Raw genomic sequence first — 56,306 nt, forward strand, 5'->3', positions numbered from 1 at the left:
TGGGGGCTGGTACTGCCATGGCTGAAGAATCTTCGCGACGTCGTCAAGGTACGCAAGACTGACCGTCGCAAGAAGCAGGCGATCCGTCATGCGAAGCTTGACCAGTAGGTAGCGGCAGACGCTACAGCCAAGGAGGCGGAACGCAAGACGGTTCCGTCGCGTACATGCCGAGCTCAAAAAGGCGCTGCCAATCGAGAATGAGGCCGCACGGACCCACACGAGTCGGAGCTTCCTCGAAACACAGGTATACGCAAGCCGGACATTTGCGCGCCGCGATGCCGAGGGCGACCCCAGCGGCGAGCGCGGACACCTTGCCGAGCAGATTGCGCACCGCGTCACGCACCAAGGCCGCCTCGTCGGACCACGGGCCGGACTGACCGCCCGCCCCTCACTCCTCCCAGGCACCCCGGGCGACTTCGGCCATGACCTCCGTAGCAATGCCGAGGAGGGGGCGGAAGTCCCCGTAGGCGGCTTTCCACCACGCCGAGGTGCGCGGGTCGAGGATCTGGCACGTGATGAGCGCGTCCCAATCGGCCGCCACCCGACAACGTTGAATGTGGTGGTCCTCGTGCGGGAAGCGCCCCGTGCGTCGCGCCTGCCCTACGCGCAACACGCTCTGCCGTAGGACAGCGTCGTTGCTCTCATCGAGCAGACGCAACGCCCGTTCCGTGTCCGTGAGGTTGGCCGTGCTGACCATGTCGATCAGGCCGGCCATGCCGTCGCCGCGCGTGAGCCCCGGCTTGTAGCCTTTCGCCTCCATCAGCTCGCGCAGGCGTCTCGCCCCAGGGTTGGCGGAGAGGAATGCCTCTTCTAGGGCCTTCTGGCTCAGCGGGCTGAGGGGCTGTCCCATCTCGACGCACATGGCCCCGAATGCGTCGCGCAGACCGGTTTTCCAGGCACGCTTCCCCCCGGGAGCTTGCTCCACGTCCTCCAGGAAGGCGTTGATCTGATCCTGGCTGAGCCCGCGAAGCTGGGCGAGGTGGACGAACATCGCCAGCACCGGCTTGGGTGAAAGAGGAAGCAACGCCTCGATGGCCTTCTGGGAGTAGATGTTGATTCTGGGAGGCGCCGGTCCGAACTCAGGTCGCTTCAGAAGGTTCTCGACTCCTTTCCGTAGTCTGGTGCGGAGTTCGCGGGTGGCGCCAGGATCCGGATTCATCGCCAGCAGCCTCCCTTTCACCCCCGGGCACAGCTGGCCGACAATGCGGGCCCGAGCACAGAGTTCGGCGGCCAGCACTGCGTTATCGATCTCCTCGGCGGTGGCGTCCACGGTCGGCTTCGGGATGAAGCCCTTGCGGTAGTCGAGAAGGAACGTCTTGTCCTTGTAGACATCCGGATCGTAGCCAGCAGCGTCCAGGGCTTGCCGTACGGGCTGGAACGCAAGGGGTGGCTTGTTGTCACGGCTCACGCCCTGAGGCTAGGCGTCCTCACGGGGCGGGGGTCCACTTTTCTGCCTACCCGCCATCCGGCGCTTGCGGTCCGATGGGCTCTCCACGAGGACGAGGACTTGCGGGGCTAACCCCCGCTCCCTCCATCGTGGTGATCCCAACTCACCGGAGGTCCCTCATGTTCAGCATCGACGGCGTCACATCGGCGGCCGCCTCCCAGGTCACGGCACCCTTGCCTGCTGTCACGTTCGACCTGTTCACCGTATTCGTCGTCGCCGTCGCGCTGATGCTTGCGTGGCTCGTCTACCGGTGGACGGCCCCGGCTCCGGGGTCCCCCGTCCAGGCGTCCAAAGGCGAACGGCTCGCGTACGCCATCGGCGCCGCGGCGTCGGTCATCGTGATCGGCGGCTACCTGGTCGGCGGGTTCAGGGGGTTCGGGTACCCGGAGACAGACGCCCGTCCGGTGTTCCGTGAGAGCCGTTCGGCAGCGCTCATGCAGGAGCTCGTGGCCGACGGTAATCCTGCCGGCCACGGGCCGTAGACCCGTCGCCGGACCAGGTCCCATGCGGTCAGGTCGAAAGAACGCCGCACAGACGCCTGCTGGCCGCGGATGGTCACCAGCCGCACCGTGCCGTCGTCGGTGATGCCACGCTGCCGGTCGGCACGGACCTTGACCGGCTTGTCGCTTCCCTCGACGGCGTCGACCACCGCCTCGCCCACCCGCTCCTGGGTGATCAGATCCCTGCACGCGACGACCGCGCGGGCGGCGAATTCGACGTTAGTGCCGATTTCCGTTCCGGTGCCGCCGCTGGGTAGCTGTTCGCTCACTGCGGAAGTCGGTCTCTACGAAAGCCGGGCGTGAAGTCCCCCGAACGCCTCAGAAGGGACCGCTGGAAGGTTCAGAGAGCGATCTCATGGCTCTTCGGATACCGCCGCCTGACCATCCGCCACGAGCACAAGGGCAACCACTTACTCGCCTTCCTCGGGCTCGCGGCAGTCATGAAACCTGCTACAAGAAGATCGCCACGTGAGACACCGTCTTGCCAACGAGCCAGGCCGATGCCGCCGGTGCTCATGCCCGGTGTGAGCGTCATCGAGGTTGAGGGCCGCCAGCGACCAGCCTGGGCGCGCTCCACGGCAACAGGAGTGCAGCGCCAGGCTCACGGCGGAGACCCCGAGCCATTCACGGACCGGGTTCTGAAAGGCGCCATGTGAACCAGGCATTTAACGATCACCAGTGCCTCCTTGGTCACGCTGCGTCTGCAGCCACGTACGGCCCACAAAGGCACACGGGAATCGGTACGAGCCTCGCTTTCACGGATCAGCGCCTCGTGTGCAAGGAGATCAGCACCAGCCCAGCACGGGACGGGTTCCCTGGGGTGATCACAGGTGTCCACAGGTCAGCACGAAGTCAGCACGGGTAAAACAAAAGCCCCGGATCACTCCGGGGCTGTAACGCTGTGACCTGCACTTTTGCCGTCAGGACCGATCCCTGTTACGTCAGCGTCTCAGATACCGTCCGCACATACGTGCCACACTGCCAGACCCCGCGCACGAACGAGGAGCCCTCACCGAACATGGACCACCTCGCGACGGCCTCACTCACCTCCCTGTGGGACGAGGTCTCCGGCACCCAGCCCGATCCCGACCTGTGGGTGGTGATCGCGACCCTGGGGGCCGCGCTCGCCGTCGTCGTGACACACGGGTCGTGGCGGATAGCGCGCAACGCGATCACCATCGCCCACGAGGGCGGCCACGGCCTGGTGGCCCTGCTGACCGGGCGCACCCTGACCGGGATCACCCTGCACTCGGACACCAGCGGCCTGACGGTGAGCCGGGGCAAGCCGCACGGCGTCGGCATGATCCTCACCGCGGTCGCCGGTTACACCGCTCCCCCGCTGCTCGGCCTCGGCGGCGCCGCGCTGCTGGCGACGGGACGCATCACCCTGCTGCTGTGGCTGGCGACGGCGCTGCTCGTCGCCCTGCTGGTGATGGTCCGCAACGCCTACGGGGTGCTGACTGTGGTGGTCACCGGCGGCACGTTCGTCCTGGTGTCCTGGCTGGCCGGGCCGCAGGTGCAGGCGGCGTTCGCGTACGCGGTGGTGTGGTTCCTGCTGCTCGGCGGGGTGCGCCCGGCCTTCGAGCTGCAGGCCAAGCGGTCGCGGGGCGGCGCCGGGGACTCGGACGCGGACCAGCTGGCGCGGCTGACGCACGCGCCGGCGGGGGTGTGGTTCTTCCTGTTCCACGCGGTGTCGCTGTGCTCGCTGATCGGTGGGGGGCGCTGGCTGCTGGAGCTGTGAGGCCCCGGACATCCTCCGCAGGCTCCGCATATATGCACGGCAAGTGCACTGTTGCTCTTTCGGTCAGGTTTCGCCGCTTTTGATCAAGATCTCTGATCGTCCTCAGCCATTAAAGTGGGGCCCATGACCGTGAACCCCGCGCACACCGCCCTCTGGCCCGCCCCGCACGCGAGCGGGGCCGTCGACGCGACCGTCCACGTGCCCGGGTCCAAGTCGGTCACCAATCGTGCCCTGGTGCTGGCCGCCCTCGCCTCCGAGCCCGGCTGGCTGCGCCGCCCGCTGCGCTCGCGGGACACCCTGCTGATGGCCGAGGCCCTGCGCACGATGGGCGTCGAGATCGAGGAGGGCGTCGGTACCGAGGGCACCGGCGAGTTCTGGCGGGTCATCCCGGCCGGCCTGCGCGGCCCGGCCACGGTCGACGTCGGCAACGCCGGCACGGTCATGCGCTTCCTCCCGCCGGTCGCCGCGCTGGCCGACGGCGCCGTCCGCTTCGACGGCGACCCGCGGTCCTACGAGCGTCCGCTGCACGGCGTGATCGACGCGCTGCGCGTCCTGGGCGCCCGCGTCGACGACGACGGGCGCGGCGCGCTGCCGCTGACCGTGCACGGCGGCGGGGCCCTGGAGGGCGGTCCGGTCGAGATCGACGCGTCGTCCTCCTCGCAGTTCGTCAGCGCCCTGCTGCTGTCCGGACCGCGCTTCAACCAGGGCGTCGAGGTGCGCCACACCGGTTCCGCGCTGCCGTCCATGCCGCACATCCGCATGACGGTCGACATGCTGCGCGCGGTCGGCGCCCAGGTCGACACCCCCGAGTCCGGCGGCGAGCCGAACGTCTGGCGGGTCACACCGGGCGCACTGCTCGGCCGGGACCTGACGATCGAGCCCGACCTGTCCAACGCCCAGCCCTTCCTCGCGGCGGCGCTGGTGACCGGCGGCAAGGTGGTGATCCCCGACTGGCCGTCCCGCACCACCCAGCCCGGCGACCGGCTGCGCGAGATCTTCACCGACATGGGCGGTTCCTGCGAACTGGCCGACTACGGACTGGTCTTCACCGGATCGGGTGCGATCCACGGCATCGACGTCGACCTCGGCGAGGTCGGTGAGCTGACCCCGGGCATCGCGGCCGTCGCCGCGCTCGCGGACTCCCCCTCGACCCTGCGCGGCGTGGCCCACCTGCGGCTGCACGAGACGGACCGGCTGGCCGCGCTCACCAAGGAGATCAACGAACTCGGCGGCGACGTCACCGAGACCGCCGACGGCCTGCACATCCGCCCGCGCCGGCTGCACGGCGGCGTCTTCCACACCTACGAGGACCACCGGATGGCCACCGCCGGCGCCGTCCTCGGCCTCGCTGTCGAGGGCGTGCAGATCGAGAACGTGGCGACGACCGCCAAGACCCTGCCCGACTTCCCCGATCTGTGGACCGGGATGCTCGGGGCGTAGGGACGGTTCGCCATGCGCCGCTACGGCAAGCACACCGACGAGGACGACATCCGCTCCCGCCCGAACCGCAAGGGCAACCGGCCGCGCACCCACATCCGGCCCAAGCACGAGGACGCCGCCCACGGACTGGTCCTCACCGTGGACCGCGGCCGGCTGACCTGCCTGGTCGAGGACCGGATCGTCATGGCGATGAAGGCACGTGAGCTGGGCCGCAAGGCGGCGGTCGTCGGCGACCGGGTGGCCCTGGTCGGCGACCTGTCCGGCAAGAAGGACACGCTCGCGCGGATCGTCCGCATCGAGGAGCGCGTCTCCGTGCTGCGCCGCACGGCCGACGACGACGACCCCTACGAGCGGGTGGTCGTCGCCAACGCCGACCAGCTCGCCATCGTCACCGCCCTCGCCGATCCGGAGCCGCGCCCCCGCCTCATCGACCGCTGCCTGGTCGCGGCGTTCGACGGCGGCCTCTCCCCGCTGCTGGTGATGACCAAGTCGGACCTGGCGCCGCCGGACGAATTCCTGGAGCTGTACGGCGCGTTGGACATCCCCTACGTCGTCACCAGCCGGGAGGAGCTGGAGAACGGCGCCGCCGCCGACCTCGTGCGCGAGCACCTGGACGGGAAGATCACCGCCTTCGTCGGCCACTCCGGCGTCGGCAAGACGACCCTGGTCAACACCCTGGTGCCCGAGGACCGCCGCCGGGTGACAGGGCATGTGAACGCGGTGACGGGCCGCGGCCGGCACACCACGACCTCCGCCCTCGCCCTGCCGCTGTCCTCCGCGGCGGGCGGCTGGGTCGTCGACACCCCGGGCGTGCGGTCGTTCGGGCTGGCGCACATCGACCCGTCCCGGGTGATCAACGCCTTCCCCGACCTGGTGCCCGGCACCGAGGGCTGTCCGCGGGCGTGCAGCCACGACGAGCCCGACTGCGCGCTGGACGCCTGGGTCGCCGAGGGACACGCCGATCCGGCCCGGCTGTACTCGCTGCGCCGGCTGCTGTCGACGCGGGAACGCAAGGAAGGGGACTGAGCCCCGCGTTGTTTGCCGTGCGGTGCAACCGGTGAGTGCATAATCGCACCAAGCCGGAACCAAGCCTGAGCAAAGCCGGACGAAGTCGCTGTCGGACGAAGCCACTGATCGACATCGACACAGCGGTCGCGGTAGGGGACCACGGGAGGACGAGACATGGCGTGGCTGCTGGTCATAGTGGCAGGAGTGCTCGAAACCGGCTTCGCCGTCTGTCTGAAGCTGTCGCACGGCTTCACCCGGCTCTGGCCCACCGTCGCCTTCTGCGCCTTCGCGCTGGGCAGTTTCGGCCTGCTGACGATGTCCCTCAAGAAGCTCGACGTCGGCCCCGCGTACGCGGTGTGGACCGGCATCGGCGCGGCGGGCACCGCCATCTACGGCATGATCTTCCTCGGCGACCTTGTCTCGACCCTGAAGATCGTCTCGATCAGCTTCGTCATCATCGGCGTGATCGGACTGCAGCTGTCCGGCTCGGCGCACTAGGACGCCTCCCGGGCAGCGTCGCCCGCCGCTAAGCCGTCGAGCGGCGCGGCAGGACGGTGCGTACGAGGTCCGCCACTCCGCCCTCGACGGGCGGCGCGGCGACGCAGGAGAGGGCGAGCCGCACGGCCAGTTCGCAGGAGCGTGCCAGTTCGGCGGCGTCCGGCGCCGGAAGCGGCCCTGCGCCGCCCAGGACGGCCACGGCACGGTCGCGGACGAGGCCCACGAAATCGCCGGGCGAGGGCAGCGGACCGTCGGCCCGCCGCTGGGCCGGCGCGGCGGAGCAGGAGGGCACCGCCGTCAGGGCCGGCGAGGGCAGCCGCTCGCTCCAGCAGCCGGTGAGCATGGCCCGGACCAGCGCGTTGTCGTGGGCCGCCGACATCATCCACTCGGCGGTTGCGGGGAGCCGTTCACTCGGGTCGCGGGGCCCGGAGAGCGCGCGCTCCACTCCGGCGAGATATCCGTCGGCCTCGCGCCGCACCAGCGCCCGGGCGAGGCCGTCCTTGCTGCCGAACTCGTTGTAGAGGGTCTGCCGGGACACCCCGGCGGAAGCCGCCACGTCCACCATCCGCACCGCGGACCACGGCCGGCGCGCCAGCGCCGTGTACGCGGCGTCGAGCAGGGACTCCCGGGCTGCAGGCACCCTCGCCTCCCTCGGGCCGAGCGAATGCTGCCAGATGTACCGAGCGGCTCGCTGCCCAGATTTGACGGGTACGGGGGCACTGTCAAGGGTCCTCGCACCGCCCGGCCGCCCACGCCACGCCCGCCAAAGCCCTGGTAGCCCCGCCCGGCCCGCGGCAGATAGCGTGACGGCATGCCCGATTACCTCGACGACCTCCGCCTCGCCCACGTACTCGCCGACGCCGCCGACGCCGCGACGATGGACCGCTTCAAGGCCCTCGACCTGAAGGTCGAGACGAAGCCGGACATGACCCCGGTGAGCGAGGCGGACAAGGCCGCCGAGGAACTCATCCGCGGTCACCTCGCCCGCGCCCGCCCCCGTGACTCGGTCCACGGCGAGGAGTTCGGCGTATCGGGCACCGGGCCCCGGCGCTGGGTCGTCGACCCGATCGACGGCACCAAGAACTACGTGCGCGGCGTCCCCGTGTGGGCCACCCTCATCGCCCTGATGGAGGCGAAGGAGGGCGGCTACCAGCCGGTCGTCGGCCTCGTCTCGGCGCCCGCCCTCGGCCGCCGCTGGTGGGCGGTGGAGGACCACGGCGCGTTCACCGGCCGCAGCCTGACCTCGGCCCATCGGCTCCACGTCTCCCAGGTCTCCACGCTCTCCGACGCCTCCTTCGCGTACTCCTCGCTGAGCGGCTGGGAGGAGCAGGGCCGCCTCGACGGCTTCCTGGACCTGACCCGCGAGGTGTGGCGCACGCGCGCGTACGGCGACTTCTGGCCGTACATGATGGTCGCCGAGGGTTCGGTGGACATCTGCGCCGAACCCGAGCTCTCCCTCTGGGACATGGCCGCCAACGCGATCATCGTCACGGAGGCCGGGGGCACCTTCACCGGCCTCGACGGCCGCCCCGGCCCGCACAGCGGGAACGCGGCCGCGTCGAACGGCCGGCTCCACGACGAGCTGCTCGGGTATCTCAACCAGCGCTACTGAGCGCCCGCCGACTCGCCCTCCGCGCCCCCTTGTTGACCCGTGCTTTACCTGCCACTCTATGAGTTCCCCCACTTGTGAACTTGTGAATCCATGAACTAACTCATGGATCACCGGCAGGAGGTGGCTCCACCCATGCTCGTCCGAGAAGTCATGAGCACGGTCGTCCTCACCATCGGTCCCGCCCACACACTCCGTCAGGCCGCCGCCCTGATGTCCGCGCGCCGCGTCGGCGCGGCCGTGGTGCACGACCCCGACGCCGGTGGCATCGGGATCCTCACCGAACGCGACGTCCTCGTCTCCGTGGGCCGGGGCCAGGACCCGGACACCGAGCGCGCGCACGGCCACACCACCACCGACGTCGTCTTCGCCGCCCCGACCTGGACCGTGGAGGAGGCGGCGGGCGCGATGGCGCACGGCGGCTTCCGCCACCTCATCGTCCTGGACGGCGGCGAGCCCGTCGGCATCGTCTCGGTGCGCGACATCATCCGCCGCTGGGCGCCGGAGCGCGCCGCGCACAACGCTCCGGTGGTGACCGCCTGACGGGACGAGCGGGTACCGGCCGGCCCGGAGCGCGTTGGGCCGGAACGACGAACGGGCCGGACCCCCGTCCCCGGGGATCCGGCCCGCCGCAACGGCAAGCGGTCCAGTGCTGGATGTCAGCCGCGCAGGGCCTGGACCGCGGCTTCCAGCCGCTTGCCGAAGTCACCGTCGGCCTGACGGAAGTTGTCGACCGCGCGCTCGACGATGTCGTCGCGCGAGACGCCGGACAGGGCGCCGGCCAGGTTGCCGATGAGCCGCTCCTTCTCCGCGTCCGTCATCAGCCGGTAGAGGTTGCCCGCCTGGACGAAGTCGTCGTCCTCGGCGTGCGAGGGCGTCGGGGTCTCACCGGTGACGCCGGAGACCGCGACCGGCTGCCACAGAGGCCGGTCCGTCTGGAACGGGCCGCCGAAGCTGTTCGGCTCGTAGTTCTTCGCGCCCTTGTGGCGGCCGTCGTAGAGCCGGCCGTCACGGGAGTGGGTGCGCGCCACGGTGGCGTGCGGTCGGTTCACCGGCAGCTGGTCGGCGTTGATGCCGACGCGGTAGCGGTGGGCGTCGCCGTAGGCGAAGAGGCGGCCCTGGAGCATCTTGTCCGGGGACGGCCCGATCCCGGGCACGAAGTGCGCCGGGGAGAAGATCGACTGCTCGACCTCGGCGAAGATGTTCTCCGGGTTGCGGTTGAGCTCCAGCTTGCCGAACCAGACGATCGGGTGGTCCGCGTGCGGCCACACCTTGGTCAGGTCGAACGGGTTGAAGCGGTACGTCGCCGCCTCCGCGACGGGCATGATCTGCACGCCGACGGTCCAGGACGGGAAGTCACCGCGCTCGATGGCCTCGCGCAGGTCGCGCTGGTGGGAGTCGGGGTCCTCACCGGCGAGCTTGTCGGCCTCGGCCTGGGTGAGGTTCTTGATGCCCTGGTCGGTCTTGAAGTGGTACTTGACCCAGAAGGCCTCGCCCGCCTCGTTGTTCCACTGGTAGGTGTGCGAGCCGAAGCCGTCCATGTGCCGGTACGACGCCGGGATGCCGCGGTCGCCGAACAGCCAGGTCACCTGGTGCGTCGACTCGGGCGACAGGCTCCAGAAGTCCCAGACGTTGTCCATCTCGGTCGAACCCGTGTAGGGATCGCGCTTCTGGGTGTGGATGAAGTCGGGGAACTTGATGGCGTCCCTGATGAAGAACACCGGGGTGTTGTTGCCGACGAGGTCGTAGTTGCCCTCCTCGGTGTAGAACTTCAGCGAGAAGCCGCGCGGGTCGCGGACGGCGTCCGCCGCACCCAGGTTGCCGGCCACGGTGGAGAAGCGGAGGAAGGTCTCCGTCTCCTTGCCCACCTCGGAGAGGAAGGCCGCCCGCGTGTACCGGGTGACGTCGGCGGTGACCGTGAAGGTGCCGTAGGCGCCGGCGCCGCGGGCGTGCACGACGCGCTCCGGGATGCGCTCACGGTTGAAGCGGGCCAGCTTCTCCAGCAGGAGCTGGTCCTGGACGAGCACGGGGCCGCCGACGCCCGCCGTCTCACTGTTCTGGTTGTCGGCTACGGGGGCACCTGTCTCCGTAGTGAGCGGTCCCTGGGTCACGAGCTCCTCCTGTGCCAATCCTGGCGATCCTGCTTGTTCTGTCCCTTGGCTAATGTCGTCCCCGATCCTACAATAGACAATGTCTAAATCAAGCAAGACTCCAAAATCACACCTGTTCGGGACCTGGTCCCCTTGCTGTTAGGCTGATGTGTATGAGTGACCTTCTGGAACGGCTGCGCGGGCGCGGTTGGCGCATGACCGCGCAGCGTCGGGTGGTGGCCGAGGTCCTCGACGGCGAGCACGTCCACCTGACGGCCGACGAGGTGCATTCCCGGGCCGTGGAAAAGCTCCCCGAGATCTCCCGGGCGACCGTCTACAACACCCTGGGCGAGCTGGTCTCGCTCGGCGAGGTGCTGGAGGTGGCGACGGACAAGCGCGCCAAGCGCTACGACCCGAACGCGCACCGGCCGCACCACCACCTGGTCTGCGCCCAGTGCGGAGCGATCCGCGACGTCCACCCGACCGGCAACCCGCTGGCCGACCTCCCCGACTCGGAGCGCTTCGGCTTCACGGTGTCGGACGTCGAGGTGACGTACCGCGGCACCTGCCCGAACTGCGCGGGGGCGTGAGCGGAGCGGGATTTGCTTCTCGTCTTCGTACTGACGTAGTGTTCCATTCATCGACGCGGGGTGGAGCAGCTCGGTAGCTCGCTGGGCTCATAACCCAGAGGTCGCAGGTTCAAATCCTGTCCCCGCTACTGAAGGCCGAGGGCCGGAATCCGAAAGGGTTCCGGCCCTCGGTGCATAGCTCATAGCTGCGGGCAGTCGTGCCGCCGGGCGGCACCCGCCCAGCCGAAACCCCGGGCACCTTTCAAAAGGCACCGAAGCTCAGCGCAGCGTCACGCCGACAGTTCCTGCCGCAACGCGTCCCGCAACCGCGCCGCCCGCTCCCCCACCTCCGCCGGCCCCAGCGACACCGCCAGGTCCGCCCACCGCTGCCCCTCCGCCAGCTCTCCCCGCCGCGCGAACACCAGCGCCAGCCGCAGCGCCGCCCGCCCGTGCCCGGCGTCGGCCGCCCGGCGCCACCACACCACGGCCTCCGGCTCGCTCCCCTCGCGCGCCAGCAGCAGCCCCAGGTTGAAGGCGCCGTTGCGCGACCCGGCCTCGGCCGCCTCGCGGTACCACCGGGCCGCCTCCACCACGTCCCCGCGCGCCGCGGCGAGCATCCCGACCCGCACCTGGGCCCGCCGGTGCCCCTGGGAGGCCGCCCGCTCGTACCACTCCTCGCACTCGGACTTCTCCTGCGCCGGCTCGCCCAGTTCGTGCGCGGGTGCGGGCGGCCGGCGCGCGTCCAGTACCGTCGCCAGCCGGTACGCGGCCTCCGCGCTGCCACCCCCCGCCGCACAGCGCAGGAAGCGCTCCGCCTCGCGCTCGTCGCCGTCGCGCAGCCGTGCCATCCCGACCTGGAGCGCCGCCTCGGTGTGCCCGGCCGCGGCGGCCCGCTCGTACCAGCGCAGCGCCGCCCGTTCCTCGCTCCGCCCCGCGTGCAGGATCCCGAGGTTGAAGGCGGCGTCGACGCTGCCCGCCTCGGCGGCCTTGGAGAACCACGGCTCGGCGCCGCTCTCGTCCCCGGCGCGCAGCAGCAGGATGGCCAGCGCGTTGGAGGCCTCCCGGTGTCCGGCGTACGCCGCCCGCCGGTACCACTGCTCGGCCTGCGTGGTGCGCCCCTGCTCGGCGCAGAGCAGCCCGAGGTTGTACGCCCCGTTGTCGTCACCGGCGTCCATCGCGGCCCGGTACCAGCGCTCGGCGGTCTGGGTCTCGCCGCGCTCGGCGTGCAGCGCGCCCAGGGCGTTGGCGGCGTTGCCGTCGCCGTCCTGGGCGGCGCGCAGCCACCACACGGCGGCGCTCTCGGTGTCCCCGGCGTCCCGCAGCAGGAAGCCGAGGGCGCAGGCGGCGCGGGCCTCGCCGTCCTTGGCGGACGTGAGGTACCAGCGGCCGGCCTCCTTGAGCTCGCCGCGCTTCTCCAGGATCGTCCCGAGGTGCAGCGCGGCCCGCCGGTGACCGCGCGCGGCGGCCTGCCGGTACCACTGCTCGGCCTCGTCGGCCGCGAGTGCGGCGGCCTTGTCGTCGCCGTCCTGCCCGGCCCGCCGGTCCAGCCTCCGCGCCAGCCGGTACGCCGCTTCCCGGTGTCCGCGCTCGGCCGCGGCCCGCATCCACCGCTCGGACCCGGTGTCGTCGCCGCGGTGCTCCAGCAGGTCGGCGAGCGCGTAGGCGCCCAGTACGTGGCCCTGCTCCGCGGACTGGCACAGCCAGTACTCGGCGGCGGGCTCGTCCCCGCGTTCGCGGAAGTGCCGGCCCAGTGCGTGCGCGGCGGCGGCCGACCCGGCGACGGCGGCGATGCGCCACCATCCGGCGGCCTCGTCGGCGTACCCGCGCTGGTGCAGCAGGACGCCCAGGTTGTTGGCGGCGGCCCGGTCGCCGGCCGCGGTGGCGGCACGCAGGTGGGACTCGGCTCCGTCGAAGTCGCCACGACGCAGCAGCATGGCGCCGAGCACGCTCATCGCCTCGACGTCGCCTCCGTCGACGGCGAGCCGCAGACGCACTTCCTCGGCGGCCTCGTCGGCGGCTTCCTGAGCCTCGTCCGCGGCTTCCTCCTGACCCGACGGCTGACCGGACGGCTGCGCAAAACGCCCTGTCCCGAACAGATTTGCCATGTCCCCCATAACGTTCATCGTCGCACCACCCGCAACCTCGGTACATCCGGTATACCGCAGTCAGTGAGGTCACTTCAGCGTTTTGTCGACATGCCCACAGGGAGACAAGTCAAACACAGAACTGCCCAACTCCCCTTGGCGGCGCGGCCGTCGTGTCCGCCGGGACATGCGTTCGCACATCACGAAGGCCCGGATTCCTTGAGGAATCCGGGCCTTCGTGGTCGTTCGCACGTAGCTCACGACTTCAGTAGCGGGGACAGGATTTGAACCTGCGACCTCTGGGTTATGAGCCCAGCGAGCTACCGAGCTGCTCCACCCCGCGCCGTTGTGTTCACAACCCTAGCACGGCGCGGGATGGGCCTTGACCAGCTCGAACGCCCGGCGCGAGGCCGGCGGTCAGCTCGTGTCCGAGCCTCCCCCGGCGTCACCGGTCGGCGTCGCGTCCGGACTCGCCTTGTCGTCTCCGGCCTTGTCCCCACTGTTCTTGTCGCCGGTGTTCTTGTCGTCGCCGTTCTTGCCACCGGCGTTCTGGTCGGCCTTGGCCTGTGCGTCCTCGGCCCGCTGGAGCGCCTCCTCGAGGTCCTTCTGCGCCTCGGCGTACGCGGCCAGGTCCTTCTGCTCCAGGGCCTTCTGCCCGGCGTCGAACGCCTTCTGCGCATCGCTCAGCGCTTCCCGGACCGTGGGGTTGGTGGACGTCGGTGGCGGTTCGGTGGTGTCGTCGCCCTCGTCCGGTGGCTGCTCGTTCTCGGCGGCCTGGGCTCCGAAGACCTTGTTCAGGGCCGCGTCGAGCGTGTTCTCGAAGGCGGTGTTGCCCCCGTAACTCACCAGGACCTTGCGCAGCAACGGGTACTTGAGGTCGCCACCGCGCACGTAGACGGGCTCGACGTACAACAGACCGCCGTCGAGCGGCACCGTCAGCAGGTTGCCGTACTCCACCTCCGAGTCGCCGCCTCTCAGCAGCCTGATCGACTCGGCGATGTCCTGTTCGGAGTTGAACTGGCTCTGCACCTGTTTGGGTCCGTCGACGGTCGTGCTCGTCGGCAGTTTCAGGATTCTGATCTTGCCGTAGTCACTGGTGCCCGCCTCGGCGTCGACCGCCATGAACGCGCTGAGGTTGTCACGCCCGTTGGGTGTGAACGTCGTCGTCAGCGAGAAGGCCTGCGACTTCTGGTCCGGCATCTTCATGCTCAGGTAGTACGGCGGCACCGCGTCGCCCGACTTGTTGGTCGGGTCGTCCGGCACCTGCCACACCTCGCTGCCGCTGAGGAACGTGTTGGCGTCCTTCACGTGGTAGCGCGTGAGCAGCTCGCGCTGGACCTTGAACAGGTCCTGCGGATAGCGCAGGTGCGCCATCAGCTCCTTGGAGATCTCGCTCTTGTCCTGCACCGTGTCCGGGAACGCCTTCATCCAGGTCTTCAGGATCGGATCCTGGGTGTCCCACTGGTAGAGCTTCACGTCACCGCTGTACGCGTCGACGGTCGCCTTCACGGAGTTGCGGATGTAGTTGACCTGGTTCTGCTGGGCCACCACCGCGCGCGAGTTGTTGTTGGCGGTCAACGAGTCCGCGGTGGTGTCGCCGAGCGTCGTACGGGAGGCGTACGGATAGCCGTTCGTCGTTGTGTACGCGTCGACGATCCACTGGATACGGCCGTCCACCACCGCCGGATAGGCGTCGCCGTCGATGGTCAGCCAGGGCGCGACCGCCTCGACGCGCTCCTTGGGCGTGCGGTTGTACAGGATCCGCGAACCCTCGCCGATGGCACCGGAGTAGAGGATCTGCGGCTCGCTGAACGCGGCCGCGTACGCCGCCCGGTTGATCGGGTTGGACAGGTCGACCCCGCCGTCGCCCTTGTAGCTGAACGTCTTCTCCCCGGTGTCGTCGGAGTAGTCGATCTCCTTCTGGGGACCGCCGACGATCGAGTAGGTGGTGGTCTTCTCGCCGTAGTAGACCCGCTGCTCGTACTTCCCGAGGTCGCCCTCGGACGGCAGATTGGACTCGGTGAAGACCGGGCGTCCCTCGGAGTCGACCTGGGTGCCCTTCGCCGCGACCACGCCGTAGCCGTGGGTGTAGCGGAAGTGGTTGTTGATCCAGTTCTTCTTCGGGATGCCCGCCAGGTTCAGCTCGCGCAGGCCGATGACCGTGTCCTGGTCCTTGCCGTCCTTGGCGTAGCGGTCGACGTCCAGGTTGGTCGGGAACGCGTAGTAGTTACGCATCTGCTGGAGCTGCTGGAACGTCGGCGAGATGATGTTCGGGTCCATGATCCGGACGGACGCCGCGGCGTCCGCGTCGTCACGGAGCTTGGTCTTGTCCTTGGTCTCGCTCTTGCCCGGGTACTCGGTGACCTGGGTGCCCTCGATACCGTACGCGTCGCGCGTGGCCGCGAGGTTCTTCTCGACGTACGGCGCCTCCTTGGCCTGCTCGTTGGGCTGGACCTGGAACTTCTGGACCAGCGCCGGGTACAGACCGCCGATGAGGATCGCGGAGAGCACCATCAGGCCGAAGCCGATCACGGGCAGCTGCCAGGTGCGCCGCCACAGGGTGGCGAAGAACAGCAGGGCGCAGATGACCGCGATGCAGAAGAGGATCGTCTTGGCCGGCAGGTAGGCGTTGGCGTCGACGTACCTGAGGCCCGTCCAGTTGTCGGTCGCCTTGAAGTCGCTGGACTTCACCGCGAGGCCGTACCGGTCGAGCCAGTAGGCGACGGCCTTGAGGGCGACGAAGACGCCGATGAGCACCGACAGGTGCCCGGTGGCGGCGGCCGTGGCGCGCGCGCCGGGGCTGGTGACGCGGAGCCCGCCGTACAGGTAGTGGGTCAGCGCGGCGGCGATCACGGAAATGATCACGGCTGCGAAGCCGAAGCCGAGCAGGAACCGGTACCAGGGCAGGTCGAAGGCGTAGAAGGAGACGTCCAGCTTGAACTGGGGGTCCTTCTGCCCGAAGGGCACGCCGTTGACCCACATCAGCCAGGTGCGCCACTGACCGGACGCCGAGGCGCCGGCGATCAGGCCGACCAGGGCGGTGATGCCGAGCAGCAGCCACTTCTTGTAGGGGGCGATGCCCATCCGGTACCGGTCGAGGTTCTGCTGCTCCATCGACATGGCGCTCAGCGGCGGGCGCAGGCGGTGGGCCAACCAGATGTTGAACCCTACGGCGAGCGCCATCAGCAGGCCGAAGACGAAGAAGAGCCCGATCTTGGTCCACAGGGTCGTCGTGAACACCGACGAGTAGTGAACAGACCGGTACCAGAGCCAGTCCGTCCAGAATCCCGCGAACATGGTGAACGCCATGGCGAGCACGGCTAGGACACCAAGTGTCAGCAGCAGGGTTCGGACACGCCGGGACGGGCGGCCCACTCTGATCCGCGGCCCCGACGGGGGGCCTCCGCCGCGGTCCGGCATCTGGAAAGCCAAGGTGCGCACCTCGAAGTTCGCTGTTGATCCGTCAGGCCCTCGGGTTCGCGGGCCCCCCGTGCGCCCCCGTGATCGCGGGCCCACACTTATGCAACTTACTCATCGTTTACTCGGTTCCCGATTCGGGCCATGAACGAGGCAGGATTGTGACCATGTCCAACACCCCCATGGCAGCGAGCCCCCTGACCCGGGCCGTACTCGAGATCGACGAGTACGTCTCCGGCCTCGGCTGGGACCAGCCCGCACGCCTCTTCGCACTTGTCGACACCGCACGGCTGCGCGCCGAGCAGCCCTCCCTCGCGGACCGGCTCGGTCTGCGGGAAGAGTCGGAGACCTCCGGCCTGACCCCGATCGAGCAGGACGAGATTCCAACGGACCAGGCGCTCGACGAGTTCCTGGGCACCATCGCCTGGCCCGACTCCGTGGTCGGCTGCGCGCTCGCCGTGGAGCGGTTGATGCTGCCGCCCTCGGCCGAGGCCCAGGTGCCCTCGGGCCTCAACGAGAAGAAGCTCGCGCAGTGGGTGGCGGAGCACCCGGACCGTCAGGAGGTCCGCATGACGGTCGCGGTCCTGCGCGACGGCGCTCGCGACTCGGCCCTGCGGCTGCGGGAGAAGGACACGGCCACGGAGGTCCTCACGGGCTCCGACCTGGTGCCGGGTCTGGCCGAGGCGCTGACGGCGACCTTCGAGGAGTAGGCCCGCCGGACGCCGGCCGCCGGGACGGACGGCTGGGCCGGAAGGGTCAGCCCTCCGTGCACTTCGGCAGGTCGGCGGTCTTTCCGGAACGGATGTCCTTGAGCGCGCCGAGGGCGTCGTCGATGGTGTCGACCTTCACCAGGGTGAGCCCGTCGGGGGTGTCCTCGGCGGCCGCCGCGCAGTTGTCCGCGGGCGTCAGGAAGTACTGGGCGCCCTTGTCGTGCGCGCCGATGGTCTTCATGCCGATGCCGCCGATCGGGCCGACCTTGCCGTTGTCGTCGATCGTCCCGGTGCCGGCGACGAACTTGCCGCCGGTGAGGTCGCCGGGGGTCAGCTTGTCGTAGATGCCGAGGGCGAACATCAGACCGGCGCTCGGACCGCCGACGTCGGCCAGCTTGATGTCGATGTCGAACGGGAACGTGTGGTCGGTTCCGGCGGAGATCCCGACGACGGCGCGCTTCTCCCCGGCGTCGTCCGAGGTCTCCGTGGTGATCGCGATCTTCTGCGTCTTCGTCGCCGTGCGGCCCTCCTTCTCCGCGGCGGCCTGCTCCTTGGCGGGCACGATCGTGAAGACGGTGTCCTCGCCCGGCTCGTGCTTGGTCACCAGCTCGGAGACGTCCGTGGGCTTCTTGACGGTCGTGCCGTCCACAGCCTGGATCACGTCACCGGCGTGCAGCCTGCCCTGCGACGGGGAGTCCTTGACGACGGCGGAGACGACCACCCAGGACTTCACCGGGATGTCCAGCGCCTTCAGGGCGGCCACCTTCGCGGTCTCCTGGGACTGGCTGAACTCCTCCGCGTTCTCCTGGGTGGCCTGTTCCTCGGTCTTGCCGTCCGGGTAGAGCGTGTCGTGCGGCACCACGCTGTTGTCGTGCGCCAGCCAGCCGTAGACGGCCTCCACGAGGTTCATCTTGTACTCGGCGCTGGTGACCCGGACGGTGGTCATGTTCAGATGACCGCTCGCCTCGTAGGTCTTGTGTCCGGAGATCTGGAGCACCGGCTCGCCGTCGTGGTCTCCCAGGGTGTTCACCGTCGGCCCGGGTGACATCTCCGAGTACGGCACGGGGATGAACACACCCGCGCACAGAAGCGCGATCAGCATCAGGGTGGAGGCGAGCATCGTCGCGGTGCGGCGTGGCATGGCACGACAGTACGGGACGCGGCTGTCGGAACACCGTCAGGGCGGGGCGGCCGCCGGGCGGCCGTCGAGGCGGCCGTCAGGCACCCGTGCGGGGCTTCTCCATGGCCTCACGGAACCGGGCGTACCCGTCCAGTTCGGGACCGTCGCTGCGCGCCTTGCGGGTCCGATTGGCCCAACTGCCCCACAGGCCCGCACCGACAGCGGCCACCAGCGGAATGAGCAACCACGCAAGCGCTGCCATGCCGACCTCCCAACCCCATGAGCGTCCGCGACTGACTGATCAGCAGATTAACCATTCGCAGTGACAACGCTCACGCCGGGGGGCGGGTTACGCAACCCGAGCCACGGCCGCGACGCCGCGTCCGCCACCAGGGCCCGGGGCGCTAGGCGCCCACCCATTCCTCGGTGCCGTCGGAGAACGTCTGGTGCTTCCAGATGGGCACCTCGTGCTTCAGGTCGTCGATCAGCTTCCGGCAGGCGTCGAAGGCCTCGCCCCGGTGCGGGCAGGACACGGCGACGACCACCGCGAGGTCCCCGACCTCCAGGTCCCCCACACGGTGCAGCGCCGCGAGCGCCCGTACGGGGTACTCCGCGACGACCTTCTCCGCGATCCGCCGCATCTCGGCCTCGGCGCTCGGGTGGCACGAGTACCCGAGCCGGTCGACGTCGGTGCCGCCGTCGTGGTTGCGTACGGTCCCCACGAACAGTGCGGTGCCGCCCGAGGCGTCGTCCCCGACCGCGCGGAAGACCTCGTCCACGGACAGGGGTGTCTCGCGGATGCCGATCAGCTTCACGGGGTCCGCTGCGGCCCGCTCACCGGGGTGGTCGTTCGTGGTTGCCATACGCCCATCGTGCCCCACACCGCGGACGGCGCGGAACAGCTTGATCGCCCGGCACGCGCGCGTGGCGCGTTGGAGCCTCCTACGGAGGCCGCCGGGCGGGTCCGTCTCAGATGCGGCGCCGGGCCTTGCGCGCGCGGCGCACCACCGCGGCCGCGCCCAGCAGCGCCACCGTCGCGCCCGCGGCCCCCGCCGCCGTCGCGTCCTTGCGTCCGAGGCGCCGGCCGGCGACCGTGTGCCGCCCCGAGACCTCCTCCAGCAGCTCCGCCAGGACCTCCTCGTTCGTGTGCTTGGGACGCCATCCGGCATCGTGCAGGCGGCTGCCGCTCACGACCCAGGGGTACATCGTGTACGCCAGGTCACCCGCCGGGGAGGGCGTCAGTCCGATCCGGTGCAGCCGGGCCGCCGCGCCGAGCGCGACCGCGGAGGGCAGCTCCATGCGCCGGATGCCGCTGAGCTCCTCGACCTCCTCCTGCTCCAGCCAGCCGTCGCACCCGACGGCCAGCTCACCGTCGGCCTTCTCCAGGACGGCGTACTCCAGGGCACTGCACAGGTCGTCGACGTGGCAGAACTGCCAGGCGGGCCGCGAACCGGCCACGACCAGCAGCCGGGGGGACTCGAAGTACCTGGTCAGCGCGGTGTCCATGCCCCCGACCAGCACGGCGGGCCGTACCACGGTCACGTTCAGGCCGGGATGCGCCCGGGGTGCGCGCCGCGCGAGCCGCTCGATCTCCAGCAGGTCCCCGACGCCCGTGGCCTCGGCCGTGGCGCGCAGCTCGGCGTCCTCGGACAGCGGCAGCTCGTTGTCCGGGAGGGCGCCGTAGACCATCGCGGAGGTGCACAGCACGACCCGGTGCACGCCGGCCGCCGCCGCGGCGGTCAGCACGGTCTGCGTCCCCCGGACGTTGTAAGCCGTACGGGCGGCCGCGTCGCTCTCCAGGTCGAGGTCGAGTGCCAGGTGCACCACGACGTCCGCACCACGCAGTTTCTCGGCGATGGCCGGGTCCCGTACGTCCAGGATCTGCCACTCGGCCGTCTCGCACTCCCCGCGCCGTTCGTCGATGGCCACGACCTGTCTGACCTCGTCGGACGCGGCGAGCCGCGCGGTGAGCAGGGCCCCGACCCCGGACGCGGCACCGGTGACCGCGACGACGGGTCCGCGCGCGCCGGGGCGGGCGGAACTGGTTGACTGGTTTCGCGCTGCGCGAACCTGCGGATCTGGGGAACTCACCGGGCGTCTCCAGAGGTTGTCTTCAGTACGAGCGCGAGCGACGCGTGCGTACCAGGTGGCATCCATCCTGCCGCAGGCCGTCAGTCGGCGAAGCACCGAGGCCCGAACGGCTTCGGGTGTCTACGCTGGGTGGTGAAGTCGGGCAGCCGTGCCGCCGGAAAGAACCGGCGGCCCTACCAGCCGAGGAACCCCGTGAGTGACACCCCATTCGGATTCGGCCTTCCGCCGGAGGAGCCGGACGACGGCGACGAAGGCAAGAAGAAGGACCAGCAGAGCGGCGGTGGTCAGGGACCGGCCAACCCGTTCGGTTTCGGGATGTCCGGAGCCGGAGGCCTGGGCGGCCCCGGCGCGGACAACCCGTTCGCTGCCATGTTCGGTTCCATGAACCCCAACGACCTGGGCGCCGCGTTCCAGCAGCTGGGCCAGATGCTCTCCTACGAGGGCGGCCCGGTGAACTGGGACATGGCCAAGCAGATCGCCCGCCAGACGGTCTCCCAGGGCACGCCTGACGGCCGCAAGGACGCCAGCGTCGGTCCCGCCGAGCGCAATGCCGTCCAGGAGGCCGTGCGCCTGGCCGACCTGTGGCTGGACGACGCGACGGCCCTGCCGTCGGGCGCGGGCACCGCGGTCGCCTGGAGCCGCGCGGAGTGGGTCGAGGCGACCCTGCCCGCCTGGCGCGAGCTGGTCGACCCGGTCGCCGAGCGCGTCGGCAACGCCATGGGCGACGTCCTGCCGGAGGAGATGCAGGCCATGGCCGGCCCGCTGATCGGCATGATGCGGTCCATGGGCGGCGCCATGTTCGGCACGCAGATCGGGCAGGCCGTCGGCGTGCTCGCCGGTGAGGTCGTCGGCTCGACCGACGTGGGCCTGCCGCTCGGTCCGGCCGGCAAGGCCGCGCTGCTGCCGGTGAACATCGAGTCGTTCGGCAAGGACCTCGGTGTGCCGCAGGAGGAGGTGCGGCTGTACCTGGCCCTGCGCGAGGCCGCCCACCAGCGCCTCTTCGCGCACGTGCCGTGGCTGCGCTCGCACCTGTTCGGCGCCGTCGAGGGCTACGCCCGTGGCATCAAGGTCGACACGGCCAAGCTGGAGGACGTGGTCGGCCAGTTCGACCCGCAGAACCCCGAGCAGCTGCAGGAGGCTCTCCAGCAGGGCATGTTCCAGCCGGAGGACACCCCGGAGCAGAAGGCGGCCCTGGCCCGTCTGGAGACCGCCCTGGCGCTCGTCGAGGGCTGGGTGGACGCGGTGGTGCACACCGCCGCCAAGCCGCGCCTGTCCTCCGCCGACGCGCTGCGCGAGACGCTGCGCCGCCGTCGTGCCTCGGGCGGTCCTGCGGAGCAGACGTTCGCGACGCTGATCGGCCTGGAGCTGCGCCCGCGCCGGCTGCGCGACGCCTCCCGCCTGTGGGCGTCCCTGACGGACGCGCACGGTGTCGACGGCCGGGACGGCCTGTGGGCCCACCCGGACATGCTGCCGACCGCGACCGACCTGGACGACCCGGACGGCTTCGTGCACCGCGAGCAGCTCGACTTCTCCGAGCTGGACAAGATGCTCGGCGAGGCGGCGGGCAAGCCCGATCTGAAGAAGAAGGACCAGGGCGAGAGCCAGGACGACGGCCCGGACGAGACCAAGGGCGACGGCGGCGAGTGAGCCTCCACGACGACGCGGTCCTGGTCCTCAAGGCGTACGAGGGCCAGGACGAGCTGCGGCAGGTCTACCTGGACCATCTCGCGACCCACCCGGAGGGGATGTGGAAGGCCTGCGCCGACGGGCACGTCACGGCGAGCGCCATGGTGATCGATCCCTCGCGCGAGCGGGTCCTGCTGACCCTGCACAAGAAGATGCGCATGTGGCTGCAGATGGGCGGTCACTGCGAGCCGGTCGACGAGACGCTGGCCCGGGCGGCCCTGCGCGAGGGCACGGAGGAGTCGGGCATCGCCGGACTGACCCTGCTGTCCGGCGGCCCCGTGCGGCTGGACCGCCACCACACGCCCTGCGCCTGGCACCTGGACGTCCAGTACGCGGCCGTGGCTCCCGAGGGTGCGGTGGAGGCGATCAGCGACGAGTCCCTCGACCTGCGCTGGTTCCCGTACGCCGAGGTCGCGGACGTCGCCGACGAGTCGGTCGTGCGCCTGCTGGAGGCGACCCGCGCCCGCCTGTGAGCGGTAAGGGGTGACCGCCCTGGCGATCGCCCCCTACCGAACGGTGGCCGTGGGAGCGCTCAGCTCCAGACGTTGCCCTGGTTCTGGCCGCGGGCCCCGTGCTGCCCCATGCCGTACTGCGCGGCGAGCCCTTGTCCGACCTGGGCGTTCTGCGGCGGCAGCAGCTCGCTGGGCTGGACGAGCGCGAAGCCGCTGCCCATGAAGCTCAGCTCCCAGCCCTCACCGGTGTTGCCGCGGCGCCGCCACACCCCGGAGGAGTGCGTCTGGGCCTGCATCTGCACGCGCAGGCCGGTCGACCAGGCGACGATCGCGTCGGCGTCGCAGTTGACGTACTTGTCGGGCGTCACCTGCATGAGCAGGGGGGAGCCCGACGTGATCAGGGCGACCTTGCCCCGGCCGGTGATGTTGAGCTGGTACTTCCCCGAGCCGGAGATGCCGTAGAGGCTGTCCACCGCGATGACCTCGTGGTGAAGGGACGAGTCCATCGCGAGCACGTAGCTGCTGTCGACGGTGAGTCCGTCCTGGTCGACGTCCACCACGTGGACGCACTGGGCGAGGTTGGCGAAGTACACCGTGCCCTGCCCGTGGCAGCGCATCAGGTCCAGGCCCTCACCGGTGTGCGCACGCGCACGCGACTGGTTGTTGCTCTGGTACTCGGCGTCGAACTCGACGAGTCCCTGGTAGGCGACCATCGTGCCCTTGCGGGCGAGCACGTCGTCGTGGCCCGTCAGGGCGACGCGGAGCATGTGCTTGTTCTGCAGGCTCCAGGCTTCCTGGGTCTGCTGGTCGTTGTAGGCGAAAATCGGGCTCTGCATGATGGTGTGGCTCCCCCTCAGCCCCGGACCCGGAGGCGGTCGGTGCTGTCCTCGCTGGGCTGGACGACGACGATGCCCTGACCGGAGAAGGCCATCTGGAAGGCCTCACCGCTGCCGCGGCCGATCAGCGACTGCGCCTTGAAGCTGCGCTTGCCCTTCACCTTGAGGTTCGGGGACCAGGCGACGAGCGCGTCCGGGTCGACGTAGGTCTCGTCCTCACCGCCGCCGCAGTCGACCACGATCGGCTTGCCCCGGGAGGTGAGCGCGACCCAGCCCTGGCCGGAGATCCTGGTGTTCCACAGGCCCTGCCCGGCGAACTTCGCCAGGCCCTTGACCCGCTCCACGCCCCACGTGAGGTGGGCGTCGAAGGCGAGCAGGTTGGTGGCGTTGACGGAGATCCCGTCGCCGTTGAGGTTGATGACGACGACGTTGGCGCCGTAGTCGGCGAGGTAGAGCAGTCCGTCGCCGGAGCACTTCATCAGGGGCGCGCCCTCGCCGGTCATCCAGTCCTTGGCGATCTGGCGGACGGCCGGCGGGTTCGGCTCGTACTGGACGAAGCCCTCGTAGGCGACCATCGAGCCCACGCGCGCGAGGAGGTCGTTTCCGGTCTGCATGGCGACCTTCAGCATGTGGTTGCCGTGGTTCTCCATGCGGGCACCTGCGGGTGCGGGAGCGTAGCCCGCGAGCGGCTGGTTCATGTCGGGCTCTCCCTCAGATCTCGTACGGCTGGACGACGACGAAGCTGCCGGGCGCGGCCCGGAACTGCAGGTTGACGCTCTCGCCGGTGTCGCCCGCGTAGGAGTTGCGGCGCATCCGCACCTGGCTGGAGACGACCACCTGGGCGGCGGCGGACCAGGCGACGACGGCGTTGCAGTCGGCGAAGGTCGTGGGCGTGACCGGCAGCACCACGGGCACACCGCGCGTCTTCACGACGATCGTGCCGGTGCCCTGGAACTGCATCGTGAACAGCGCGCCGCCCGGGATGCCGTGCCCCTCGACGCGGCGCACCTCGTACTGGAGGCTCTCGTCGAAGGCCAGGACGTTCTCCGCGGAGACGCAGACGGCGTCGCCCTGGAGCTCGATGGGGTGGAGCATCGCGGAGTTGTCCGCGAGGAAGACCTGTCCCTTGCCGGTGCAGCGCATCAGCTGCATCTCCTGACCGGTCGCGTTGCCCACGACCCGGCCGGCGAATCCGGCGCCCTTGTAGCTGAAGTCGACCTTGCCCTGGTAGAGCACCATGCTGCCCTGCCGGGCGAGCACGGGCTGGCCCTCCGCTCCGAGGTCGACGCGGACCAGCTTCTTGTTCTGCTGCGTCCAGCGCTGCCCGGGCGCGGTCTCCCGGAACTGCTGGAGCGCCGCGGTCACACCGGCGCCCTGCGGTGCTCCCTGGGGCATGCCCTGAGGAGGCTGCTGGCCGTAGCCGGGCGGGGGCGCCGGCTGGCCGTGGCCCGCGGGCGGGCCGGGCTGGCCGTAGCCGGGAGGCGCGGTCGGCTGCCCGTATCCCGGCGGCGGGCCGGGGACCTGGGGAGCCTGCGGCTGGCCGTAGCCGGGGGGCGGCGGCGCGCTCGGGCCGGGGACCTGGCCGTACGGCGGCTGCTGACCGGGCTGGCCCGGCTGGCCGTACGGCGCGGGCGCCGGAGCGGGGGGCGGCACCGGGGCACTGCCGGGCGGCGTGTTCATGGGCGCGACTATGGTCTGCGCGGCGTGCACGTCCGGCCCGGGCGCCGGGGCGGGAGCCGGTGGCGGCGTGGCGGCGGGCGGCGGAGCGAAGCCCTGCGGGGCGGGCTGCGGCGCGGGAACCGGGGCCGGGGCGGACGCGGCGGGCGCGCCGAAGGCGGGCGGCGCCGAGGCCTGGGCGGGCGGGGCGAAGCTCGGGGCGGCACCGGCCTGCGGCTGCTGCGGGGCGGGAGCCTCGTCCTCGGCCACCTCGCCGCCGAAGTTCCTCAGCAGCGCGTCGAGACCGCCGTCGAAGCCCTGTCCGACGGCGGCGAACCGCCACACGTCCTTCAGATAGAAGTCGCCCAGCATCACGGCGCGCTCGGTGGAGAACTCGGAGCCGCTGAACGGGTACCGGGCCACCTCCTCGCCGCCCGCGACGATCCGGATGTACCCGGGCCCCACCTGCGACATCTGTCCCGCGCCGTCGATCGTCGCGGTGAAGGACAGCTTCTGGATCTGCTGCGGAATCCTGTCCAGGGTGACCCGGAAGGACTCCGTGTCACCCGCCTGCGCACCCAGGAGCTGGATGGACTCCTCCGGGGTCTTCGGCTGGTTGAAGAACACGAAGTACCGGTCGTCCGACAACCGCTCGTCGGCGTCGAGACCGAAGCAGCTGATGTCGAAGCTCAGCCCGGGGCCGGAGATCTGCACGCCTACGTACAGATCCGTGCCCGCGGTGAGGTCACTGATCCTGGCCTTGTGGCCGCGTTGAAATTCCCTGGCCATGCGTTACGACCGTCCCCCATCCGAATGCGAGTGCGTCGCGACAGGCTAACGGCAAACACCGACACCGGAGGAAGTCGGTACAGACCCGGTACGAAACCCGTGCGGGGCCGTGGCGGACACCCGCCCGGGCCGCGCGCGCTACTCGTCGCCGGCGCCGGGTACGTGCGGCAGCCGGTCCGCCGCGACCACGCCCTCCAGGTAGCCCCTGGCGCGCTCGGTCCGCGGGTAGGCCTCGAGGAGCCGCCAGAACCGGGGTCCGTGCCCGGGGACCAGCAGATGCGCCAGTTCGTGCAGGAGGACGTAGTCGACGACGTACTCGGGCATGCCCTGGAGTCGGTGCGACAGCCGGATGCTTCCCTCGGACGGGGTGCACGAGCCCCAGCGGGTGTTCTGGTTGGTGACCCAGCGGACCGAGGCGGGCCGGGCCCGGCCCTCGAAGTACTGCCCCGACAGGCGCTCCGCGCGCGCGGCCAGCTCGGCGTCGCCGAGGACGCGCTTGCTCTCCTGGGCGGCCAGCTTGTCCAGCATGACGCTCACCCAGCGTTGCTCCTCGGCCTCGGACATCCGGGCGGGGATCAGTACGACGGTGCGATCGCCCTCGCGGTACGCGGATACCGTCCGGCGTCGCCGGGTGCTCCTGCGCACCTCGATCGCGCTCGTCCCCGGGCCGTTCGGCGGCGGATTCATCGGTGTGCGCGGGGGTGCCCCGGCGCGGTGCAGTGGGTCGGCGGACACGCCACGACGTTACCCGCTGCACACGGGGAAGTCCCGGCTCCGGGACGCATCGGTGCCGATCCACCACTCGTCCTGGAAGGTGTGCGGCTGATTCGTACGACGAATACCCACTGCCTGTGGACAACTTTCGACGCCCCCGAGCGCATCCGGGCATGCTGGCACTCGCGGACGGATCCCGCGGACGCAGGAAGACACGACACGACACCGCAGGACAGACGGGGGACCTGGCATGCATCCGATGGTGAAGCCCGCGCTCAGGCGCGGCTGGCGCGATCTGAACACCGTGCAGTTCGGGATGACACCGGCGCACGCGCTGACGCTGGCACCGGTGGACACGGCGACGGGCAGTTTCCTCGAACTGCTCAACGGCACCCGTGGCCCGGCGCTCCTGCGGGAGGCGGGGCAGCGCATGGACCTGCCGGACGGGCATGTCGACCGGGTCGTGGAGCGGCTGGCGCGGGCCGGTCTCCTCGACGACTCCCGAGGCGGCGGGCCGGCCGCCGACGCCCTGCGGGAGAAGAAGGAGGTCCTCGACCGGCTCCGCCCCGACCTGGCTTCCCTGTCCCTGACCACGTCGGAACCGGGCGACGCGATCAGACACCTGGCCGCCCGACGTGCCCTGCGGGTGGGTGTACGGGGTGCGGGACGGGTGGGCGCGGTGCTGGCGGGGCTGCTGTCGGGCGCGGGCATCGGGGAGATCGACGTGCGCGACGGCGGACGCGTCGAGCCGTGGGACGTCGCTCCGGGCGGTCTGCCCGCCGAGTCCGTCGGCGACCGCCGGGACGAGACGGCCCGCCGTGTGGTCCGCCGGGCCGCCCCCGACCGGCCGCCGCGCCGAGGCCCGACGGCACCGCCCGAGGAGGGCGCCCCGGGTCTCGCCCTGGTGGTCCTCGCCCCGCGCGACGATGTCGCGGTGCACACGCCCGACCCCGCCGGCGCGGAATCCCTGATGGCCTCCGGCACGCCCCACCTGTACGCCGGTGTCGTGGAGGGGACCGGCGTCGTCGGCCCCCTCGTGCTGCCCGGCGAGACCGGGTGCGCCGGTTGTCTGCACGCCGACCGCACCGACCGGGACCCGGCCTGGCCGCGGCTCGTGGCGCAGTGGCGCTCCGGCCGGCAGCGCCGGGTGCCGCCCTGCGACCTCACCCTCGCGACGACCGTCGCCGGGTTCGCGGCGGCTCACGCGCTCGCCTTCCTGGACGGCCGGACGCCGTCGAGCACCGGCGCGCGCTGGGAGGTCGCGCTGCCCGGTCTGCGATGGCAGGTGCGGCCGGTCCGGCCGCACCCCGGGTGCCCCTGCGGAGCGGCCGGGAAAGGTAAGCAGGAACACATCGCCGAGGACGGGGTGCGGCGCGCGACAATGGCGGGGCAAGGGCCGTCGGCGGACCTGCGCCACGAGGCGGAACCGACACGGCCGGCTGGGACTTGGAGGGCGCATGTCTGATCTTCCGCGCAAGGCGGTCACCCGGACCGCCAAGCTCGCCGCGCTTCCGCTCGGCTTCGCCGGGCGGGCCACCTGGGGGCTGGGCAAGCGAATCGTGGGCGAGTCCGCGGAGATCGTCGGCCAGCAGCTGCAGCAGCGCACCGCGGACCAGCTGTTCAAGGTGCTGGGCGAGCTCAAGGGCGGGGCGATGAAGTTCGGGCAGGCCCTGTCCGTCTTCGAGTCGGCGCTGCCCGAGGAGGTCGCCGGCCCCTACCGGGCCGCGCTGACCAAGCTCCAGGAGGCGGCGCCGCCGATGCCGACGCGCACCGTGCACTCCGTGCTCGCGGAGCGGCTCGGTGAGGACTGGCAGGACCTGTTCCTGGAGTTCGAGGACAAGCCCGCCGCGGCCGCCTCGATCGGCCAGGTGCACCGGGGGGTGTGGCACGACGGCCGTGAGGTGGCGGTCAAGGTGCAGTACCCGGGCGCCGGCGAGGCCCTGCTGTCCGACCTGAACCAGCTCAGCCGCTTCGCCCGCCTGCTCGGGCCGCTGGTCCCCGGCATGGACATCAAGCCGCTGATCACGGAGCTGAAGGACCGGGTCTCGGAGGAGCTGGACTATGACCTGGAGGCCGAGGCCCAGCGGACGCACGCCGAGGTCTTCGACGACGACCCGGACATCGTGGTGCCGGACGTCGTCCACCAGCGGGAGCAGGTGCTGATCACCGAGTGGATCGACGGCATCCCGATGTCGGAGATCATCTCGAACGGCACGCAGGAGCAGCGCGACCGGGCCGGCCAGTTGCTGGCCCACTTCCTGTTCTCCGGTCCCGCGCGCACCGGGCTCCTGCACGCCGACCCGCACCCCGGCAACTTCCGGCTGCTGCCCGGCGGGCCTCAGGGCGAGGACGACTGGCGCCTGGGCGTCCTGGACTTCGGCACGGTCGACCGCCTCCCGGGCGGTCTGCCCGAGCCCATCGGCGAGGCCCTGCGCATGACGCTGGACGGCGAGGCGGAGGCTGTCTACGAGATGCTCCGCACGGAGGGCTTCGTCAAGGAGTCGATAGAGCTGGAACCGGACGCCGTTCTCGACTACCTCCTGCCGATCATCGAGCCGGCCCGGGTCGACGCGTTCACCTTCACCCGCGGCTGGATGCGGAGCCAGGCCGCCCGCATCGGTGATCCCCGCTCCCCCGCGTACCAGCTGGCCAAGCAGCTCAACCTGCCGCCGGCGTACCTGCTGATCCACCGCGTGACCCTGAGCACCATCGGTGTGCTGTGCCAGCTGGGGGCCACCGTTCGGCTGCGCGACGAGCTGGAGGAGTGGCTGGTCGGGTTCCTCGCCGAGGACGAGACCGAAGAGGCGGACGAGGACGTCGCCGAGGAGGGCGAGGACGTGTACGAGGGGGAGGAGACGGCCGCGGAGGCCTGATCCACCGGGGCCGAACACGCCGTGGGGGCCGGTCCGTTCGCACGGACCGGCCCCCCCGGGGGCGGAGCTTCGTCTCCCGACGGGAGACCACCGCTCCAGGTGTGTCGGTTACTGCATGACCGCCATGGCCAGCGCACGCCGGGCGCGCATCGAGGCGCGCTCCGCCCGGCGCTGCATCCGGCGAGCGGTCGCCAGGCGCAGCGCCCGGCGCTCCTGCTCGGCCTCGTGCAGGCGGTCGTGCATATGCGCACGTGCCAGGGCTTCTGGGATGAGTTGCATCTCGCGGGTCCTGTTCTGACGCGAGTCCTTCGCGCCGCTGCTGGTGAAGTCTTCAGGCGTGGTGCCTGCGATGTCGTGGGTGGACGGCTTCATCGGGGCCTGCTTCTGGGGGTCGTACGTGAGGGGGCGGTCGATCGTGCCTGCGGTGTTCATGCCGAAACCGGGTTCTTGCGCGGGCGGCCACGGGGCCGCTTCCGGGCGACGACGACACCCTGGACGAACAGCTCTCCACCCCAGACGCCCCAGGGCTCACGCCGCTCCTTGGCACCGGCGAGGCAGGCCTCGACCAGCGGGCAGGTACGGCAGAGGGACTTGGCGTACTCCACGTCCGCCGGCGACTCGGCGAAGAAGACCTCCGGGTCGTAGGAGCGGCAGGGGACGGGAACGCCGAGGTTCTCGATGGCGTCGTCGAGCGCGGTGAGCGCGGTGAGCGGGGTCAAGGTGGAGTCCTCCGTGGAACAGGGCTTGGGGATCGTGTCGGAAGGCGGTACGGACGGGGCGTGCGCTTCGAGTTGCACGGGTGGTCTTCCTCGTCTGTTCGTTCCGGCCGGTTGACCGGGTGGCGGCTTGGTACCGGGTTCTTTACTTGTCCCGAGGCTCCTTCGTGCTGTCGTCCCCGTTCGGGGACAAACAGAAGGGCCGCGGATCCCGGGTGGGGTTCCGCGGCCCTGAAGGCGCCGGCCTGATCGGCGATCAGGCTGGATCACTCCAGGGTTCTGGCCCACGGAAGGCCCACATCAGGTGGTGCTGCGTCGTCTGCTTGCGGAATCCGGCACCGGTCGCGGTAAAGGCATAGGCCTGCGCCTGTGCTGCTACTGCTGCTTCCAGTGCCTTGGTCGGTCGCTCATTGCGCTCGCGGACGGGAAGGCCCGCGGGGGCAGCGGCGGCGGCCGGACGCACGGCACGAATGCCGGACAGACCGGTGCCCGAGTGAGAAGCGCCGAGCGTGCACAGGGAGACGGCCGAGCGATCGGTCATTTTGGCGGTGGAGCTGACGTTGAAGCTGCTGTTGATGCTGATCACTGAACTCGCCTCCTCTCGGCGTCTCGGGGGACTGGGACGAACCAGTCCGCGGATATGCAAGTACAACACGGATTCAGGGCCTCCGGGAAGGCCGCTGTTCCCGTGACCAAGAACCTATGGGGATTCCCGGGGCATGCGCAAACTATTTTTTCGACGAGTTTGCATCAGTCGTCCTCGTCACGCCCCACACCTTCCTGGCCTGCGCAGATGGCCAGGACATCGGCCCCGTAGCGGTTGAGCTTGCGGGCCCCGACCCCCGGGATCCGGGCCAGCTCCCGCTCGTCCTCCGGGACGGACTCGGCGATCGCCATCAGCGTCTTGTCGGTGAAGACGCAGAACGCGGGCTGTCCGCTGCGTCCCGCCTGCACCGCCCGCCACTCGCGCAGCCGCTCGTAGACGCCCTCGTCCATGTCGGACGGGCAGCCCTCGCAGCGCATCAGCTTCATCTCACCGGCGTCGGTGAGCGTGCGTCCGCAGACCCGGCAGCGGGCCGGTGTCCGCTGGGTCCGTCTCGGCGCGGCGGCTCCGGCACCGCCACTGCCGCCCCCAAACCCACGCTCCACGCCTCCGGTGCCCCCGGCGGCAGCCGCTCGCCCGCCTGCCACGCCCGAACCGGGTCGCAGCCCCTTCAGGAAGCGGCTGGGCCTGCGGCTCGGCCGGCCGCCGGGCGACCGGGCCAGCGCCCAGGACAGGTGCAGGCGTTCCCGCGCGCGGGTGACACCGACGTAGAGGAGGCGGCGTTCCTCCTCGATCTGCTCGTCTGTCTTTGCGTAGGTGATCGGCATCATGCCCTCGGCGACGCCGACCAGGAACACGACGTCCCACTCCAGGCCCTTGGCCGAATGCAGGGAGGCGAGGGTGACGCCCTGCACCGTCGGGGCGTGCTGGGCACCCGCCCGCTCGTCGAGTTCCACGACCAGATCACTCAGGGTCGCTCCCGCTCTGGCGGCGGCGAAGTCGTGAGCCAGGTTGACCAGGGCGGCCAGCGACTCCCAGCGCTCCCGCACGGCGCCCGATCCGGCCGGGGGCTCGGTCGTCCAGCCCTCCCCGGACAGCACCGCGCGTACCTGCGAGGGCAGGTCGACGACGTCGTCGAGGAGCGAGTCGTTGCCGCCGAAGCGCGCCGCGGCCCGCAGGGCACTGCCGGCCTTGCGCACCTCCGGCCGGTCGAAGAAGCGCTCGGCGCCCCGCAACTGGTACGGCACCCCGGCGTCGGCCAGCGCCTGCTCGTAGGTCTCGGACTGGGAGTTGGTGCGGAACAGGACGGCGATCTCGGCGGCCGGAACCCCCGAGTCGATGAGCTCGCGGATGCGGCGGGCCGCTCCCTCGGCCTCGGCCGGCTCGTCGGCGTACTCGGTGTAGACGGGCTCGGGGCCCGCGGGGCGCTGGGAAACCAGCTCCAGACGGTGGTCGGCGGCCCGCCCCCGGGCCTGGGCGAGCAGACCGTTGGCGAGGTGGACGACCTGCGGGGTGGACCGGTAGTCGCGCACCAGCTTGACGACGGTGGCACCGGGGTGGCGGACTCGGAAGTCGAGCAGGTGGTCGGGGGTTGCTCCCGTGAACGAATAGATCGTCTGGCTGGCGTCGCCGACCACGCACAGGTCGTCGCGGTCCCCGAGCCACAGCTCCAGCAGGCGCTGCTGGAGGGGGCTGACGTCCTGGTACTCATCGACGACGAAGTGCTGGTACTGGGCACGGACCTGCTCGGCGACGTCGTGCCGGTCCTGGAGAACGGCCACCGTCAGCAGCAGCACGTCCTCGAAGTCGATGGCGGAGCGCGCGCGCTTGAGGTCCTCGTAGGCCGCGTACAACTGCGCGATCTCCGCCGGGTCGCGGGGAGCCTCACGGCCGGCCTTGGCCGCCGCCGGGGCGTAGTCGGCGGGGACCGTCTGGGTCACCTTGGACCACTCGATCTCCGCGGTGACGTCGCGCAGCTCACCCCGGTCGAGGCGGATGCGGCAGGCGGCGGCCGCGTCGGCGACGAGCTGGATCTTGCGGTCGACGAGCCTGGGCAGGGAGCCGCCGATCGCTTTCGGCCAGAAGTACTGGAGCTGCCGCAGCGCCGCCGAGTGGAAGGTGCGGGCCTGTACACCGGCGGCGCCGAGCTGGCGCAGCCGACCGCGCATCTCACCGGCCGCACGGTTGGTGAAGGTGACGGCGAGCACGCTGGAGGGCTGGAGGATCCCGGCCCGCACTCCGTAGGCGATGCGGTGGGTGATCGCCCGGGTCTTGCCCGTGCCGGCTCCCGCCAGCACACACACCGGGCCGCGCAGGGCGGTCGCCACCTCGCGCTGCTCGGGGTCGAGCCCTTCGAGCACCGCGTCGGCCGAGTCCGGTACCTGCGGGAAGAGGGTGGAGTGCGTTGCTGCTGTCACACCGCCATGCTGCCAGGTCTCGCGAGACGGGTGAGTCGGTTGTCCACAGGCACGCACCGATAGTCGTACCAATGCGGCCGGCATCACGCCGCAGGCAGCACGCAGCGGGAAGACGCGACGGGAATGGGCGCGCCGCCGTGGACGTTCTCCTCCTGCGACCTCATCCCGAGCCGCCACTTTCCCGAGTCGCCGAAGGAGCACGAGAGACATGCCGGGCACTGTGACGATGTACAGCACCACGTGGTGCGGCTACTGCCGTCGGCTGAAGAGCCAGATGGACCGCGAGGGCATCGCGTACACCGAGGTCAACATCGAGCAGGACCCGGAGTCCGCCGCGTTCGTGGAGAAGGCGAATGGCGGAAACCAGACGGTGCCGACCGTGCTCTTCCCCGACGGCTCGACGCTGACGAACCCGTCGCTGGCGCAGGTGAAGCAGAAGGTCGGCGCGTAGCCGGCAGGCCAGGACGCAGTCAGTCGCAGAAGTCGTAGAGGGGCGGCCCCTTCCCGCAACGGGAGGAGGGGGCCGCCCCTCTTGTGACGCCGGGCTCAGAAGGCGCCGCGCGTGGGCAGCGGCCTGCCGTACCAGAGTTCGATGAGGCGGGCAGCGATCGAGATGCCGTAGGGCGGCAGCACCTCGCCGGACTCGAAGGCGGCGCCCAGTTCCTCGCGGGAGAACCAGCGGGCCTCGTGGATCTCGTCGCCGTCGACGTTGATCTCGGTCGACGTGGCGTGGGCCATGAAGCCGAGCATCAGACTGGACGGGAAGGGCCACGGCTGGCTCGCGACGTACTCGACCGGGCCGACGGTGACGCCGACCTCCTCCTGGACCTCGCGGCGCACCGACTGCTCGATGGACTCCCCGGGCTCCACGAAACCGGCGAGGGTCGAGAAGCGGCCCTCGGGCCAGTGCATCTGGCGGCCGAGCAGGATGCGGTCCTCCCCGTCCGTGACCGCCATGATCACCGCCGGGTCGGTGCGCGGGTAGTGCTCGGCGCCGCAGGCGGGGCAACGGCGGATGTGTCCTGCCGCGGCGATGACGGTGCGCTCGCCGCACCGGGAGCAGAACCGGTGCAGGCGCTGCCAGTTCTCCAGGGCGACCGCGTGGGCCATCAGTCCGGCGTCCCGGGGCGACAGGAGCAGGCCGGCCTCGCGCAGGCCCGCGGGGCGGGCGGACTGGTCCATGCGGCCGGGCAGGGAGTCCTTCTGGAGGGCGAAGTAGCTGGTTCCGTCCTCGTCGGTGCCCAGGAAGTAGCGGTGCGCCTCGGTGAGCGGGGCCTCGAAGGAGGGGGTCATGACGAGTTCGGTGGCCCCGTCGGGTGTCTCGTCGATCAGGACCTGGCCGCCGGAGACCACGAAGCAGCGCGTCGAGGGGTGGCTCCACGCCGCCGCGAGCCAGGCCTCGTCGAGGCGGTGGTGGGCGGCGCGGTCGATGCCGCTGGGAGCGGTGAGCGAGATGGGACGGTCGGCGGTGTGGTCGGTCCAGGTGGTCACGGGTGCTTCCAACTCCCCCGGTGAGCGGTTCGGTTCGGCAGGCGGGTTCAGCGGTTCGTACGGCGGGCGGTGACCGGGTCCGGGAGGGCTCGGCGGTGCGGGGCGGCCTTTCCAGTGTGCCGCGCGCGTCGCCGGTCGGGTCCCGGACCGTACGGCGCTCAGGGCGCGTGACGCCAGTGCTCCGCCAGATCGCCCCAGAGGTGGGCGGAGGTTTCGACGCCCTTGAGGAGCAGGTCCAGTTCCACCTTCTCGTCGGGGGCGTGCCAGCCGTCGGACGGGACGGAGATGCCGAGGAAGAGCACCGGCGCTCCGAGGACCTCCTGGAGGTCGGCGGCCGGTCCTGAGCCGCCCTCGCGCGTGAAGCGGACCGGTTTCCCGAAGGCCCGGCCCATCGCGCGGACCACGGACCGCAGCGCCGGGTGGTCGAGCGGCGTCAGGCACGGGCGGGTGGCGGGGCTGAAGGTGATCTCGCAGCGGATGCCCGACGGAACCTGCTCGGCGGCCCAGGCGCGGACGGCCTTCTCCACGTGGTCGGGCTCCTGGCCCGCGACGAGGCGGAAGGAGAGCTTCACCATGGCGGACGACGGGATGATCGTCTTGCTGCCCGGGCCCTGGTAGCCGCCGCCGATTCCGTTGACCTCGGCGGTGGGGCGGGCCCAGATGCGCTCCAGGATGGTGTGTCCGGCTTCGCCGTGGGCGGCGTACGACTTGGCCGTGCGCAGCCACTGCCGCTCGTCGAAGGGCAGTTCGGCGAAGAGCTCACGCTCGCGGTCGGTGAGGTCGACCACTCCGTCGTAGAAGCCGGGGATCGCCACGCGCGCGTGCTCGTCGTGCAGGGCGGCCACGAGTCGGGCCACGGCGGTGGCCGGGTTGGGGACCGCGCCGCCGAAGGAGCCCGAGTGGATGTCCTGGTCGGGTCCGTGCAGGCGGATCTCGCACTCGGCGAGGCCCCGCATGCCGGTGCAGACGGTGGGGGTGTCCTCGGACCACATGCCGGTGTCGGAGACGACCACCGCGTCGGCGGTGAGCCGCTCGGCGCGCTCCTCGACGAGGGTGCGGAAGTGCGGGGAGCCGGATTCCTCCTCGCCCTCGATCAGCAGCTTGAGGTTGACCGCGGGGGCGGTGCGGCCGGTGGCGGCGAGATGGGCGCGCACGCCGAGTGTGTGGAAGAACACCTGTCCCTTGTCGTCGGCCGCCCCGCGCGCGTAGAGACGGTTCTCGCGGACGACGGGGTCGAAGGGGTCGCTGCTCCAGCCGTCCTCGCGGGCGGCGGGCTGCACGTCGTGGTGGCCGTAGACGAGGACCGTCGGCGCCTGCGGGTCCCCGGAGGGCCACTCGGCGAAGACCGCGGGGGCGCCGGGGGTGGGCCAGACCTCGGCGGTCGGGAAGCCGGTCTCCTTCAGTTTGGCGGCGAGCCAGTCGGCGCTGCGGCGCACATCGGTCGCGTGGTCGGGCTGGGCCGACACGGACGGGATGCGCAGCCAGTCGACGAGGTCGTCGAGGAAGGCGGCGCGGTGCTGTTCGATGTACGTGCGGACAGCGCTGACAGCATTGACGGCATTGTCAACGGGGTGGCTCATGCTTACGAGCCTATCGGCCCGCGCGGACACCCCGATCGTGCGGTTCGTCACCGACCGGCTCGGCCAGCAGCAGCTTCTCCAGCGCCGCCCGGTCCGGCAGCCCCCGGGGCCGTACGACCTCGCCGGTGCGCACGTACAGGAAGGCGGCCGTCACCGAGGCGGGCGGCACGTGCTGCTGCTCGGCCCAGGCGATGCGGTAGAGCGCGAGCTGGAGCGGGTCCGCGGTGGCGGCGCGGTTCGTCTTCCAGTCGACGATCTCGTACGTCGCGGTGTCTCCGTCGCCCTCCTTGTAGACGGCGTCGATGCGGCCGCGTACGACCCGGCCGGCGAGCGAGAGCTGGAAGGGCGCCTCGACGCGGAAGGGTGTGCGGCGGGCGTACTCGGTGCGCTCGAAGGCGTCCTTCAGGAACTCCAGATCCTGTTCGTCGGCGATCTCCGCGTCGCCGCCGGGCAGCTCCTCCGGCTCCAGCAGGGGCAGCGTCAGGGGTTCGAACCGGGCCTCGACCCAGGCGTGGAAGCGGGTGCCGCGGCGCGTGGCGGGCTGCGGCGGGCGGGGCATGGGCCGGGCCAGTTCCTGGGCGAAGCCGTCCGGGTCGGCGGCCAGACTCAGCAGCTGGGAGGCGGTCAGCGACGCCGGAAGCCGCACTTCGGTGACGCTCTCGCGCGCGCGCAGGAGCTCGCCGGTGAGCGCGTCGAGGTCGCGGTCCCAGGAGGCGACGGTGCGGGTCTCCTCCGGGGTGAGGCGTGCGGGCGCGGGTGCGGCGCCCGAGGGCGGTTCGTGGGGCGTCGCCTGGTGCGGGACCGTGGGGCTCTCCCGCGCGGTGGTGGGGCGGTCCGCGGTCCAGGTGTCCCAGTCGGCGGGGTCCCCGGCCCCGTCGGGTTCCGCTTCCTCCGGGAGTGCCTCGTCGTCCTCCGGGGGTGGCGGCCAGTCCGGGTCGTCGTAGGTGCCGGGGTCGGACGGGAGGCCGCCTTCCCCGGAGGCGAGGCCGTCCAGGTGGGCGAGGACCGTCTCCGCGGCGGCCCGGCGCCGGGCGAGTGCCTCGTCGTCCAGGGGGAGGGGCCAGACCTCGTCGACGGCCGCCCGGTGCAGGGCGGGGTTCTCCTCGTCCTCGGCCGGTTCGTCCGCCCAGGCCTCGATCTCGCCGTGTCCGGCGGCGCAGTGCTCGTACAGCGCCGTGAGGAAGTCCGAGGGGCCGCGGGGCTTCTTCTGGCTGGGCCCCCACCAGTGTCCGGAGCCGAGGAGCAGGGAGCGGGGGCGGGTGAACGTGACGTAGCCGAGGCGGAGCTCCTCGGTGTGCTGGTGGTCCTTCATGGCCTCGTGGAAGGCCTTCAGGCCGCGGGAGTCCCAGGAGGCGACGTCGGGCAGGGTCTCGGCATCGCCGCGCAGGCCGTGCGGCAGCACCTTGCCCTGGGCGGTCCACTTCTCGCGGCCCTGGCCGCTGGGGAAGGTGCCGGTGACGAGGCCGGGCACGGCGACGACGTCCCACTCCAGGCCCTTGGACTTGTGCGCGGTGAGCACCTTGACGGTGTTCTCGCCGCCGGGCAGCGCGTTGTCCAGGCCCTTCTCGTACTGCGCGGCGGTGCGCAGGAAGCCGAGGAAGGCGAGCAGGCTGGCCTCGCCGTCGCTCGCGGCGAAGGACGCGGCGACGTCGAGGAAGTTGGACAGGGTCTCGCGGCGGCGGGCCGCCAGGGCGTGCGGGGACGCCGACAGCTCGACCTCCAGGCCCGTGACGGCGAGGACGCGGTGCAGGACGTCCATGAGCGGGTCGGACAGGGCTCGGCGCAGATCGCGCAGCTCGGTGGCCAGCCGGGCGAACCGCACGCGCGCGTCCGCCGAGAAGGGCAGCCCGTCGTCGTCCCCGGTGCCGTCCAACGGCGTCTCCAGGAAGGTGTCCAGGGCGTCCGCCAGCGATATCACCTCGGACGGGTCGACTCCCTCGACGGCCTCGGCGAGCCTCCGGTCGGGATCGTCGTCGCCCTCCACGCGCGCGTGGCTCACCAGCAGCCGGGCGCGGCGGCCCAGGAGGGCCAGGTCGCGCGGGCCGATGCGCCAGCGCGGACCGGAGAGCAGGCGCACCAGGGAGGCGTTGGCGCCCGGGTCCTGGAGGACCTCGCAGACGGCGACCAGGTCGGCCACCTCGGGGAGGTGCAGCAGCCCGGAGAGGCCGACGACCTCGACGGGGACGTCGCGGGCCACCAGCGCGCCCTGGATCTCGGCGAAGTCGGTCGCCGTGCGGCACAGGACGGCGATCTCACCGGGTGCCTTGCCGGTGCGCACGAGGTGGGCGACGGAGTCGGCGAGCCAGTCGATCTCCTCGGCGTGGGTGCGCAGCAGGGCGCAGCGGACCATGCCGTCGCGTTCGGCGCCCGGGGCGGGTCGCAGTGCCTCCACGCCCGCGTGCATGGCGCGCAGGGGCTCGGCGAGGCCGTTGGCGAGGTCGAGGAGGCGGCCGCCGCTGCGGCGGTTCTCGCTGAGCGCCTGACGGGCCGCGGGCCGTCCGTCCGCGTGGGCGAAGTGTTCGGGGAAGTCGTCGAGGTTGGCGACGGAAGCGCCGCGCCAGCCGTAGATCGCCTGGCAGGGGTCGCCGACGGCGGTCACGGGATGGCCGGTGCCGCCGCCGAACAGGCCCGCCAGGAGGATGCGCTGGGCCACGGAGGTGTCCTGGTACTCGTCGAGCAGCACGACCCGGTACTCGTCGCGCAGCACGCGCCCCACCTCGGGGAGCCCGGCGAGCCGTGCGGACAGGGCGATCTGGTCGCCGAAGTCGAGCAGGTCCCGCTCGCGTTTGGCGGCCCGGTAGCGGATCACCAGGTCGGCCAGTGCGCGGCGGGCGGCGGCGGCCTCGGGGACCTTGCGCAGATCGGCGTTGCTGAGCCGGACGCCCTCCAGGGTGTCCAGAAGACCGGCGTCCCAGGTGCGGAGGTCTTCGGGGCGTACGAGGTGCTCGGCGAGTTCGGCGTCGAGGGCGAGGAGGTCGCTGACCAGGTCGGCGAAGGACCGGGTGAGCGCCGGATAGGGCCCGGGGGCCTCGCGCAGGACCCGCGCGGCGAGCTGGTAGCGGGTGGCGTCGGCGAGCAGGCGGGACGTCGGTTCCAGCCCGAGGCGCAGGCCGTGGTCGGTCAGGAGGCGGCCCGCGAAGGCGTGGTACGTCGAGATCGCGGGCTCGCCCGGCGGGTGGTCCGGGTCGATCACGTCCGGGTCGGTCACGCCCGCTCTGATCAGGGCCTTGCGGACGCGTTCGGCGAGTTCGCCGGCCGCCTTGTTGGTGAAGGTGAGGCCGAGGACCTGTTCGGGGGCGACCTGGCCGGTGCCGACCAGCCACACCACGCGGGCCGCCATCACCGTCGTCTTGCCCGACCCGGCTCCGGCCACGATCACCTGCGGTGCGGGCGGCGCGACGATGCAGGCCGTCTGCTCCGGGGTGAAGGGGATGCCGAGGAGCTCCTTGAGCTGCTCGGGATCGGTGATGTGGGCGGGCACGTCAGAGAGGCTAGCGGCGCCCACTGACAGCGGGTGCCTGATGGCCTTTCCGGGGCGGGGGAAGCGCAGGTCAGCCCGTGTGGTGCGACGTGTCACACCGGCCGCTCGGCCTCGGCGGTCCCGGTCCGGTCCCACGACGCTCCGCTGCCCGTCTCCCGTCGCTCACTCCACGACGTGTCGGCCCTCGGGCCGTGCGCTGCAGGACGCGCGGAAGGCGCAGTGGGTGCAGTGCTGGCCCGTGGTCGGGGTGAACCGTTCGTCGAGGACCTTGCCCGCGGCCGTGGCCAGCAGGTCTCCGACCCACTCGCCCTCCGGCCCCTGCTGCGACTCCTGCGTCTGCACCTTGGGCAGGGTCTCGCCGCCGTCCCGCTGGGGCGCGCCCTGGCGCAGGTGGACGAGTTCGGCGCCGCCCGGTTCGGGGCGTACGCCGTCGAAGGCCTCGTCGACGGCGCCCTCGCGGACGGCGAGCTGGTACACGGCGAGCTGGGGGTGGCGGGCCACCTCCGAGGAGGTGGGCGCCTGTTTGCCGGTCTTGAAGTCGACGACGTAGGCGCGTCCGTCGCCGTCGGCCTCCACGCGGTCCATCTGACCCCGGATGCGCACCTCGTAGTCGCCCGCCTCCAGGGTCACGTCGAAGTCGTGCTCGCTCGCCACCGGGGTGCGCCCGGCACGGTCCATGACGTGCCACTTCAGGAAGCGTTCGAGCGCCACGCGCGCGTTGGCCTTCTCCTGGGCCGACTTCCAGGGCGCGTCGAAGGCGAGCGCGTTCCACACGGAGTCCAGGCGCTCCATGAGGACGGCGAGGTCGGCCGGGGTGCGTCCGGAGGCCACCTCGTCGGCGAGGACGTGCACCACGTTGCCGAAGCCCTGGGCGGTGGTCGCGGGCGCGTCGGCCTTCACCTCACGGCCCAGGAACCACTGCAGGGCGCAGGTGTTGGCCAACTGGTCCAGGGCGCTTCCGGAGAGGGTGACGGGCTGGTCGCGGTCGCGCAGGGGCACCTTGCTCTCGGTCGGGTCCCACATGCCCCACCAGCGGTAGGGATGGGCGGACGGCACCAGAGGGCGGCCGTCCTCGTCGGTCAGCGCGGCGAGGCGGGCCAGACGGCGCGCGGCGGCCTCCCTCAGGGGCGCGGAGACGCGGGGGTCGACGGTGGTGGCCCGCAGTTCGGCGACGAGCGCCGCGACGGCCAGGGGGCGGCGCGGGCGGCCGGTGACGTCGGCGGGTTCGACGCCGAGTTCGGTCAGGAACCGGGAGGGCTGGTCCCCGTCGTCGGCCGGCGCCTTCACCGCGGTCACGACGAGTCGTTCCCGCGCGCGCGTGGCTGCCACGTAGAACAGGCGGCGCTCCTCGGCGAGCAGGGCTCCGGGGGTGAGGGGCTCGGCGAGCCCGTCGCGGCCGATCCGGTCGGCCTCCAGGAGGGAGCCGCGACGGCGCAGGTCCGGCCACAGACCCTCCTGGACGCCGGCGACGACGACCAGCCGCCACTCCAGCCCCTTGGAGCGGTGCGCGGTCATCAGGCGAACGGCGTCGGGGCGTACGGCACGCCGCGCGAGGGTGTCGGCCGCGATGTCCTCGGCGTCGATCTCCTCGAGGAAGTTCAGGGCGCCCCGGCCGCCGGTGCGCTCCTCCGCGCGGGCGGCCGTCGCGAACAGCGCGCACACGGCGTCCAGGTCGCGGTCGGCGTTGCGCCCGGCCGCGCCGCCGCGCCGGGCGGAGCGTTCCAGGCGGGTGGGCCACGGGGTGCCGTCCCACAGGTCCCACAGCGCCTCCTCGGCGCTGCCGCCTCCCGCCAGGCGCTCGCGTGCCTTGCGCAGTAGCGCGCCGAGCCGCTGGGCACCGCGCGCGTACGCGGGGTCGTGCACGGCAAGCCGTTCCGGCTCGGCCAGCGCCCGTGCGAGCAGTTCGTCCGAGGGCGGCGGCAGCGGGTTGCCGGCGGCGCGCTGCTCGTCGCGCAGGGCACGGCCGAGGCGGCGCAGGTCCGCGGCGTCCATGCCGGCGAGGGGCGAGGTGAGCAGGGTGAGGGCGGTCTCGGTGGGCAGCCAGCACGGACCGTCCGCGCGGTGCGCGCGTTCACCGCGCGTGGGCTTCGTGTCGGCGGCGTCGGCTGCGGGCTCGGGCTCGGAGGCGTCCTGCGACGCCGCCTCGGGTACGGCCTGATCGGCCGCGTCGGTCCCGGGCCGCTCCCCCGCCTCCGCCTCCGCCACGGCCCGCAGCGCCGTCAGCAGGGGCGCCACCGCGGGCTCGTGTCGCAGGGGGAGGTCATCGCCGTCGATGTCCAGGGGGACGCCGGCCGCGGTGAGGACACGGCGGAGTGTGGGGATGGCGCGCGAACCGGCGCGTACCAGGACGGCCATGTCGCTCCACGGGACGCCGTCCTCCAGATGGGCCCGGCGCAGGATGTCGGCGATGTTGTCCAGTTCGGTGCCGGAGGTCGGGTACGTGTACACCTCGACCCGCCCGCCGTCCCGCGCCGGGGACAGCTCACGGTGGGCGCGGACCTTGTCGGCGGGCAGGCGGGTCAGCGGCATGCGCCGGGTCAGCAGCCGGGTGGCGTCCAGCAGGGCGGCCCCGGACCGGCGTGAGGTCCGCAGCACCTCGACCGGCGCCGGGCGGCCGTCCGCGCGCGGGAAGGCGGCCGGGAAGTCCAGGATGCCGTTCACGTCCGCGCCCCGGAAGGCGTAGATCGACTGGTCGGGGTCGCCGAAGGCGACGAGGGTGCGCCCGCCGTCCGCCAGGGCGTGCAGCAGCCGTACCTGGGCGGGGTCGGTGTCCTGGTACTCGTCGACGTACACCGCGTCGTACTGGGCGGTCAGCTGCGCGGCGACCTCGGGGCGGCGGGCGAGGAGCACCGCGCGGTGGACCAGTTCGGCGTAGTCGAGCACGCCCTGGAGGTCGAGCACGTCGAGGTACTCGGCGAGGAAGAGGGCGGCGGCACGCCAGTCGGGGCGGCCGATCCGCCGGGCGAAGGCCCCGAGGGCGTCCGGGCCGAGTCCCAGTTCGCGGCTGCGGGCGAGCACCGCGCGGACCTCGTCGGCGAAGCCCCGTGTGGTCAGGCAGGCCCGCAGCTCGTCGGGCCAGCGCACATGGGCGAGCCCGAGCCGTTCCAGGTCCACCTGGCCGGCGAGCAGCTCGCGCACCGTCACGTCCTGCTCCGGGCCGGACAGCAGCCGCAGGGGTTCCACGAACAGGTCGCTGTCCTGGTGGGCGCGGACCAGGGCGTAACCGAAGGAGTGAAAGGTCGTCGCCCGGGGGGCGCGCGCGGCACCGATGCGCAGCGCCATCCGCTCGCGCAGCTCGACGGCCGCCTTGCGGCTGAAGGTGAGCACCAGGATGCGCTCGGGGTCGCCGCCCTTGGCGATCCGGTCCGCCACCGACTCGACCAGCGTGGTGGTCTTACCGGTGCCCGGTCCCGCCAGGACGAGCAGCGGTCCGGCCCGGTGGTCAACCACGGCGCGCTGTGCGGCGTCCAGACGAGGGGGGTCCACGCGTGCCGGCGGGGTACGCACCAGTCGGTAAGCGCCACGGCTCCCCCGTCGCACCTGCGGGTGCGGCGGGTGTCCGGTGGAGGAAGAGGAGCTCACGTGGTTCGCCGGTCCTGGTGGGTGTGCTGGTGGGCCGTCCGCGCCGCGGGTGGGGCGGTGGCCGCGGGATGAGGGGGACGCGTGCGGCCGACGCTACGCCGACGGAAGAGACGGAAGCAGCGCTTCCTCTTCTTCCCTCGGGTCACTCGAGGCACGAGCGCCCCCTGCCCCACGAACGTACGTCATGCCACGGACATGCCCGAAGCGCCCGGTTTACCTCGTACGGATCACATGTCACACATCGGCCCGCCGTATGGCGGAAGCTGTCAGGTGTGACCCTGTGCGTGTCCGCCGTGCTCCTGCGAGCGTCCACCGCCGTCCCACCGCGCCCGCTTCAGGTCGAGGCGCGGCAGGTGCCCCTCGGCGGCTCTGCTCGCCTCCTTCAGGGGCGTGCCCTCCTCCCGGTAGCGGTCGAGGGCCTCCAGTTCGTGCCCCGCGAGCAGGACCCCGTCCGCGCGGACGACACGCCACCAGGGGACGCCTCCCCCGTAGAGGGACATCACCCGGCCTACCTGGCGGGGTCCCCCCTCCTCCAGGTACTCGGCCACGTCCCCGTACGTCATGACGCGGCCGGGCGGGATCACTTCGGTCACGTCGAGGACCCGCTCGGCGTACTCGGGCAGCGCGTCCGCGTTCTCCGGACGGTCGCCGTCCGGAAGGCTCTGCTCGCTCATCCGCCCCATCCTGCCGCACCCCGCCGACAACGCGACGCACTCCCGAAGGCCCGCGTCCCTCGCCCGCGAGCGTCGCTTCGGGCAGACTGTGCGGCCCGCACGGGCACCCTGATGCCTGCCGAGTCCGACGCGGCATGCCACCATCGTGCGGGCGGTGACCAGTGATACGAGAGCAAGAAGAGGCGATGAAGCAGCAGGGTGTGCACCCCGAGGACGCCGAGGGCACCTCTGACGCTTCCCCGCGCGCGGACACCGCGGACGCGGGCGACGGGGAGACCCGCGAGCGGGCGGCCGAAGGCCCGTCGGCGACGGCCGCCGACCCCGACGACGTGGCGCACATCGACGAGGTCGAGGGCGACGAACCGCTGCTCCCCGCGCGCGTGCACCGCCCCTCCGACCTGGTGCGCCTCCTGGTGGGCGTGCTCGCCGTCGCCGTACTCCTGGCCATCGCCGCCTTCGCGCACGGCACCACCTCGGGCCTCGAACAGGACATCAACAAAGGCACCGGCCAGGCGCCCGACCTGCTCATCAAGATCGCGGGGCTGGCCTCCAGCATCGCGATCCTCCTGGTGCCCGTCGCGTTCGCGATCGAACGGCTGATCAAACGGGACGGGCTGCGGATCGCCGACGGCGTACTTGCGGCGGTCCTGGCCCACGGGGTGACCCTCGCCACCGACCTGTGGGTCGCCAAGGCCGCTCCCGGCTCCATCCAGGAGGCGCTCACCCAGCCGTCCCCGGGTGACATCCACGCGCTGACCGACCCCGTGCACGGCTACCTCGCCCCGGTCATCGCGTACATGACGGCAGTGGGCATGTCCCGCAGACCCCGCTGGCGCGCGGTGCTGTGGATCGTGCTGCTCCTCGACGCCTTCTCGATGCTGGTCACCGGTTACACGACGCCGTTCTCGATCATCCTGACCGTCCTCATCGGCTGGACCGTCGCCTACGGCACCCTGTACGCCGTCGGCTCCCCCAACGTCCGGCCCACCGGTCGGACGCTGATGGCGGGCCTGCGTCACGTCGGGTTCCGGCCGGTGACCGCCGCCCGGCAGGAAGCGCCGTCCGACAGCGTCGAGACCGGTGACCGCGGGCGCCGCTATTTCGTCACGCTGGAGGACGGCCGACCGCTCGACGTGACGGTGGTGGACCGCGAGCAGCAGGCGCAGGGCTTCTTCTACCGCGCGTGGCGCAACCTGACACTGCGCGGCTTCGCCACCCGCAGCAGCCTCCCCTCGCTGCGCCAGGCGCTGGAGCAGGAGGCGCTGCTCGCCTACGCGGCGATCGCAGCCGGCGCCAACGCCCCCAAGCTGATCGCGACGTCCGAGCTGGGACCGGACGCCGTGATGCTCGTCTACGAGCACACCGGCGGGCGCTCCCTGGACTCGCTGGCGGACGACGAGATCACCGACGACCTGCTGCGCGAGACCTGGGAGCAGGTGCGTGCGCTGCAGTCCCGGCGCATCGCGCACCGCAGGCTGGTGGGCGACGCGATCCTGGTGGATCGTTCCGGCACGGTGATCCTCACCGACCTGCGCATCGGCGAGATCGCCGCCGGCGACCTGCTGCTGCGCATGGACATCTCCCAGCTCCTGGTGACGCTCGGCCTGCGGGTCGGCGCCGAACGCGCGGTCGCGTCGGCGGTCGGCGTCCTCGGCCCCGACGCGGTGGCGGACTGCCTGCCCATGCTCCAGCCCATCGCGCTGAGCCGCTCCACGCGCGCGACCCTGCGCAGACTGGCGCGGGAACGGGCGCAGCGCGAGCGCGAGGCGGTACTGGAGTCGTCCCGGCAGGCCAAGCTGGCCCGCGCGGAGGCGGCCGGTCACGACACCACGAGCCACGCGTCGGAGCAGACCGACAAGCCCCCTCAGATCGACAAACCGGACAAGAAGGCCGTACGTGCCGAGCAGCGGGCCGAGAAGCGGGCCGTGGACGAGGCCATCGAGGAGGCGCGTGAGGAGGACCTGCTCACCCAGATCCGCCACGCGGTGCTGCGTATCAGGCCGCAGGCCCCCGTCGAGCCGGCCCGGCTGGAGCGGGTGCGGCCGCGCACGCTGATCAGCTTCATCGCCGGCGCGATCGGCGCCTACTTCCTGCTGACCCAGCTCACCCACATCGAGTTCGGCCCCCTGATCTCGAACGCCCAGTGGGGCTGGGTGGCGGCGGCCGTGCTGTTCTCGGCGGCGAGCTACGTCGCCGCGGCGATGTCCCTGCTGGGCTTCGTGCCCGAGAAGGTGCCGTTCCTGCGGACCGTGGCCGCACAGGTCGCCGGATCGTTCGTGAAGATCGTCGCCCCCGCCGCGGTCGGCGGCGTCGCCCTGAACACCCGCTTTCTGCAACGCGCGGGCGTGCGCCCGGGGCTCGCGGTGGCGAGTGTCGGCGCGTCCCAGCTGTTCGGGCTCGGCTGCCACATCCTGATGCTGCTGTCCTTCGGCTATCTGACCGGCACCGAGAAGACGCCGTCGCTGTCTCCGTCCCGGACGGTCATCGCCGGCCTGCTGACCGTGGCGGTCCTGGTGCTCGTGGTGACGTCGGTGCCGTTCCTGCGCAAATTCGTCGTCACGCGCGTGCGGTCGCTCTTCGCCGGGGTCGTGCCGCGCATGCTGGACGTGCTGCAGCGGCCGCAGAAGCTGGTCACCGGCATCGGCGGCATGCTGCTGCTCACGGCCTGTTTCGTGATGTGCCTGGACGCCTCGATCCGCGCCTTCGGCGACGACTCGACGTCGATCAGTCTGGCGAGCGTCGCGGTCGTCTTCCTCGCGGGCAACGCCCTGGGGTCCGCCGCGCCGACGCCGGGCGGTGTGGGCGCGGTGGAGGCGACGCTGACGGTCGGTCTGATCGCCGTCGGCCTTCCCAAGGAGGTCGCCGCGCCCGCGGTGCTGCTGTACCGGCTGCTCACCCTGTGGCTGCCGGTGCTGCCGGGCTGGCTGGTCTTCAACCACCTCACGCGCAAAGAGGCGCTGTAACCGGACGCGGGAAGGGCGCTCCGTACCCCGTACGGCCCTGGCCCCGAGCATGCGCTCCCGCGCGACCGCACGATGGACGCATGCCGAATCCCTCCCGGCTGCGCGCCGCCGCCCTGACCGCCACCGCACTCGTGCTGTCCGTCCTGCTGGCGGGCTGCGGCGGCGGGTCGCAGGAGGACGACGAGGACCTGACGGGCCAGAAACTGGACTGGAAGGACTGCCCGTCACCGTCCGAGGCCGAGGGTGGTGGCGCCGCCCCCTCGCCGCTGCCGGACGGCGACGCGTGGCAGTGCGCCACCATGAAGGCCCCACTCGACTGGGACGACCCCGGGGGCGACACGATCGGACTCGCGCTGATTCGCGCCGAGGCCAGCGGCGCGGCGGACCGGCGGATCGGCTCGCTCGTCTTCAACTTCGGCGGGCCGGGCGGGTCGGGCGTCACCACACTGCCCGCGTTCGGCCAGGACTACGCGAAGCTGCGCACCCGCTACGACCTGGTCAGCTTCGATCCGCGCGGCGTCGGCCGCAGCGACCCCCTGGAATGCCTCGACGACAAGCAGCTCGACACCTATTTCCAGCAGGACGCCACCCCCGACGACCGCGCCGAGCGCACCGGGTTCGTGGACAACACGCGGGAGTTCAACGCGGCCTGCGAGAAGCACTCGAAGAAGATCCTGCCCCAGGTGCGCACGACCGACGCCGCCCGCGACATGGACCTGATGCGCCAGGTACTCGGCGACGAGAAGCTGTACTACTTCGGCATCTCCTACGGCACCGAACTCGGCGGCGTCTACGCCCATCTCTTCCCCCGGCACGTGGGCCGTGCCGTCTTCGACGCGGTCGTCGACCCGACGCAGACGGCGGAACAGAGCTCACTGGGCCAGGCGAAGGGGTTCCAGCTGGCGCTCGACAACTTCGCCGAGGACTGTGTGTCGAAGGCCGAGGACTGCCCCATCGGGGACACGGCCGAGGACGTCAAGGCGCGCATCGCCCGGCTGCTGAAGGACCTCGACCGCAAACCGATCCCCGGCGTCTTCCCCCGCGAACTCACCGAGACCGCCGCGACCGGCGGCATCGCCCAGGCGCTGTACTCGAAGGACTTCTGGGAGTACCTCACCGAGGGCCTGGAGCAGGCGTACGAGGGGGACGGGCGGGTCCTCATGGTGCTTTCGGACGCGTTGAACGGGCGCAACGAGGACGGCGAGTACAGCAACATCACCGCGGCGAACGTCGCCATCAACTGCGCCGACGACAAACCCCGGTACGACTCCGCGTACGTGCAGGGCAAGCTGCCCGAGTTCCGGGACGCCTCCCCGTTGTTCGGCGACTATCTTGCCTGGTCCATGCTCAGCTGCACCGACTGGCCGGTCGCCGGTGCCGCCGACCACCCGGACGTCAGCGCCCCGGGCGCACCGCCGGTCCTGGTGATCGGCAACACCGGCGACCCGGCGACGCCCTACGAGGGCGCCGGGAGGATGGTGGACGCGCTCGGCAAGGGCGTCGGCGTGGAACTGACCTACAAGGGCCAGGGGCACGGTGCCTACGACAGCAAGAACACGTGCGTGCAGGACGCGGTGCACGGCTATCTGCTCGACGGCAGGGTACCGGCGGCCGACACCGTCTGCTCCTGACCGAGGACGACGCCACAGGTTGACGAAGGAGCAGGTCAGAGCGTTATCCACAGGCGTCGGCGGGCGCTGCCCGCTCCACCTACCATGGCAGGAACGCCATCCGCCGCACGGCGCGGACGGCTTGCCAGGGGGGAGAGGACATGGCGCGTCTCGTCCGGTGGACGGCCCTGACGGCCGCCGCCGCACTGCTGACAGCGGGCTGCAGCGGCGGCTCGTCCGACGAGGACAAGGACGACGGGGGCAGGAGCAGCGCGGCACCTTCGGCGGCGGCCCCCTCCGGAGTGCCGAAGGCGCTGGCGTCCCAGACGCTGGACTGGGCCCGTTGCAAGGGCACCGACGAGGCCCCGGCTCCGGACGGTGACTGGCAGTGCGCCACGCTCGAGGCGCCGCTGGACTGGTCCGACCCGGACGGCGAGACGATCGATCTCGCGCTGATCCGGTCCAGGGCGAGCGGGGACGACCGCATCGGCTCCCTGCTGTTCAACTTCGGCGGCCCCGGAGCTTCCGGCGTCTCGATGATGCCGTCCTACGCCGACAGCGTCTCCTCCCTCCACCAGCGGTACGACCTGGTGAGCTGGGACCCGCGCGGGGTGGCCGCCAGCGAGGGCGTCCGCTGCCGCACCGACGGGGCGATCGAGGCCGCCGAGTCGGTGGACTCCACGCCGGACACCCCGGCAGAGGAGCAGGCCTACCTGAAGGACGCCGCGGACTTCGGCAAGGGCTGCGAGAAGGCCGCGGGCAAGCTCATGGAGCACGTCTCGACCACGGACACCGCTCGCGACATGGACCTGATGCGGCATGTGCTGGGCGACGAGAAGCTGCACTACTTCGGCATCTCCTACGGCACCGAACTCGGCGGTGTCTACGCCCACCTCTTCCCCCAGCACGTGGGACGCGTGACCCTCGACGCCGTGGTCGACCCGGACGCCGACACGATGGGCCACGCCGAGAACCAGGCCAGGGGGTTCCAGCGAGCGCTCGACGACTACCTGGAGTCGACCGGGCAGGAACCCGGACAGGGATCGCGGAAGATCACCGACCTGCTGAAGCGCCTGGACGCGGACCCGCTGCCGACCTCCTCGCCGGGGCGGAAGCTGACGCAGACGCTCGCGCTCACCGGGATCGTGCTGCCGCTGTACAGCGAGAGCGGCTGGCCGGCCCTGACCAGCGCGCTGGAGGCGGCCGAGAAGGGGGACGGCTCCGAGCTGCTGGCACTCGCCGACGGCTACAACGAGCGTGACCCCTCGGGGCGCTACGGCACGACGACCCACTCGCAACGGGTCATATCGTGCCTGGACGACAAGCAGCGGCCGACCGTGGAGGAGACGAAGAAGCTGCTGCCGAGGTTCGAGAAGGTGTCGCCCGTCTTCGGCGCCTTCCTCGGCTGGGACACCGCCGGATGGTGCCACGACTGGCCGGTGGCCGGTCAGCACCAGACGCCGGAGGTGAGCGCGCCCGGCGCCGCCCCGATCCTGGTCGTCGGCAACACGGGCGACCCGGCCACGCCCTACGAGGGCGCCCGCAGGATGGCGGACGAGCTGGGCAAGGACGTCGGCGTGGTGCTGACCTGGAAGGGCGAGGGACACGGCGCGTACGGCAGCGGGAGCGACTGCGTCGACTCCACGGTGGACGCCTACCTGTTGAAGGGGACGGTACCGAAGGACGGCAAGGTCTGCTCATGACGACGGCGGGGGCTTCGGGCACCCACGGTGCGCGAAACCCCCGCCGTCCGGGAAGCGGGTCCGGGAGCCGGTCAGTAGACGGGCAAGTCAGGGCGGACGCGCCATGAACTGCACGTTCGGACTCGTCTCACTCCTCCTGGGCCGTCGTGGGGCCGTCTTCTGTTTCGGGGCCGTCCGCGAAGGCCCGGTTCACTGCCTCCCGGGTCCGCTTCTCACTGCTGGGCATCAGATGGGTGTACGTGCGCAGCGTGAAGCCTGGGTCATGGTGGCCCAGGTACTCGGACAGAGCCTTGACGCTTTCGCCCGCGTCCAGCAGAACAGACGCGTAGAAGTGCCGCAGCGCATGCATCCCGTTCGCCCGTCCAAAGGGAACGTCCGCCGCGGCAAGGGCCGGTCGCCAGGTGCAACGGTTGAAGTCGTTGCGGTTGACCGGACGACCCTGATCCCGGTGAAAGAGCAGCGACGCCGTAACCGACTCTCCGTCGACCGTCCGCCAGGGCAAGGTGATAGCCGCGGGTGGATGCTGGCTGATGTGCTCCTCAATGGACCGCGCGACGCTCTCGGGGAGCGGGACCGTGCGCGTCTTCCCTCCCTTGGGCGGCGCGAACACCGGGCGGTTACGGATGAGCTTGACCTGCCGTTCTACGTGCACGAGTCCCTCAATGAGGTCGAGGTCATCGACGGCGAGGCCCAGCACCTCACCTTGACGCAGGCCGCAACCACCGCCCAGGTCCACCATGGCGCGGTGGCGCTCAGGCAGGGCCGAGCGAACCGCGAGGACACGGTCACGCGACCACGGGGCTACCCGGCGGCGGTCAAGCTTTGGGGCCCGCACCGACGATGAGCGGCACGGGTTCTCAGTGATCAGTCGGTCATCGACTGCCGCTGTAAGCATGGTGGAGAGGTTCGCGAAGATCACCCGCTGATAGGCGGGCGCCACTCCCGCATCCTGTAGCTTCCGCAACCACTCGCGGATGTGCGTCGGCCGCAGAGAGCCCAGGGTTCGGCTCCCCATGTACGGCAGAACATGCAGGCGGATGCGCTGCTCCGTGCTCACGAATGTGCCCGGGTCCATGGTCAGAGACGCCAACCATCGCTCTGCGTGCTGCCGTACGGTGAGGCGACCTCCTTGCGGGTCGATGTACTGGCCCCGCGCCATGTCCGCCTCGATCTGCGAAAGCCACTGTTCCGCGAGCCGCTTCTGTCGGTCCGGGAAACTCTTGGACTTCTCGGTGCCGTCCGGACCGACGTAGCGAGCGCGGTACCGCAGACCAGTGCCGTGGCGGTCAGTCTTGACCTTGCGAGGCTTGCCGTCCGAGCCGGTTTCCACTCGGTACCAGCGGTCTTGGATGTGGCCAGCCATCAGGCAGCCTCCCCAATCTGGGAGTCCACCCAGGCCCGCACGTCAGTCGGGTCGAAGCGGAGATGTCGGCCGACGCGGAATCCACGGGGGCCGGTGCGCTTGCGACGCCACTGATAGACCGTCTCGATGCTGGGCAGCTCGAACATCTCGACCAGGTCCTCAGGGGTCAGGAACCGGCTCGGCAACTCTGAGGTCATGGTCAGCACTCCCCTTCGAAAGCACGTTGGTCGCGTAGGGCTTCGCGAGCTGTCTCGCGGTTGAGCTGGAGATCGCGGGCGATGGTGGCGGCGAGTACGGATTCACCGGGGCTGTGGCCGTGTCCGGCGTACTGCCAGTCGGTGAGGACGAGCACGGTGTCCGGCTCGCGGTCGTCGATGCCGAGGGCGGCGGCCTCTTGGGCGGCGCGATAGTCGGCGCGGGCTTGGCGGAGAGTGCCGAGGGTGGTCGAGTAGCGGCGAGACTTCGAGGAGAAGTGGCCGCGGAAGCCGAGCATGTGAGCCCAGGCCCACAGGCGCCGGTCGGGGTAGAGCGGATCGAGCATCTTGCACGCAGCGATGAGGCAGCGGGCGTGGTCGGGGACGCCGTGGCGGTCGAGTTCGGACAGCTCCCCCACCCGGCGGTCAAGCGTGCCTGTGTTCTCAGCCGCTTTCGTCGCGTACTTGGCCACGTAGGAGGCAACAGCCTGTTCGGTGATGTCGGAGCCGTCCCCGAACGCCTTCACGGGTCGCACGTCGAGCTGCGTCCCCCAGCGGAAGGTGCGGGCCGGTTGGTCCGCGGAGGCCGGGACCGAGACGGACGTGTAGGAGTGCGCGGCGGCGGCGCGGATCGCGTCGGCGAGGAGATCGACCGTGGCCCAGGACGGCGGCGGGGCGTCCGGGCCGTCGGGTCCGTCGATGCGGATCACGGCGTGGAAGTGCACGGCGCCGCGTTTCTGGAACTCGGCGACCTTGCCGTATGACAGCCGGGCGCACTCTTTCAGCTCGCGTTGGGTGATGCCGGCACGGGCGGCGATCTCACGGCGGAGCCGGTTGGTGAAGCGCTGCCAGAGCTGCCCGGCGTAGTTGTTGAACAGCACCGCCGCCGCGTAGTCGTACGTCACCGGGTCGAGGGCGGTACCCAGCTCCGGGGAGTCCTGGGTGTGGCGGACACCGCAGCGGCAGGTGCCACGGTCGGGCCGGTTGTGGACCGGGCCGAACGAGGGGGCGGTGAGGGTGGCGAAGACCCGCGGGTGATCCCGGACGGTGGCGGGGATGTTGCGGCGGTCGTCACCGGCCAGGCCCGCGCGGATGAGGTGGTAGGTGTCGCCCGCGTAGGTCCAGGCGCAGGCCGGGCAGCGGGAGGCCCGGCGGTTGCCGCAAGCGACGCGCAGCCGTCCGCCCGGTTCGTCGGCGGTGGTGTAGTGGTGCAGGGTGGCGCCGGTGGTCTTGTCCTTGTGGAGGGTCCAGCCGGTCAGGTGGATAGGGTCGGAGCAGCCGCCGGTGCGTTTGATCTGTTCTTGCCAGCGGTCGAAGCCGGGGGACCCGGCCACCCGCAGCAGATCGCCGAGGGTGACCGGGTCCAGGCCCGCCGAGGTGACGGTGTTGGTCACGCGTCGTCCTCCTTGGCGGTGTGGCGGTCGATCCAGTCCTCTGCGCAGACCTTGTGCACGGGCTTGCCGCGGTCGGAGCGCAGCGGGGTGGGCTTGGTGCAGATCACGCACGGTTGGTCGCCGGTGTGGTCGTAGTGCTCCGAGGAGCGCCAATTCAGCAGGGTCATGACATTCACCGCCCGGCGCGGACGAGGGCGGCGGGGGTGGCGTGGCCGGTGCCCTTGCAGGTCGGGCAGGTGATCCGGAGGGTGGCGCGGGTGCCGTCGGTGTGGAGGGTGCCGGTGGTGATGGCGACGGTCGGGAAGCCGTCGCAGTCGCGGCAGATGCGCGCGCTCGGGGCGGGCTGGGGCATCATGGGCGTGCCTTTCGGGTCCGTTGGGTCTGGAAGGTGGGAAGGCGCCCGGGGCGGCGGTTCTTTGGCGAGAGAGCCGCCCCGGGGGCCGTTAGCGGCGCCGGGTGTCGGAGGCGAGCAGGGAGCGCAGGACGACGGCGCAGACGGCGACCGAGGCGCCGGTGATGGCGACCGCCAGGAGCATGGAGACCAGGACGGCGCCGACGACGAGGACGACGGCGGTGCCGCCGCCGACGAGGGCGAGCGCGGTCCCCGGGGTGAGCTGGATCGTGGGCCGGGTCGAGGCCGGAGCCGGAGCGGCCGGGGCCGTCGGGGTGCTGGGGGTGATCGTGGTGGGTTCGATGACGGCGGGCGGGGTGACGATGCCGGTGGGCTGGGGCATGGTCGGGTGCTTGGGCCGGAGCATGAACGTTCCTTCTTCCGTGGGTTACTTGATCGCGGTGTCGATGACCGGGGCGAGGACGCTGTCGGCGAGGAGGAATCCGCCGAGCAGGAGCACGCCGATGAGCCACCAGGGCGGGCGGATGAGCTTGACGCCGAGGACTCCGACGCAGAGCAGGGCGAACCAGAGCGGGACGTCCATCACGGCCTCCTAGCGGATCTTGCAGCGGTGAGTGCGGGCGGCGAGCTGGGCGGCGGACTGGCTGGTGTAGTCGGCGGACCAGCCGCAGCCGTCGTTGCTGCACACGGCAGCGTGCTTGGTCTGGCCGTGGCGGTCGCGGTGGGTGCCGATCTGCACCGGTCCGATCCGCATCACGGAGTGGAAGAAGTCGCGGGCAGGCATGACGGTGATCTCCTCAGGCGAGTTGAGCGGCGATGGCGTCGGCCATGTGCGGCGGAACGCCGAGACGTGCACGAAGGGTGTCGGTGTCGATCCGGGCGCCGGTTCGGTGCTCGTGGTCGGCGGCGACCTTGCGGGCGTGGTCGACCAGCGCGGCCGGAACGTCAACAGCGGACGGCGGGGCCGAGACGGCGGGCGGGAGAGCCGGAGCGTCGTCGGCCGTGTCGACCGGAGCCGGGTCCGGCTCGGCAGCGGGAACCGGTTCGACCTCCAACTCGGCCGCGGGCGCCGGGCCAGGAGCAGCGGGCGTCTCCGGGGTCTCGGCGGGGCGCGCGGGTGAGTGGGCGAGGAGGGTGCCGCCGAGGAAGGCGAGGGCGGGCCATCCGGCGACGCCGAGGCGGAGCAGGGCGGGCGGGTGCTCCAGGTCCAGGAACCCGGCGGTGGCCACGTTCGCGCCGAGCGAGGCCACCAGGGCGATCAGGAACCAGCACCACGCCAGCCGGGACGGTCCGTCCGAGCGCAGTCGGCGCCAGGCGGCGACCAGGAGCAGGTCGACGGAGACGGGGTAGGCCCAGGCTTTCCACCCGTCCTGTCCGGCAGCCGCGGCGAGGTCGTGAAGGTGAGCGAAGGACAGGGCACCGGCGATGACGGCTTGGACCAGGACGGCATCGACGCGAAGGGCAGTGCGGGCCATGGTGTCCTCCTTCCTGGTCAGTCGGTGGCGTGGCCGGTGCCCCAGCAGGTGAGGCAGAGGACGGTCTGACGGTCGTCAGTGGCGCGTCCCTTGCGGGCGCCGACGCGGACGGTTTCGGTGTGCTCGCCGGTGCCGTCGCACTCCGGGCACGAGGCCGGTTCGGGCGTGGCGGGCGTGGTCTTGCGGCGGGTGGTGGGCTTCTTCGCGGTAGCCATGACGGGGCCTCCAGGGCGGGGTCAGGCGGCGGCCGGGGCCGACTCGACGGCCGGGGCCGGGGCCGTGGCGAGGGTGCCGAGGGCGGGCCGGAACGGCGCGAGGGCGGGCAGGTCCGGGGTCAGGTCGGCGTGCCGGTTGCAGACGTTCACGGCCTGGCGCAGGGAAGTGTGCGGGGCGCGGATGCGGGCCCAGCCGCCGGACGAATCGCCGGTGACGGCGACGCCCGGGGTGTCGGTGGGGATCTGGATCGCGGCCAGTACGGCGTCCGGGGCGATGTCGCCGAAGGCCATGTTCGCCGACGATTCGTCGTTGACGCGGTGCGCGGTCCGGCCGGTGAGCTGGGCACGGAGCATCGTGATGCCCTTGCCGAGTTCGGAGCCGAAGCGCTGCCCGCAGATCTCCAGATAGATGCCGGCAGCGCGGCCGAGCTGAGCCAGCCGGGCGAGCGCGGTGATGATCCGATCCCGGCGCTTCTCATCCTCCCGGGTCGCGAACAGGGCGAGTTCGGCGACCTCGTCGACCAGGACCACGATCGGCACCGGGCGCAGGTCTTCGGGCAGGGACCAGATGTCGGCGGCGATCTCCGCATCCGGCACGTCCGCGGTGATCCGCTGCTCGGCCCGGATGAGCTGATACACGTCCTGCATGTGGGACACGAGGGCGGCGAGGAGTTCGGCGGCGGTGTCGGGGTTGTCGGCGAGCGCGGAGAACCGGCGGGCCAGCGGAAACAGCTCCACGCCCTGTTTGCAGTCGATGCCGACCAGGGCGACCCGTTGCGGCGCGAGCGCGGCGACGAGGGTGCGCTGATAGACGGACTTGCCGGATTCCGTGGCGCCGAGGGTGAGGCCGTGCGGGACCGTGCGGTAGTCGCGGTAGTGCACGGCTCCGTCCTCGCGCAGGGCGACCGGGACCCGCATCGGCCGGGTGTCGACACGGGCGGGCATCTGCACCCGCTTGAGCACGTCGTAGCCGGTCATCCGCAGCTCCACCACACCCGAGCGCACCTCACGCGAGGTGACCCCGTACAGGGCGAAGGAGTGCCGCAGCCGGTCACACGAGGCCGCCACGTCGAAGGCGTCCTGACCCGGGCGGAGCTTGAGCCGCAGGACCAGGCCGGTACGGGTCACCCGCAGCCGCAGGATGCGCGGGGCACGGGGACCGGGAATCGGCCGGTTGGTTATCCGGGCCAGGGTCAGGCGCCAGCGCGGGGCCGGGACCGTG

At 71.5% G+C, this 56,306-nt stretch carries 50 protein-coding genes and 2 tRNA genes (1 of these 52 cut by a window edge); 18 read left to right on the forward strand and 34 right to left on the reverse strand.

All coding sequences use genetic code 11. The features are described 5' to 3' along the window. Positions 1-388 precede the first annotated feature (388 nt). The gene (locus ACZ56V_RS01030; RefSeq protein WP_468938231.1) at positions 389-1,408 is read right to left on the reverse strand and encodes a hypothetical protein; all 1,020 of its coding nucleotides are present in this window, start codon (positions 1,406-1,408) and stop codon (positions 389-391) included. 158 nt (positions 1,409-1,566) lie between these two features. Between ACZ56V_RS01030 and ACZ56V_RS01035 the strand changes: the two genes are divergently transcribed. The 5 genes from ACZ56V_RS01035 (at position 1,567) to ACZ56V_RS01055 (ending at position 6,634) form a co-directional block, all read left to right on the forward strand. After that, on the forward strand, positions 1,567-1,929 hold the full coding sequence (locus ACZ56V_RS01035; protein WP_468938233.1) for a hypothetical protein: 363 nt from the start codon (positions 1,567-1,569) through the stop codon (positions 1,927-1,929). 1,036 nt (positions 1,930-2,965) lie between these two features. After that, entirely contained in the window at positions 2,966-3,688 is a 723-nt protein-coding gene (locus tag ACZ56V_RS01040; RefSeq protein ID WP_468938236.1) for a M50 family metallopeptidase, read from the forward strand. Between the two features lie 123 nt (positions 3,689-3,811). Next, positions 3,812-5,128 carry a 3-phosphoshikimate 1-carboxyvinyltransferase gene (gene aroA, locus ACZ56V_RS01045; RefSeq protein ID WP_398913102.1) on the forward strand — a complete coding sequence of 439 codons (1,317 nt, stop codon included), beginning with the start codon at positions 3,812-3,814 and terminating at the stop codon, positions 5,126-5,128. A gap of 12 nt (positions 5,129-5,140) precedes the next feature. After that, positions 5,141-6,154: a ribosome small subunit-dependent GTPase A gene (gene rsgA / locus ACZ56V_RS01050; RefSeq protein ID WP_467381717.1), complete on the forward strand. Its 1,014-nt coding sequence runs from the start codon at positions 5,141-5,143 to the stop codon at positions 6,152-6,154. A 156-nt stretch (positions 6,155-6,310) separates the two neighbouring features. Then, positions 6,311-6,634, forward strand: coding sequence for a DMT family transporter (locus tag ACZ56V_RS01055; RefSeq protein WP_271320278.1), 324 nt, complete (start codon positions 6,311-6,313; stop codon positions 6,632-6,634). A 28-nt stretch (positions 6,635-6,662) separates the two neighbouring features. On the opposite strand, the gene ACZ56V_RS01060 is transcribed toward ACZ56V_RS01055, so the two are convergent. Beyond that, entirely contained in the window at positions 6,663-7,274 is a 612-nt protein-coding gene (locus ACZ56V_RS01060; RefSeq protein ID WP_468938241.1) for a TetR/AcrR family transcriptional regulator, read from the reverse strand. 171 nt (positions 7,275-7,445) lie between these two features. On the opposite strand from ACZ56V_RS01060, the gene hisN reads away from it, so the two are divergent. Beyond that, the gene (hisN, locus tag ACZ56V_RS01065; RefSeq protein WP_356360289.1) at positions 7,446-8,246 is read left to right on the forward strand and encodes a histidinol-phosphatase; all 801 of its coding nucleotides are present in this window, start codon (positions 7,446-7,448) and stop codon (positions 8,244-8,246) included. A 132-nt stretch (positions 8,247-8,378) separates the two neighbouring features. Beyond that, complete coding sequence (locus ACZ56V_RS01070; RefSeq protein ID WP_467381721.1) at positions 8,379-8,786, forward strand: CBS domain-containing protein; 408 nt, start codon at positions 8,379-8,381, stop codon at positions 8,784-8,786. A 116-nt stretch (positions 8,787-8,902) separates the two neighbouring features. Here the strand turns inward: ACZ56V_RS01070 and ACZ56V_RS01075 are convergent, their stop codons facing one another. Further along, on the reverse strand, positions 8,903-10,354 hold the full coding sequence (locus tag ACZ56V_RS01075) for a catalase (RefSeq protein WP_467381722.1): 1,452 nt from the start codon (positions 10,352-10,354) through the stop codon (positions 8,903-8,905). 152 nt (positions 10,355-10,506) lie between these two features. On the opposite strand from ACZ56V_RS01075, the gene ACZ56V_RS01080 reads away from it, so the two are divergent. Both ACZ56V_RS01080 and ACZ56V_RS01085 read left to right on the forward strand, forming a co-directional pair. After that, entirely contained in the window at positions 10,507-10,923 is a 417-nt protein-coding gene (locus ACZ56V_RS01080; protein ID WP_468938246.1) for a Fur family transcriptional regulator, read from the forward strand. Positions 10,924-10,977: 54 nt separating this feature from the next. Next, a tRNA-Met gene (locus tag ACZ56V_RS01085) sits at positions 10,978-11,051 on the forward strand. Positions 11,052-11,192: 141 nt separating this feature from the next. On the opposite strand, the gene ACZ56V_RS01090 is transcribed toward ACZ56V_RS01085, so the two are convergent. The 3 genes from ACZ56V_RS01090 to ACZ56V_RS01100 form a co-directional block, all read right to left on the reverse strand. Then, positions 11,193-13,016 carry a tetratricopeptide repeat protein gene (locus ACZ56V_RS01090; protein WP_467381725.1) on the reverse strand — a complete coding sequence of 608 codons (1,824 nt, stop codon included), beginning with the start codon at positions 13,014-13,016 and terminating at the stop codon, positions 11,193-11,195. A gap of 239 nt (positions 13,017-13,255) precedes the next feature. Next, a tRNA-Met gene (locus ACZ56V_RS01095) sits at positions 13,256-13,329 on the reverse strand. A 74-nt stretch (positions 13,330-13,403) separates the two neighbouring features. Further along, positions 13,404-16,406: a UPF0182 family membrane protein gene (locus ACZ56V_RS01100; protein ID WP_467381807.1), complete on the reverse strand. Its 3,003-nt coding sequence runs from the start codon at positions 16,404-16,406 to the stop codon at positions 13,404-13,406. Between the two features lie 164 nt (positions 16,407-16,570). On the opposite strand from ACZ56V_RS01100, the gene ACZ56V_RS01105 reads away from it, so the two are divergent. After that, positions 16,571-17,113, forward strand: a complete 543-nt coding sequence (locus ACZ56V_RS01105) for a PPA1309 family protein (protein WP_356360279.1) — start codon at positions 16,571-16,573, stop codon at positions 17,111-17,113. Between the two features lie 46 nt (positions 17,114-17,159). Here ACZ56V_RS01105 and ACZ56V_RS01110 read toward each other — a convergent pair whose 3' ends face one another. The 4 genes from ACZ56V_RS01110 to ACZ56V_RS01125 form a co-directional block, all read right to left on the reverse strand. Continuing rightward, positions 17,160-18,254: a PDZ domain-containing protein gene (locus ACZ56V_RS01110; RefSeq protein WP_398913115.1), complete on the reverse strand. Its 1,095-nt coding sequence runs from the start codon at positions 18,252-18,254 to the stop codon at positions 17,160-17,162. Positions 18,255-18,330: 76 nt separating this feature from the next. After that, the gene (locus ACZ56V_RS01115) at positions 18,331-18,495 is read right to left on the reverse strand and encodes a hypothetical protein (RefSeq protein ID WP_007444545.1); all 165 of its coding nucleotides are present in this window, start codon (positions 18,493-18,495) and stop codon (positions 18,331-18,333) included. 142 nt (positions 18,496-18,637) lie between these two features. Then, positions 18,638-19,096 (reverse strand): molybdenum cofactor biosynthesis protein MoaE, encoded by a 459-nt coding sequence (locus ACZ56V_RS01120; protein WP_059300679.1) that lies wholly within the window; start codon positions 19,094-19,096, stop codon positions 18,638-18,640. Between the two features lie 106 nt (positions 19,097-19,202). Continuing rightward, positions 19,203-20,324: an SDR family oxidoreductase gene (locus ACZ56V_RS01125; protein WP_467381727.1), complete on the reverse strand. Its 1,122-nt coding sequence runs from the start codon at positions 20,322-20,324 to the stop codon at positions 19,203-19,205. A gap of 192 nt (positions 20,325-20,516) precedes the next feature. On the opposite strand from ACZ56V_RS01125, the gene ACZ56V_RS01130 reads away from it, so the two are divergent. Then, the gene (locus ACZ56V_RS01130; RefSeq protein ID WP_398913121.1) at positions 20,517-21,971 is read left to right on the forward strand and encodes a zinc-dependent metalloprotease; all 1,455 of its coding nucleotides are present in this window, start codon (positions 20,517-20,519) and stop codon (positions 21,969-21,971) included. Further along, the gene (locus tag ACZ56V_RS01135; protein WP_398913123.1) at positions 21,968-22,483 is read left to right on the forward strand and encodes an NUDIX hydrolase; all 516 of its coding nucleotides are present in this window, start codon (positions 21,968-21,970) and stop codon (positions 22,481-22,483) included. The genes ACZ56V_RS01130 and ACZ56V_RS01135 overlap by 4 nt, the downstream gene beginning before the upstream one ends. A 59-nt stretch (positions 22,484-22,542) precedes the next feature. On the opposite strand, the gene ACZ56V_RS01140 is transcribed toward ACZ56V_RS01135, so the two are convergent. The 4 genes from ACZ56V_RS01140 to ACZ56V_RS01155 all read right to left on the reverse strand — a co-directional run bounded on the left by ACZ56V_RS01140 (position 22,543) and on the right by ACZ56V_RS01155 (position 26,478). Then, positions 22,543-23,298, reverse strand: a complete 756-nt coding sequence (locus tag ACZ56V_RS01140; protein WP_467381729.1) for an AIM24 family protein — start codon at positions 23,296-23,298, stop codon at positions 22,543-22,545. A gap of 17 nt (positions 23,299-23,315) precedes the next feature. Further along, positions 23,316-23,996, reverse strand: coding sequence for an AIM24 family protein (locus ACZ56V_RS01145; RefSeq protein WP_398913127.1), 681 nt, complete (start codon positions 23,994-23,996; stop codon positions 23,316-23,318). Between the two features lie 13 nt (positions 23,997-24,009). Then, a complete protein-coding gene (locus ACZ56V_RS01150; protein ID WP_398913129.1) occupies positions 24,010-25,743 on the reverse strand; it encodes a TerD family protein in 1,734 nt (577 codons plus the stop codon). Positions 25,744-25,881: 138 nt separating this feature from the next. After that, positions 25,882-26,478, reverse strand: a complete 597-nt coding sequence (locus ACZ56V_RS01155) for a M48 metallopeptidase family protein (protein ID WP_468938255.1) — start codon at positions 26,476-26,478, stop codon at positions 25,882-25,884. A 229-nt stretch (positions 26,479-26,707) separates the two neighbouring features. Between ACZ56V_RS01155 and ACZ56V_RS01160 the strand changes: the two genes are divergently transcribed. Next, positions 26,708-27,922, forward strand: coding sequence for a TOMM precursor leader peptide-binding protein (locus ACZ56V_RS01160; protein ID WP_467381732.1), 1,215 nt, complete (start codon positions 26,708-26,710; stop codon positions 27,920-27,922). After that, positions 27,915-29,330, forward strand: coding sequence for an ABC1 kinase family protein (locus tag ACZ56V_RS01165; protein WP_468938259.1), 1,416 nt, complete (start codon positions 27,915-27,917; stop codon positions 29,328-29,330). Before ACZ56V_RS01160 ends, ACZ56V_RS01165 begins: the two co-directional genes overlap by 8 nt. Positions 29,331-29,438: 108 nt before the next feature. Here the strand turns inward: ACZ56V_RS01165 and ACZ56V_RS01170 are convergent, their stop codons facing one another. The 4 genes from ACZ56V_RS01170 to ACZ56V_RS01185 all read right to left on the reverse strand — a co-directional run bounded on the left by ACZ56V_RS01170 (position 29,439) and on the right by ACZ56V_RS01185 (position 33,007). Then, positions 29,439-29,762 carry a hypothetical protein gene (locus ACZ56V_RS01170; protein WP_104636439.1) on the reverse strand — a complete coding sequence of 108 codons (324 nt, stop codon included), beginning with the start codon at positions 29,760-29,762 and terminating at the stop codon, positions 29,439-29,441. Continuing rightward, complete coding sequence (locus ACZ56V_RS01175) at positions 29,759-30,127, reverse strand: WhiB family transcriptional regulator (RefSeq protein ID WP_064729724.1); 369 nt, start codon at positions 30,125-30,127, stop codon at positions 29,759-29,761. Before ACZ56V_RS01175 ends, ACZ56V_RS01170 begins: the two co-directional genes overlap by 4 nt. Before the next feature lie 175 nt (positions 30,128-30,302). Beyond that, positions 30,303-30,632 carry a hypothetical protein gene (locus ACZ56V_RS01180; RefSeq protein WP_198601899.1) on the reverse strand — a complete coding sequence of 110 codons (330 nt, stop codon included), beginning with the start codon at positions 30,630-30,632 and terminating at the stop codon, positions 30,303-30,305. A 164-nt stretch (positions 30,633-30,796) separates the two neighbouring features. Beyond that, complete coding sequence (locus ACZ56V_RS01185; protein WP_468938264.1) at positions 30,797-33,007, reverse strand: ATP-dependent DNA helicase UvrD2; 2,211 nt, start codon at positions 33,005-33,007, stop codon at positions 30,797-30,799. 208 nt (positions 33,008-33,215) lie between these two features. Between ACZ56V_RS01185 and ACZ56V_RS01190 the strand changes: the two genes are divergently transcribed. After that, on the forward strand, positions 33,216-33,458 hold the full coding sequence (locus tag ACZ56V_RS01190) for a mycoredoxin (RefSeq protein WP_104636442.1): 243 nt from the start codon (positions 33,216-33,218) through the stop codon (positions 33,456-33,458). Positions 33,459-33,553: 95 nt separating this feature from the next. On the opposite strand, the gene nudC is transcribed toward ACZ56V_RS01190, so the two are convergent. The 5 genes from nudC to ACZ56V_RS01215 form a co-directional block, all read right to left on the reverse strand. After that, entirely contained in the window at positions 33,554-34,498 is a 945-nt protein-coding gene (gene nudC, locus ACZ56V_RS01195; RefSeq protein WP_198601901.1) for an NAD(+) diphosphatase, read from the reverse strand. A 158-nt stretch (positions 34,499-34,656) separates the two neighbouring features. Continuing rightward, entirely contained in the window at positions 34,657-36,078 is a 1,422-nt protein-coding gene (locus ACZ56V_RS01200; RefSeq protein ID WP_468938269.1) for a dipeptidase, read from the reverse strand. 10 nt (positions 36,079-36,088) lie between these two features. Then, positions 36,089-39,559 (reverse strand): UvrD-helicase domain-containing protein, encoded by a 3,471-nt coding sequence (locus ACZ56V_RS01205; protein WP_468938271.1) that lies wholly within the window; start codon positions 39,557-39,559, stop codon positions 36,089-36,091. A gap of 162 nt (positions 39,560-39,721) precedes the next feature. Further along, positions 39,722-43,141 (reverse strand): ATP-dependent helicase, encoded by a 3,420-nt coding sequence (locus tag ACZ56V_RS01210; protein ID WP_468938274.1) that lies wholly within the window; start codon positions 43,139-43,141, stop codon positions 39,722-39,724. Between the two features lie 266 nt (positions 43,142-43,407). Then, entirely contained in the window at positions 43,408-43,815 is a 408-nt protein-coding gene (locus tag ACZ56V_RS01215) for an MGMT family protein (RefSeq protein WP_356360248.1), read from the reverse strand. Positions 43,816-44,000: 185 nt separating this feature from the next. Here ACZ56V_RS01215 and ACZ56V_RS01220 point away from each other — a divergent pair, with 185 nt between their 5' ends. From ACZ56V_RS01220 to ACZ56V_RS01230, 3 genes are all read left to right on the forward strand, one after another. Then, complete coding sequence (locus tag ACZ56V_RS01220; RefSeq protein ID WP_467381748.1) at positions 44,001-46,778, forward strand: lysylphosphatidylglycerol synthase domain-containing protein; 2,778 nt, start codon at positions 44,001-44,003, stop codon at positions 46,776-46,778. An 80-nt stretch (positions 46,779-46,858) separates the two neighbouring features. Further along, a complete protein-coding gene (locus ACZ56V_RS01225) occupies positions 46,859-48,409 on the forward strand; it encodes an alpha/beta fold hydrolase (protein ID WP_468938279.1) in 1,551 nt (516 codons plus the stop codon). A gap of 140 nt (positions 48,410-48,549) precedes the next feature. Continuing rightward, positions 48,550-50,091, forward strand: coding sequence for an alpha/beta hydrolase (locus ACZ56V_RS01230; protein WP_468938282.1), 1,542 nt, complete (start codon positions 48,550-48,552; stop codon positions 50,089-50,091). Positions 50,092-50,218: 127 nt separating this feature from the next. Here the strand turns inward: ACZ56V_RS01230 and ACZ56V_RS01235 are convergent, their stop codons facing one another. The 11 genes from ACZ56V_RS01235 to ACZ56V_RS01285 all read right to left on the reverse strand — a co-directional run. Further along, a complete protein-coding gene (locus ACZ56V_RS01235) occupies positions 50,219-51,454 on the reverse strand; it encodes a tyrosine-type recombinase/integrase (RefSeq protein ID WP_468938285.1) in 1,236 nt (411 codons plus the stop codon). After that, positions 51,454-51,651 (reverse strand): helix-turn-helix transcriptional regulator, encoded by a 198-nt coding sequence (locus ACZ56V_RS01240; protein WP_468938287.1) that lies wholly within the window; start codon positions 51,649-51,651, stop codon positions 51,454-51,456. Before ACZ56V_RS01240 ends, ACZ56V_RS01235 begins: the two co-directional genes overlap by 1 nt. A 2-nt stretch (positions 51,652-51,653) precedes the next feature. Next, entirely contained in the window at positions 51,654-53,042 is a 1,389-nt protein-coding gene (gene repSA, locus ACZ56V_RS01245; protein WP_468938290.1) for a replication initiator protein RepSA, read from the reverse strand. Next, positions 53,039-53,209 carry a hypothetical protein gene (locus ACZ56V_RS01250; RefSeq protein WP_362760498.1) on the reverse strand — a complete coding sequence of 57 codons (171 nt, stop codon included), beginning with the start codon at positions 53,207-53,209 and terminating at the stop codon, positions 53,039-53,041. Before ACZ56V_RS01250 ends, repSA begins: the two co-directional genes overlap by 4 nt. Positions 53,210-53,214: 5 nt before the next feature. Then, positions 53,215-53,394 carry a hypothetical protein gene (locus ACZ56V_RS01255; RefSeq protein WP_468939336.1) on the reverse strand — a complete coding sequence of 60 codons (180 nt, stop codon included), beginning with the start codon at positions 53,392-53,394 and terminating at the stop codon, positions 53,215-53,217. A gap of 91 nt (positions 53,395-53,485) precedes the next feature. Continuing rightward, positions 53,486-53,800, reverse strand: coding sequence for a SpdD-like protein (locus tag ACZ56V_RS01260; protein WP_468938293.1), 315 nt, complete (start codon positions 53,798-53,800; stop codon positions 53,486-53,488). Positions 53,801-53,821: 21 nt separating this feature from the next. Next, positions 53,822-53,977 (reverse strand): hypothetical protein, encoded by a 156-nt coding sequence (locus ACZ56V_RS01265; RefSeq protein ID WP_037824408.1) that lies wholly within the window; start codon positions 53,975-53,977, stop codon positions 53,822-53,824. Positions 53,978-53,986: 9 nt separating this feature from the next. Then, the gene (locus ACZ56V_RS01270) at positions 53,987-54,178 is read right to left on the reverse strand and encodes a mobile element transfer protein (RefSeq protein ID WP_011030191.1); all 192 of its coding nucleotides are present in this window, start codon (positions 54,176-54,178) and stop codon (positions 53,987-53,989) included. 13 nt (positions 54,179-54,191) lie between these two features. Continuing rightward, positions 54,192-54,869, reverse strand: a complete 678-nt coding sequence (locus tag ACZ56V_RS01275) for a DUF2637 domain-containing protein (RefSeq protein WP_468938297.1) — start codon at positions 54,867-54,869, stop codon at positions 54,192-54,194. Between the two features lie 17 nt (positions 54,870-54,886). Further along, entirely contained in the window at positions 54,887-55,084 is a 198-nt protein-coding gene (locus ACZ56V_RS01280) for a hypothetical protein (protein WP_468938300.1), read from the reverse strand. A gap of 21 nt (positions 55,085-55,105) precedes the next feature. Beyond that, a protein-coding gene (locus ACZ56V_RS01285; protein ID WP_468938303.1) for an FtsK/SpoIIIE domain-containing protein crosses the window boundary here: on the reverse strand, positions 55,106-56,306 show its 3' portion. It continues 155 nt past the right edge of the window; only the last 1,201 of its 1,356 coding nucleotides appear in the window; the start codon falls outside the window, past its right edge; its stop codon occupies positions 55,106-55,108.

Source organism: Streptomyces sp. NPDC034099 (assembly GCF_055575415.1).

Bases quoted from the DNA above. Each gene is read 5' to 3' on its own strand.
- ACZ56V_RS01105 (WP_356360279.1), top strand. From the start codon at position 16,571: ATGTCCAACACCCCCATGGCAGCGAGCCCCCTGACCCGGGCCGTACTC.
- ACZ56V_RS01240 (WP_468938287.1), bottom strand. From the start codon at position 51,651: ATGACCTCAGAGTTGCCGAGCCGGTTCCTGACCCCTGAGGACCTGGTC.
- ACZ56V_RS01265 (WP_037824408.1), bottom strand. From the start codon at position 53,977: ATGGACGTCCCGCTCTGGTTCGCCCTGCTCTGCGTCGGAGTCCTCGGC.
- ACZ56V_RS01035 (WP_468938233.1), top strand. From the start codon at position 1,567: ATGTTCAGCATCGACGGCGTCACATCGGCGGCCGCCTCCCAGGTCACG.
- ACZ56V_RS01215 (WP_356360248.1), bottom strand. From the start codon at position 43,815: ATGAGCGAGCAGAGCCTTCCGGACGGCGACCGTCCGGAGAACGCGGAC.
- ACZ56V_RS01200 (WP_468938269.1), bottom strand. From the start codon at position 36,078: ATGAGCCACCCCGTTGACAATGCCGTCAATGCTGTCAGCGCTGTCCGC.
- ACZ56V_RS01040 (WP_468938236.1), top strand. From the start codon at position 2,966: ATGGACCACCTCGCGACGGCCTCACTCACCTCCCTGTGGGACGAGGTC.
- ACZ56V_RS01170 (WP_104636439.1), bottom strand. From the start codon at position 29,762: ATGAACACCGCAGGCACGATCGACCGCCCCCTCACGTACGACCCCCAG.
- ACZ56V_RS01110 (WP_398913115.1), bottom strand. From the start codon at position 18,254: ATGCCACGCCGCACCGCGACGATGCTCGCCTCCACCCTGATGCTGATC.
- aroA (WP_398913102.1), top strand. From the start codon at position 3,812: ATGACCGTGAACCCCGCGCACACCGCCCTCTGGCCCGCCCCGCACGCG.
- ACZ56V_RS01160 (WP_467381732.1), top strand. From the start codon at position 26,708: ATGCATCCGATGGTGAAGCCCGCGCTCAGGCGCGGCTGGCGCGATCTG.
- ACZ56V_RS01280 (WP_468938300.1), bottom strand. From the start codon at position 55,084: ATGGCTACCGCGAAGAAGCCCACCACCCGCCGCAAGACCACGCCCGCC.
- ACZ56V_RS01165 (WP_468938259.1), top strand. From the start codon at position 27,915: ATGTCTGATCTTCCGCGCAAGGCGGTCACCCGGACCGCCAAGCTCGCC.
- ACZ56V_RS01140 (WP_467381729.1), bottom strand. From the start codon at position 23,298: ATGCAGAGCCCGATTTTCGCCTACAACGACCAGCAGACCCAGGAAGCC.
- ACZ56V_RS01260 (WP_468938293.1), bottom strand. From the start codon at position 53,800: ATGCTCCGGCCCAAGCACCCGACCATGCCCCAGCCCACCGGCATCGTC.
- ACZ56V_RS01190 (WP_104636442.1), top strand. From the start codon at position 33,216: ATGCCGGGCACTGTGACGATGTACAGCACCACGTGGTGCGGCTACTGC.
- ACZ56V_RS01275 (WP_468938297.1), bottom strand. From the start codon at position 54,869: ATGGCCCGCACTGCCCTTCGCGTCGATGCCGTCCTGGTCCAAGCCGTC.
- ACZ56V_RS01120 (WP_059300679.1), bottom strand. From the start codon at position 19,096: ATGGCAACCACGAACGACCACCCCGGTGAGCGGGCCGCAGCGGACCCC.
- ACZ56V_RS01080 (WP_468938246.1), top strand. From the start codon at position 10,507: ATGAGTGACCTTCTGGAACGGCTGCGCGGGCGCGGTTGGCGCATGACC.
- ACZ56V_RS01055 (WP_271320278.1), top strand. From the start codon at position 6,311: ATGGCGTGGCTGCTGGTCATAGTGGCAGGAGTGCTCGAAACCGGCTTC.
- ACZ56V_RS01255 (WP_468939336.1), bottom strand. From the start codon at position 53,394: ATGCCCCAGCCCGCCCCGAGCGCGCGCATCTGCCGCGACTGCGACGGC.
- ACZ56V_RS01145 (WP_398913127.1), bottom strand. From the start codon at position 23,996: ATGAACCAGCCGCTCGCGGGCTACGCTCCCGCACCCGCAGGTGCCCGC.
- ACZ56V_RS01115 (WP_007444545.1), bottom strand. From the start codon at position 18,495: ATGGCAGCGCTTGCGTGGTTGCTCATTCCGCTGGTGGCCGCTGTCGGT.
- ACZ56V_RS01235 (WP_468938285.1), bottom strand. From the start codon at position 51,454: ATGGCTGGCCACATCCAAGACCGCTGGTACCGAGTGGAAACCGGCTCG.
- ACZ56V_RS01150 (WP_398913129.1), bottom strand. From the start codon at position 25,743: ATGGCCAGGGAATTTCAACGCGGCCACAAGGCCAGGATCAGTGACCTC.
- ACZ56V_RS01070 (WP_467381721.1), top strand. From the start codon at position 8,379: ATGCTCGTCCGAGAAGTCATGAGCACGGTCGTCCTCACCATCGGTCCC.
- ACZ56V_RS01250 (WP_362760498.1), bottom strand. From the start codon at position 53,209: ATGACCCTGCTGAATTGGCGCTCCTCGGAGCACTACGACCACACCGGC.
- hisN (WP_356360289.1), top strand. From the start codon at position 7,446: ATGCCCGATTACCTCGACGACCTCCGCCTCGCCCACGTACTCGCCGAC.
- ACZ56V_RS01100 (WP_467381807.1), bottom strand. From the start codon at position 16,406: ATGCCGGACCGCGGCGGAGGCCCCCCGTCGGGGCCGCGGATCAGAGTG.
- ACZ56V_RS01270 (WP_011030191.1), bottom strand. From the start codon at position 54,178: ATGCCTGCCCGCGACTTCTTCCACTCCGTGATGCGGATCGGACCGGTG.
- ACZ56V_RS01225 (WP_468938279.1), top strand. From the start codon at position 46,859: ATGCCGAATCCCTCCCGGCTGCGCGCCGCCGCCCTGACCGCCACCGCA.
- ACZ56V_RS01090 (WP_467381725.1), bottom strand. From the start codon at position 13,016: ATGGGGGACATGGCAAATCTGTTCGGGACAGGGCGTTTTGCGCAGCCG.
- ACZ56V_RS01230 (WP_468938282.1), top strand. From the start codon at position 48,550: ATGGCGCGTCTCGTCCGGTGGACGGCCCTGACGGCCGCCGCCGCACTG.
- rsgA (WP_467381717.1), top strand. From the start codon at position 5,141: ATGCGCCGCTACGGCAAGCACACCGACGAGGACGACATCCGCTCCCGC.
- ACZ56V_RS01220 (WP_467381748.1), top strand. From the start codon at position 44,001: ATGAAGCAGCAGGGTGTGCACCCCGAGGACGCCGAGGGCACCTCTGAC.